The 57,671-nt window shown below is 42.2% G+C and carries 49 protein-coding genes, 1 tRNA gene and 5 pseudogenes (2 of these 55 only partly in view); 29 read left to right on the top strand and 26 right to left on the bottom strand.

Annotated elements, in window-relative coordinates:
- Both argS and AC6IZ0_RS09995 read left to right on the top strand, forming a co-directional pair.
- Positions 1 to 1,617, top strand: partial view of an arginine--tRNA ligase gene (gene argS / locus AC6IZ0_RS10000; protein WP_497725951.1) — the 3' portion only. 150 nt of this gene lie to the left of the window's left edge; the window shows 1,617 of its 1,767 coding nt (coding positions 151–1,767); its start codon lies beyond the left edge, outside the window; it ends in the stop codon at positions 1,615 to 1,617.
- A gap of 246 nt (positions 1,618 to 1,863) precedes the next feature.
- Positions 1,864 to 2,202 carry a hypothetical protein gene (locus AC6IZ0_RS09995; RefSeq protein WP_497725950.1) on the top strand — a complete coding sequence of 113 codons (339 nt, stop codon included), beginning with the start codon at positions 1,864 to 1,866 and terminating at the stop codon, positions 2,200 to 2,202.
- Positions 2,203 to 2,393: 191 nt separating this feature from the next.
- Here the strand turns inward: AC6IZ0_RS09995 and AC6IZ0_RS09990 are convergent, their stop codons facing one another.
- The 3 genes from AC6IZ0_RS09990 to petL form a co-directional block, all read right to left on the bottom strand.
- On the bottom strand, positions 2,394 to 4,037 hold the full coding sequence (locus tag AC6IZ0_RS09990) for an acetolactate synthase large subunit (RefSeq protein ID WP_497725949.1): 1,644 nt from the start codon (positions 4,035 to 4,037) through the stop codon (positions 2,394 to 2,396).
- 88 nt (positions 4,038 to 4,125) lie between these two features.
- Positions 4,126 to 5,493 (bottom strand): NAD-dependent succinate-semialdehyde dehydrogenase, encoded by a 1,368-nt coding sequence (locus AC6IZ0_RS09985; protein ID WP_497725948.1) that lies wholly within the window; start codon positions 5,491 to 5,493, stop codon positions 4,126 to 4,128.
- A 275-nt stretch (positions 5,494 to 5,768) separates the two neighbouring features.
- The gene (gene petL, locus AC6IZ0_RS09980) at positions 5,769 to 5,864 is read right to left on the bottom strand and encodes a cytochrome b6-f complex subunit PetL (RefSeq protein WP_200989640.1); all 96 of its coding nucleotides are present in this window, start codon (positions 5,862 to 5,864) and stop codon (positions 5,769 to 5,771) included.
- Between the two features lie 445 nt (positions 5,865 to 6,309).
- On the opposite strand from petL, the gene aroB reads away from it, so the two are divergent.
- Positions 6,310 to 7,401, top strand: coding sequence for a 3-dehydroquinate synthase (gene aroB, locus AC6IZ0_RS09975; protein ID WP_497725947.1), 1,092 nt, complete (start codon positions 6,310 to 6,312; stop codon positions 7,399 to 7,401).
- Between the two features lie 2 nt (positions 7,402 to 7,403).
- Here the strand turns inward: aroB and AC6IZ0_RS09970 are convergent, their stop codons facing one another.
- The gene (locus AC6IZ0_RS09970) at positions 7,404 to 8,333 is read right to left on the bottom strand and encodes a 1-aminocyclopropane-1-carboxylate deaminase/D-cysteine desulfhydrase (protein WP_497725946.1); all 930 of its coding nucleotides are present in this window, start codon (positions 8,331 to 8,333) and stop codon (positions 7,404 to 7,406) included.
- 94 nt (positions 8,334 to 8,427) lie between these two features.
- Between AC6IZ0_RS09970 and purT the strand changes: the two genes are divergently transcribed.
- Positions 8,428 to 9,597: a formate-dependent phosphoribosylglycinamide formyltransferase gene (purT, locus tag AC6IZ0_RS09965; protein WP_497725945.1), complete on the top strand. Its 1,170-nt coding sequence runs from the start codon at positions 8,428 to 8,430 to the stop codon at positions 9,595 to 9,597.
- Between the two features lie 73 nt (positions 9,598 to 9,670).
- Positions 9,671 to 10,756: a DUF1176 domain-containing protein gene (locus AC6IZ0_RS09960; protein ID WP_497725944.1), complete on the top strand. Its 1,086-nt coding sequence runs from the start codon at positions 9,671 to 9,673 to the stop codon at positions 10,754 to 10,756.
- Here AC6IZ0_RS09960 and crtH read toward each other — a convergent pair.
- Positions 10,739 to 12,256 carry a carotenoid isomerase gene (gene crtH / locus AC6IZ0_RS09955; protein ID WP_497725943.1) on the bottom strand — a complete coding sequence of 506 codons (1,518 nt, stop codon included), beginning with the start codon at positions 12,254 to 12,256 and terminating at the stop codon, positions 10,739 to 10,741. The two genes, AC6IZ0_RS09960 and crtH, sit on opposite strands and share 18 nt — an antisense overlap.
- Positions 12,257 to 12,551: 295 nt before the next feature.
- On the opposite strand from crtH, the pseudogene upp reads away from it, so the two are divergent.
- The 3 genes and pseudogenes from upp to AC6IZ0_RS09940 all read left to right on the top strand — a co-directional run bounded on the left by upp (position 12,552) and on the right by AC6IZ0_RS09940 (position 13,988).
- A pseudogene (gene upp / locus AC6IZ0_RS09950) lies at positions 12,552 to 13,201 on the top strand (uracil phosphoribosyltransferase).
- Between the two features lie 40 nt (positions 13,202 to 13,241).
- The gene (locus AC6IZ0_RS09945; protein WP_271732801.1) at positions 13,242 to 13,592 is read left to right on the top strand and encodes a ssl2009 family thylakoid membrane protein; all 351 of its coding nucleotides are present in this window, start codon (positions 13,242 to 13,244) and stop codon (positions 13,590 to 13,592) included.
- Positions 13,593 to 13,709: 117 nt separating this feature from the next.
- Positions 13,710 to 13,988 (top strand): YggT family protein, encoded by a 279-nt coding sequence (locus tag AC6IZ0_RS09940; RefSeq protein ID WP_271732804.1) that lies wholly within the window; start codon positions 13,710 to 13,712, stop codon positions 13,986 to 13,988.
- 195 nt (positions 13,989 to 14,183) lie between these two features.
- On the opposite strand, the gene AC6IZ0_RS09935 is transcribed toward AC6IZ0_RS09940, so the two are convergent.
- Positions 14,184 to 14,612, bottom strand: coding sequence for a biotin carboxylase (locus AC6IZ0_RS09935; RefSeq protein ID WP_497725942.1), 429 nt, complete (start codon positions 14,610 to 14,612; stop codon positions 14,184 to 14,186).
- Positions 14,613 to 14,753: 141 nt separating this feature from the next.
- Here AC6IZ0_RS09935 and AC6IZ0_RS09930 point away from each other — a divergent pair, with 141 nt between their 5' ends.
- Positions 14,754 to 15,365 carry a hypothetical protein gene (locus AC6IZ0_RS09930; protein ID WP_497725941.1) on the top strand — a complete coding sequence of 204 codons (612 nt, stop codon included), beginning with the start codon at positions 14,754 to 14,756 and terminating at the stop codon, positions 15,363 to 15,365.
- 2 nt (positions 15,366 to 15,367) lie between these two features.
- Here AC6IZ0_RS09930 and AC6IZ0_RS09925 read toward each other — a convergent pair whose 3' ends face one another.
- A complete protein-coding gene (locus AC6IZ0_RS09925) occupies positions 15,368 to 16,246 on the bottom strand; it encodes a shikimate dehydrogenase (protein WP_497725940.1) in 879 nt (292 codons plus the stop codon).
- Between the two features lie 71 nt (positions 16,247 to 16,317).
- Here AC6IZ0_RS09925 and AC6IZ0_RS09920 point away from each other — a divergent pair, with 71 nt between their 5' ends.
- Positions 16,318 to 17,256 carry an alpha/beta fold hydrolase gene (locus tag AC6IZ0_RS09920; RefSeq protein ID WP_271732811.1) on the top strand — a complete coding sequence of 313 codons (939 nt, stop codon included), beginning with the start codon at positions 16,318 to 16,320 and terminating at the stop codon, positions 17,254 to 17,256.
- A gap of 443 nt (positions 17,257 to 17,699) precedes the next feature.
- Here the strand turns inward: AC6IZ0_RS09920 and trxA are convergent, their stop codons facing one another.
- The 4 genes from trxA to AC6IZ0_RS09900 all read right to left on the bottom strand — a co-directional run bounded on the left by trxA (position 17,700) and on the right by AC6IZ0_RS09900 (position 20,807).
- Positions 17,700 to 18,029: a thioredoxin gene (trxA, locus tag AC6IZ0_RS09915; protein ID WP_497725939.1), complete on the bottom strand. Its 330-nt coding sequence runs from the start codon at positions 18,027 to 18,029 to the stop codon at positions 17,700 to 17,702.
- Positions 18,030 to 18,278: 249 nt separating this feature from the next.
- Positions 18,279 to 19,826, bottom strand: a complete 1,548-nt coding sequence (locus AC6IZ0_RS09910; RefSeq protein ID WP_497725938.1) for a mercuric reductase — start codon at positions 19,824 to 19,826, stop codon at positions 18,279 to 18,281.
- Positions 19,827 to 19,857: 31 nt separating this feature from the next.
- The gene (locus AC6IZ0_RS09905) at positions 19,858 to 20,604 is read right to left on the bottom strand and encodes a TVP38/TMEM64 family protein (RefSeq protein ID WP_497725937.1); all 747 of its coding nucleotides are present in this window, start codon (positions 20,602 to 20,604) and stop codon (positions 19,858 to 19,860) included.
- A gap of 129 nt (positions 20,605 to 20,733) precedes the next feature.
- Positions 20,734 to 20,807 (bottom strand) — tRNA-Arg (locus AC6IZ0_RS09900).
- A gap of 474 nt (positions 20,808 to 21,281) precedes the next feature.
- On the opposite strand from AC6IZ0_RS09900, the gene AC6IZ0_RS09895 reads away from it, so the two are divergent.
- From AC6IZ0_RS09895 to cutA, 3 genes are all read left to right on the top strand, one after another.
- The gene (locus tag AC6IZ0_RS09895) at positions 21,282 to 21,581 is read left to right on the top strand and encodes a hypothetical protein (protein ID WP_497725936.1); all 300 of its coding nucleotides are present in this window, start codon (positions 21,282 to 21,284) and stop codon (positions 21,579 to 21,581) included.
- 165 nt (positions 21,582 to 21,746) lie between these two features.
- A complete protein-coding gene (locus AC6IZ0_RS09890) occupies positions 21,747 to 22,739 on the top strand; it encodes a transposase (protein WP_497726036.1) in 993 nt (330 codons plus the stop codon).
- 5 nt (positions 22,740 to 22,744) lie between these two features.
- Positions 22,745 to 23,074, top strand: coding sequence for a divalent-cation tolerance protein CutA (cutA, locus tag AC6IZ0_RS09885; RefSeq protein ID WP_271732821.1), 330 nt, complete (start codon positions 22,745 to 22,747; stop codon positions 23,072 to 23,074).
- A gap of 225 nt (positions 23,075 to 23,299) precedes the next feature.
- Here cutA and AC6IZ0_RS09880 read toward each other — a convergent pair whose 3' ends face one another.
- Together AC6IZ0_RS09880 and psbA are read right to left on the bottom strand one after the other, a co-directional pair.
- Positions 23,300 to 24,247 (bottom strand): ADP-ribosylglycohydrolase family protein, encoded by a 948-nt coding sequence (locus AC6IZ0_RS09880; RefSeq protein WP_271732822.1) that lies wholly within the window; start codon positions 24,245 to 24,247, stop codon positions 23,300 to 23,302.
- A gap of 492 nt (positions 24,248 to 24,739) precedes the next feature.
- Complete coding sequence (gene psbA / locus AC6IZ0_RS09875) at positions 24,740 to 25,822, bottom strand: photosystem II q(b) protein (RefSeq protein ID WP_497725935.1); 1,083 nt, start codon at positions 25,820 to 25,822, stop codon at positions 24,740 to 24,742.
- A 1,048-nt stretch (positions 25,823 to 26,870) separates the two neighbouring features.
- Between psbA and AC6IZ0_RS09870 the strand changes: the two genes are divergently transcribed.
- The gene (locus AC6IZ0_RS09870) at positions 26,871 to 26,993 is read left to right on the top strand and encodes a DUF488 family protein (protein WP_497726035.1); all 123 of its coding nucleotides are present in this window, start codon (positions 26,871 to 26,873) and stop codon (positions 26,991 to 26,993) included.
- Between the two features lie 321 nt (positions 26,994 to 27,314).
- On the opposite strand, the pseudogene AC6IZ0_RS09865 reads toward AC6IZ0_RS09870, so the two are convergent.
- The 3 genes and pseudogenes from AC6IZ0_RS09865 to AC6IZ0_RS09855 form a co-directional block, all read right to left on the bottom strand.
- Positions 27,315 to 27,560 (bottom strand): annotated as a pseudogene (locus AC6IZ0_RS09865) (hypothetical protein); the annotation flags it as partial.
- Between the two features lie 104 nt (positions 27,561 to 27,664).
- A pseudogene (locus AC6IZ0_RS09860) lies at positions 27,665 to 28,495 on the bottom strand (Rpn family recombination-promoting nuclease/putative transposase).
- Between the two features lie 192 nt (positions 28,496 to 28,687).
- Complete coding sequence (locus AC6IZ0_RS09855) at positions 28,688 to 28,846, bottom strand: hypothetical protein (protein ID WP_497725934.1); 159 nt, start codon at positions 28,844 to 28,846, stop codon at positions 28,688 to 28,690.
- A 110-nt stretch (positions 28,847 to 28,956) separates the two neighbouring features.
- Between AC6IZ0_RS09855 and AC6IZ0_RS09850 the strand changes: the two genes are divergently transcribed.
- The 3 genes from AC6IZ0_RS09850 (at position 28,957) to psaX (ending at position 31,766) form a co-directional block, all read left to right on the top strand.
- A complete protein-coding gene (locus AC6IZ0_RS09850; RefSeq protein WP_497725933.1) occupies positions 28,957 to 30,519 on the top strand; it encodes an NAD(P)H-quinone oxidoreductase subunit N in 1,563 nt (520 codons plus the stop codon).
- A gap of 116 nt (positions 30,520 to 30,635) precedes the next feature.
- On the top strand, positions 30,636 to 31,547 hold the full coding sequence (gene lipA, locus AC6IZ0_RS09845; protein WP_497726034.1) for a lipoyl synthase: 912 nt from the start codon (positions 30,636 to 30,638) through the stop codon (positions 31,545 to 31,547).
- Positions 31,548 to 31,631: 84 nt separating this feature from the next.
- Entirely contained in the window at positions 31,632 to 31,766 is a 135-nt protein-coding gene (gene psaX / locus AC6IZ0_RS09840; protein ID WP_089090711.1) for a photosystem I protein PsaX, read from the top strand.
- 20 nt (positions 31,767 to 31,786) lie between these two features.
- On the opposite strand, the gene AC6IZ0_RS09835 is transcribed toward psaX, so the two are convergent.
- On the bottom strand, positions 31,787 to 32,653 hold the full coding sequence (locus AC6IZ0_RS09835) for a branched-chain amino acid ABC transporter permease (protein WP_271734640.1): 867 nt from the start codon (positions 32,651 to 32,653) through the stop codon (positions 31,787 to 31,789).
- A gap of 95 nt (positions 32,654 to 32,748) precedes the next feature.
- On the opposite strand from AC6IZ0_RS09835, the gene larE reads away from it, so the two are divergent.
- On the top strand, positions 32,749 to 33,570 hold the full coding sequence (larE, locus tag AC6IZ0_RS09830; RefSeq protein WP_271734637.1) for an ATP-dependent sacrificial sulfur transferase LarE: 822 nt from the start codon (positions 32,749 to 32,751) through the stop codon (positions 33,568 to 33,570).
- On the opposite strand, the gene AC6IZ0_RS09825 is transcribed toward larE, so the two are convergent.
- On the bottom strand, positions 33,552 to 34,457 hold the full coding sequence (locus tag AC6IZ0_RS09825; protein WP_271734636.1) for a DNA-methyltransferase: 906 nt from the start codon (positions 34,455 to 34,457) through the stop codon (positions 33,552 to 33,554). The two genes, larE and AC6IZ0_RS09825, sit on opposite strands and share 19 nt — an antisense overlap.
- Before the next feature lie 335 nt (positions 34,458 to 34,792).
- Between AC6IZ0_RS09825 and AC6IZ0_RS09820 the strand changes: the two genes are divergently transcribed.
- Complete coding sequence (locus AC6IZ0_RS09820) at positions 34,793 to 35,347, top strand: CAP domain-containing protein (RefSeq protein WP_497725932.1); 555 nt, start codon at positions 34,793 to 34,795, stop codon at positions 35,345 to 35,347.
- Between the two features lie 88 nt (positions 35,348 to 35,435).
- Positions 35,436 to 36,086: a ribonuclease D gene (locus AC6IZ0_RS09815; RefSeq protein ID WP_497725931.1), complete on the top strand. Its 651-nt coding sequence runs from the start codon at positions 35,436 to 35,438 to the stop codon at positions 36,084 to 36,086.
- Between the two features lie 149 nt (positions 36,087 to 36,235).
- Here AC6IZ0_RS09815 and AC6IZ0_RS09810 read toward each other — a convergent pair whose 3' ends face one another.
- From AC6IZ0_RS09810 to kdpA, 4 genes and pseudogenes are all read right to left on the bottom strand, one after another.
- Positions 36,236 to 37,345 carry a sensor protein KdpD gene (locus tag AC6IZ0_RS09810; RefSeq protein WP_271734632.1) on the bottom strand — a complete coding sequence of 370 codons (1,110 nt, stop codon included), beginning with the start codon at positions 37,343 to 37,345 and terminating at the stop codon, positions 36,236 to 36,238.
- Positions 37,346 to 37,356: 11 nt separating this feature from the next.
- Positions 37,357 to 37,545, bottom strand: coding sequence for a potassium-transporting ATPase subunit F (locus AC6IZ0_RS09805; RefSeq protein WP_271734630.1), 189 nt, complete (start codon positions 37,543 to 37,545; stop codon positions 37,357 to 37,359).
- Between the two features lie 24 nt (positions 37,546 to 37,569).
- On the bottom strand, positions 37,570 to 39,639 hold the full coding sequence (gene kdpB / locus AC6IZ0_RS09800) for a potassium-transporting ATPase subunit KdpB (RefSeq protein ID WP_497725930.1): 2,070 nt from the start codon (positions 39,637 to 39,639) through the stop codon (positions 37,570 to 37,572).
- A 27-nt stretch (positions 39,640 to 39,666) separates the two neighbouring features.
- Positions 39,667 to 41,353 (bottom strand): annotated as a pseudogene (gene kdpA, locus AC6IZ0_RS09795) (potassium-transporting ATPase subunit KdpA).
- A gap of 329 nt (positions 41,354 to 41,682) precedes the next feature.
- Here kdpA and AC6IZ0_RS09790 point away from each other — a divergent pair.
- On the top strand, positions 41,683 to 42,036 hold the full coding sequence (locus tag AC6IZ0_RS09790; protein WP_497725929.1) for a hypothetical protein: 354 nt from the start codon (positions 41,683 to 41,685) through the stop codon (positions 42,034 to 42,036).
- Between the two features lie 89 nt (positions 42,037 to 42,125).
- Positions 42,126 to 42,587 carry a hypothetical protein gene (locus AC6IZ0_RS09785; protein ID WP_497725928.1) on the top strand — a complete coding sequence of 154 codons (462 nt, stop codon included), beginning with the start codon at positions 42,126 to 42,128 and terminating at the stop codon, positions 42,585 to 42,587.
- 327 nt (positions 42,588 to 42,914) lie between these two features.
- Here AC6IZ0_RS09785 and AC6IZ0_RS09780 read toward each other — a convergent pair whose 3' ends face one another.
- The 4 genes from AC6IZ0_RS09780 to pdxA all read right to left on the bottom strand — a co-directional run bounded on the left by AC6IZ0_RS09780 (position 42,915) and on the right by pdxA (position 48,979).
- Entirely contained in the window at positions 42,915 to 44,228 is a 1,314-nt protein-coding gene (locus AC6IZ0_RS09780) for a CO2 hydration protein (RefSeq protein ID WP_497725927.1), read from the bottom strand.
- Between the two features lie 52 nt (positions 44,229 to 44,280).
- Positions 44,281 to 45,783 (bottom strand): NADH-quinone oxidoreductase subunit M, encoded by a 1,503-nt coding sequence (locus AC6IZ0_RS09775; RefSeq protein ID WP_497725926.1) that lies wholly within the window; start codon positions 45,781 to 45,783, stop codon positions 44,281 to 44,283.
- A gap of 48 nt (positions 45,784 to 45,831) precedes the next feature.
- On the bottom strand, positions 45,832 to 47,691 hold the full coding sequence (locus AC6IZ0_RS09770; protein WP_497725925.1) for an NAD(P)H-quinone oxidoreductase subunit F: 1,860 nt from the start codon (positions 47,689 to 47,691) through the stop codon (positions 45,832 to 45,834).
- Positions 47,692 to 47,920: 229 nt separating this feature from the next.
- Positions 47,921 to 48,979: a 4-hydroxythreonine-4-phosphate dehydrogenase PdxA gene (gene pdxA, locus AC6IZ0_RS09765; protein WP_497725924.1), complete on the bottom strand. Its 1,059-nt coding sequence runs from the start codon at positions 48,977 to 48,979 to the stop codon at positions 47,921 to 47,923.
- Between the two features lie 385 nt (positions 48,980 to 49,364).
- Between pdxA and petM the strand changes: the two genes are divergently transcribed.
- From petM to AC6IZ0_RS09730, 7 genes and pseudogenes are all read left to right on the top strand, one after another.
- Positions 49,365 to 49,469: a cytochrome b6-f complex subunit PetM gene (gene petM / locus AC6IZ0_RS09760; protein WP_010998885.1), complete on the top strand. Its 105-nt coding sequence runs from the start codon at positions 49,365 to 49,367 to the stop codon at positions 49,467 to 49,469.
- A gap of 177 nt (positions 49,470 to 49,646) precedes the next feature.
- Positions 49,647 to 50,651, top strand: a complete 1,005-nt coding sequence (locus AC6IZ0_RS09755; RefSeq protein ID WP_271734616.1) for an SDR family oxidoreductase — start codon at positions 49,647 to 49,649, stop codon at positions 50,649 to 50,651.
- Between the two features lie 122 nt (positions 50,652 to 50,773).
- On the top strand, positions 50,774 to 51,691 hold the full coding sequence (locus AC6IZ0_RS09750) for an NAD(+) kinase (protein WP_271734614.1): 918 nt from the start codon (positions 50,774 to 50,776) through the stop codon (positions 51,689 to 51,691).
- A gap of 478 nt (positions 51,692 to 52,169) precedes the next feature.
- Positions 52,170 to 52,877, top strand: coding sequence for a response regulator transcription factor NblR (gene nblR, locus AC6IZ0_RS09745; protein WP_271732026.1), 708 nt, complete (start codon positions 52,170 to 52,172; stop codon positions 52,875 to 52,877).
- Positions 52,878 to 52,910: 33 nt separating this feature from the next.
- Positions 52,911 to 53,275: pseudogene (locus AC6IZ0_RS09740) on the top strand (DUF2237 family protein).
- Between the two features lie 520 nt (positions 53,276 to 53,795).
- Positions 53,796 to 57,242 (top strand): ATP-binding protein, encoded by a 3,447-nt coding sequence (locus AC6IZ0_RS09735; protein WP_280801410.1) that lies wholly within the window; start codon positions 53,796 to 53,798, stop codon positions 57,240 to 57,242.
- A gap of 97 nt (positions 57,243 to 57,339) precedes the next feature.
- A protein-coding gene (locus AC6IZ0_RS09730) for a DNA polymerase III subunit alpha (RefSeq protein WP_280801409.1) crosses the window boundary here: on the top strand, positions 57,340 to 57,671 show its 5' portion. 2,299 nt of this gene lie beyond the right edge of the window; 332 of the gene's 2,631 nt are visible here — the first part of the coding sequence; its start codon is at positions 57,340 to 57,342; its stop codon lies off the right edge, out of view.

Raw genomic sequence — 57,671 nt, 5'->3', positions numbered from 1 at the left:
AGTAAAAAATTAGGACAGCAACCAAGGGCGATCGCCTCTGCTATTGTGGAGAAACTAGATGTATCCGAGTTTTGCGAAACACCAGAAATAGCAGGGCCTGGTTTTATCAATCTCAAGCTGAAAATTTCCTACCTAGAAACACAACTCAACGCCATTCAAGCAGATTCTAGGTTAGGAATACCAAAAGCGGAAAATCCAAAACGAGAAGTTGTGGATTTTTCTAGCCCGAATATTGCCAAAGAAATGCACGTAGGACACTTGCGCTCTACCATTATCGGTGATTGTATCGCCCGGATTTTGGAATTTCAGGGACATGATGTTTTGCGGTTAAACCACGTCGGCGATTGGGGTACACAGTTTGGGATGTTAATTACCTACCTGCGGGAAGTTTACCCAGAAGCCCTAACCACTGCTAATGCTTTAAATATTGGTGATTTAGTCAGTTTTTACCGCCAAGCTAAACAGCGCTTTGATGAAGATGAAGCTTTTCAAGACAAAGCGCGACAGGAAGTAGTGAGATTACAAGCAGGTGCAGAAGATACCCTTCATGCTTGGAAACTACTGTGCGAACAATCACGGCGAGAATTTCAGGTAATTTATGACCTGCTGGATGTGCAATTAAATGAACGGGGAGAATCTTTCTATAATCCCTTACTTCCCAACCTAGTGGAAGATTTAGCCACATCCGGTTTACTAGTAGAGAATCAAGGCGCTAAGGTAGTTTTCTTAGAAGGTTTTACCAACCGAGAAGGTGAACCTCTACCTCTGATAGTGCAAAAATCCGATGGTGGTTATAACTATGCCACAACAGATTTAGCAGCTTTGCGTTACCGAATTCAAGAAGATCAAGCCCAACGCATAATTTATGTGACAGATTCTGGACAAAGTAACCACTTTGCCCAATTCTTCCAAGTTGCTTGTAAGGCGGGATGGGTTCCTGATCATGTAGAACTGGTTCATGTTCCCTTTGGTTTGGTCTTAGGAGAAGATGGGAAAAAATTTAAAACTCGTGCAGGTGATACCGTCAGATTACGGGATTTATTAGATGAAGCTGTGATTCGCGCCCGTACAGATTTAGAAGGTAGATTAAAAGAAGAAGAACGCCCAGAACCTGAAGAATTTATTAGTGAAGTTGCTAAGGTAGTTGGTATCAGTGCCGTAAAATATGCTGATTTAAGCCAAAACCGTACCAGTGATTATATTTTCAGCTACGACAAGATGTTGGATCTTAAGGGTAATACTGCACCCTATATGTTGTACGCTTATGCACGGATTCAGGGGATTAGCCGCAAGGGTGGAATTAATTTTAGCGAGTTAGGAGACAATGTTCAGGTGTTGTTACAGCATCAAACTGAGTTAGCTTTAGCTAAGTATTTATTACAGTTAGATGAGGTGATTACTACTGTTGAGCAAGAATTACTACCTAATCGATTATGTGAATATTTGTATGAGTTAAGTAAAAAGTTTAATCAGTTTTATGATCGTAACCAGGGGGTAAGGGTACTGGAGGCTGAGGAACCACTGCGGACATCCCGGTTAATCTTGTGTGATTTGACAGCTAGAACTTTAAAGTTGGGATTAGATTTGCTGGGGATTCCAGTTTTAGAGAGGATGTAAGAGTAACTCCCCAGGCGGTTACGATGCCGATCCCACAACATTTATGTGATGTGATCAATTGTGTATTTCATTTCCATCAAGGGAGGTTAACAATCACTACAGATGGACACAGATCCACACAGATGAATAGATTGTTGAGTTAAACTATTCTCCTGAATGTCTGCTGCGCTAAAATAAGGGAGTTGGGGTCAAAATCTCTGCTGTTAATTTTCAGAAATAACCAATTTTTACCCAATTTCAGTCACAATGTCTCAAGAGTATAACCAACCCAGCCAGATTCAGCAGATAGCTAGTCTGAAACCCAAACATTTTGCTGATTTAATTAGAGCCGCCCAGTTAATTTTTGACCCTGCGGCGGGGCTAACAGGTAGACATGTACAAGTTAACTGGCAGGATTTTGGCATTCCCCATGATGTTGAGCAAAATTTAAAGGATCTGGGACTGCAATATCAGTATGCTTCTCCCCACATTCCTGGTGATATTATTTGGAGTCAATTAAGTCCGGAAACTAGAATCTGGTTTCTCAACAATAAAGATGATTTGTGGCGGTTTGAGGAAGCTTTCCCCGCACTCGATGAGGACTAGGGTTTGGCGCATTTTCCTTGTAATTATGAGGTTAGGCAAAACCCCCATATTACAATATTTACCTTTCAGATCCCGGACTTCTGTAAGCAGACCCAAGAGTTGGGAATTTATGAAAGAAGTCCGGGATCTAAATGGATCTAAATGCACTAAATGAACCTAATCATGCCAATGCTAAATTTTAGCATCGCTGACTAGACTGTGCAGTTTAATTCCCCGGCTTTTTGGCTAAATCGATGATTTTCTCGGTAGTCTACGGGACAATCAATGACAGCCGGTACCTCTTGAGCAAGGGCTTCTTTGAGTACAGGGATTAAATCAGTAGCAGATTCAACCCTGTAACCTTTTAAACCCATGCTTTCCGCTAGTTTGACAAAATCAGGATTACCAAAATGTACAAAAGATGAGTTACCTTTGCCAAATTGATTTTCTTGTTTCCATTCAATTAACCCATAGCCACCATCATTAAAAATTAAGGTGACAAAGGGAGTACCGACTCGTAAGGCTGTTTCTAATTCCTGACAATTCATCATAAAGCCACCGTCTCCAGTAGCAGCTACAACTTTGCGGTTAGGATAAACCAGTTTTGCTGCTAAAGCGCCAGGAATAGCAATTCCCATGGCGGCAAAACCATTAGAAATCAAGCAAGTATTGGGACTATGACAGTGATAATGTCTAGCAATCCACATTTTATGTGCGCCCACATCAGAAATGACGATATCATCGGGCCCCATAACTTGGCGTAAGTCATAAATTAATTTTTGGGGTTTAATGGGAAAACCATCATCATGAGCGTACTGTTCGTAATCAGCACGAATATTTGCCCTTAAGCCGATCGCATAGGGATTAGGTTTACTCTGTCTATCTGCCAATTTTAAAATTTCATTGAGGGAATCGGAAATATCTCCGATTACTTCCACCCTGGGAATATAACTGCTGTCAATTTCGGCTGGGCTGGCTGCAATATGAATAATGGGAATATCACCTTGAGGATTCCATTTTTTGGGGGAGAATTCGATTAAATCATAGCCAATGGCAATTACCAAATCTGTATGATCAAAGCCACAAGTAATGAAATCTCTTTGCTGTAATCCCACTGACCACAATGTCAATGGATGAGTATAAGGCATTACGCCCTTACCCATAAAAGTATTAGCAACAGGTATATTCATTTGGCTGGCAAATTGGGTAACTGCATCACTGGCATGAGCGCGAATTGCTCCATTACCTACTAGAATAATGGGGTTAACTGCTTGGGAAATGGCCGCCGCTGCTGCCCGAATACAAGCAAAGGAAGCATAGGTTTTTTCGATATTATCCTTTTGTAAGGGTTTGCCTTCTGCAGGCATAGCTGCAATATTTTCTGGTAAATCAATGTGAACTGCGCCGGGTTTTTCAGTTTGCGATCGCTTAAATGCTTTACGTACCACCTCCGGTGTAATACTGGGGCGCACAATCTGTTTATTCCACTTAGTTACTGGGGCAAACATCGCTACCAAGTCCAAATATTGATGGGATTCGATGTGCATTCTATCGGTTCCCACCTGACCAGTAATTGCGACTAAAGGCGCACCATCGAGGTTAGCATCTGCTACCCCAGTCATTAAATTTGTAGCACCAGGCCCCAGGGTAGAAAGGCAAACTCCAGCTTTACCTGTCAAGCGTCCGTAGACATCAGCCATGAATGCTGCACCCTGTTCATGGCGAGTGGTAATGAATTGAATGGAAGAATGTTTCAGTGCTTCTAAAACGTGCAGGTTCTCTTCACCAGGAAGACCAAAAACATATTGTACCCCTTCGTTTTCTAGACACCGCACCAATAATTCAGCTGTATTCATTTGATTTCCTCGCTGGTTATAAATAAGTCTGGGGACTGAGTATTGGAAGAGTTAAATATCTGCCAATACCCCACAATTAATGACTAAATTAGTTCACCCACACGGTTTTTACATTGACGAACTCATGTATACCTTGAATACTTAACTCTCTGCCGTATCCAGACCGCTTAATCCCACCAAAAGGTAAGCGGGGGTCAGATTTAACCATGCTATTGATAAATACGGCACCTGCTGCGATTTCGGAGATTAGGCGATCGCATTCTTGATGATTATTAGTCCAAGCACTAGCACCTAAGCCGAAAGGTGTAGCATTAGCTAGTCGAATGGCGGCATTAATATCTGGTACACGGAATAACAGGGCAACTGGCCCAAAAAATTCTTCCTGGGCGATCGCACTATCTGGGGGGATATCTGTAATGATAGTGGGCGGGTAAAAGTTACCCGCCAGATGTGATAAAGGATGTCCACCGGTAAGGAGTTTACCGCCAGTTTTAATGGCAGTTTGCACCTGTTGATGTAAGTCTTGGAGAATACCAGGGGTTGCTAATGGCCCTATATCCGTATCCGGCTGCATGGGGTCGCCTACTTTGAGCGCCTCAAATTTATCTAGAAGTAAATTTTCAAACTCAGGCGCGATGGACTCCACAATAATAAAGCGTTTTGCTGCTATGCAAGATTGCCCATTATTCAACATCCGGGCTGTAGTCGCCATGGTAACGGCGGTTTCTAAATCAGCACTTTCTAAAACAATAAATGGGTCACTACCCCCCAATTCTAAAACAGTTTTTTTGATTTGTTGACCCGCCGCGGCTGCCAGGGATGCTCCCGCTGGTTCACTTCCAGTTAAAGTGGCAGCTTTCACCCGGTGATCAGCTATGATATCGGCAACTTTGGCCGCACCGATTAACAGTGCTTGAAAAGCGCCTGGAGGAAAACCAGCCCGGCGGATAATATCTTCAATTAGCAAGGCACACTGGGGGACATTAGAAGCGTGTTTCAGTAAGCCGACATTTCCCGCCATCAGGGTGGGGGCGGCAAAACGAAACACTTGCCAAAAGGGGAAATTCCACGGCATTACAGCCAGAATTACACCCAAAGGATCATAGCGCACAAAACTATGACTAGCATCGGTGGGGATGGGAACATCAGCCAGAAAACTCGGTGCTTGTTCAGCGTAGTATTGACAAACCAGGGCGCATTTTTCTACTTCTGCGATCGCCGCTTGATAAGGTTTACCCATTTCCAGGGTGATTATTTGAGCAAAATCAGCTTTTTCTTGCTGTAAAATGGTGGCAGCTTTTTCTAGCCATTGCGATCGCTCAGAAAAAGTTGTGTGGCGGTACTGTGCAAAAGTCTGACCAGCCAAATCCAGTTTAGAGGCAATTTCTGCATCCTTGAGAGGCTCAAAGACTTTGATTGTCTCCCCGGTGGCGGGATTAATGGTGGCGATAGCCATTACCTGACCTCCCGTTAAATTTCATATCCATATTTCCAGAAGAAATATAGATCGAGGTAGCTTCCTAGTCTTACACATAATCTATTGTGCAAGCCATAACCAAATTTTATGATTTTTCTCAGGTTCGATTATTGAATACGGAATAACCGCAATTATTTTTATAATTAAATATACTTGTATTAACCATAAATTTTGTTAAATCAGATACAATCTGAAATATACAAACCCCATCTCCTCTCCTTACCTTGGTAAGGAGAGAAAAGATTGGGAGAGGCTTAAATTAGTTTAACAGCACGCAAACCGAACAGCAGACCTACGGCTACGCCCATGAATAAAGCTAAAAAGCCAATATAAGCTATGACTCCAAACATTGATTTTTCTCCAGAATAAAGCACTATCTCTATTGAATCATGGGGAATGGGGAATGGAAAATTTGACATCTCCCCTGGTTAAAACACAGGGGATTCTAAACTGATGTTGCTACGCAGGGCCAAGCTATGCTACGCAACGTTTACAACGTGATTTACTTAATCTATTAGATTAAGTAAATAATATTGTTTTGGGAGTGTCAAAGCTCCCCTACCCACCTTGGCTAAGGTTATACTTAGCTGTGTGGCTACTTAAGTTGACATCTTTTGGGTTTTTCACCATATTTGTAGATGCCTTTTTTTTCATTTTAACTGAATTTGATAGTATTCTTTAATTTCCTTCATATTTATGGCGCCATAGCTCCCGTGTTTGCTCAATGTCCATCTCAAATATCCCATCCAAATTACGATAGAATACACCGCACGCTCGCTTATTTGACTTTGGGTAATGACCTCTGTAATTAACGTAAATCTACCGCAGCAATCTTACGAGATTGCCATAGCTCCATCAAGCTTAGATGAATTAGGTCAGAAAATGTCCACACTGAACCTAGGTAAAAAAGTCTTAGTTGTTTCTAATCCCAGCATTTTTAAACATTACGGTGAGAAAACAGTAAAATCTCTCACATTAGCTGGTTATGAAGTAGCCAGTTACAACCTCCCACCAGGTGAACGTTACAAAACCCTCAACTCCATTGAAAAACTTTATGATGTTGCCTTAGAAAACCGCCTAGAACGGTCTTCAACCATGGTAGCCCTAGGTGGGGGGGTGATTGGAGATATGACAGGGTTTGCTGCCGCCACATGGCTGCGAGGTATTAATGTAATACAAGTACCCACCACCCTGCTAGCAATGGTAGACTCAGCTATTGGTGGTAAAACCGGTGTAAATCATCCCCATGGCAAAAACTTAATTGGGGCTTTTCATCAACCGCGATTAGTATTAATTAGTCCAGAAACCCTCAAAACTCTTCCCATGAGGGAATTTCGCGCTGGGATGGCGGAAGTAATTAAATACGGTGTCATTTGGGATGCAGAATTATTTACCCAGATGGAAGGGACTAAACACCTGAATCAACTCCGCTATATGAAGCCGGAATTTATAGAATACATATTAACTCGTTCTTGTCAAGCAAAAGCTGATGTTGTCGCCAAGGATGAAAAAGAAGGGGGACTCAGAGCAATTCTCAACTATGGACATACCATTGGTCATGCGGTGGAAAGCCTGACAAACTATCGTTTACTCAAACATGGTGAAGCTGTGGCTATTGGTATGGTAGCAGCTGGACAGATTGCCCTAGAACTAGGAATGTGGACACCTGAAGATAGTAAACGGCAAAATGCACTAATTGAAAAAGCCGGTTTACCAACTCGACTACCACCGGGTTTAGACATTGAGGCAATGATTGATACACTACAACTAGATAAGAAGGTCAGGGACGGTAAAGTTAGGTTTGTCTTACCCACCCAAATGGGTGTGGTGACAGTTACCGATGAAGTACCCACAGAAACTATCCGGAGGGTGTTGCAAAGTATGTAGGGTTACCCACCTTTAAGGCGCTGCTCCATACCAATATTGCCTTGCAAGCCCCCTGTGTGCAAGAGTAAGATGCGATCGCCCCTTGGAAACACTCCCTCTTGGAGTAAATTCATCACACCATAGAACATTTTTGCAGTATATACGTAATCAAGTTGGATGTGGTGTGAGTTTTGAAATTCCTGACTAAACATGAGGAGATGATCATTAACCTTTGCATAACCACCAAAGTGATAATCATAGATTAATTCCCAACCTGTGGGGGAGTAACTTGGTGCGGGTAGTCCAGAGTCGAGATACTTCTGGATCAGGTTATGGATTTCCTGAGCGAGAAATTCTGCATTTTTGAGCACGGGAAAACCAATTACGCGTTGTTCTGGATTCAGGGAAAGTACAATACCCGCTAGGGTTGTACCTGTCCCACAAGCCAAGCAGATAGTATCAAATGCGTCTGCATAACCCACTATCTCCATACAACCGCGTACCCCGTTCAAATTGCTACCACCCTCAGGAATAATAAATATGTCACCAAAAGCTTGTTTTAACTCCCCGTGTAATTCTATGCTGTGCTTGTTTCGGTAACTCTCACGATTCAGGTACACTAGCTGCATACCTTGCTGTACAGCAAAACTCAAAGTAGGGTTGAGTGGTAAACTTTCATGTCCGCGAATCACCCCGATAGTACGGAAGCCAAAGAGATTACCAGCGGCGGATGTAGCAAATATATGGTTAGAATAAGCACCACCAAATGTGAGAATAGTTGAGTAATTTTGTTGATGGGCTTCCCGGAGGTTATATTTTAATTTAAACCATTTGTTACCGTTAACCAATTGGTGCATAGAATCCAGACGTAGTACAGATAAATCTACGCCAGCACTTCGGGTAATCTCATTTTCTATTTTCTGAGTTAAAGGGGGAAAAAAAGGTAAGGACATGGATAAAATTTGACTCAAAGACGCAAAAAGCAAAAAATCACCCAGACATTGATTTCTGGTTGTATAAAACTATTAAATTAAGGTTAATAAATTCATGCATAATTCAACTAAGCTACCACAAAAGTTAATGCTCCTGGGTGCAGGAGAATTGGGAAAAGAATTTGTAATTGCAGCGCAAAGGTTAGGTAATTATGTAATTGCTGTTGACCGTTATCTTAATGCCCCAGCCATGCAGGTAGCTGACTGCTATGAAGTCATTTCTATGCTGAGTGCTGATGAATTAGAAACTGTTGTACAAAAGCATAAACCTGATTTTATTGTACCAGAAATTGAGGCAATTAGAACAGAGAAATTAGTCGAGTTTGAAAAACGCGGAATTACAGTTATACCCACAGCAGCGGCAACTAACTATACCATGAACCGAGATAGGATTAGGGAACTAGCACATCAAGAGTTAGGAATTAGAACTGCTAAATATGGCTATGGTTCTACCTTAGAAGAATTGATTGGTGTTGCTGATCAAATTGGGTTTCCCAATGTTGTTAAACCTGTAATGTCCTCTTCCGGTAAAGGTCAATCTGTTGTCAAGAATCAGGAGGAAGTTGCAGCAGCTTGGAATTATGCGATCGCCAATTCTAGGGGAGATAGTCAAAAGGTAATTGTAGAGGAATTTATCAACTTTGAAATAGAGATCACCCTACTTACTATTAAACAGTGGAATGCACCGACAATTTTTTGTGCTCCCATTGGTCATCGTCAAGAAAGAGGGGATTATCAAGAATCTTGGCAACCTGCAGGTATTTCTGAAGACCAGATATTAGCAGCTCAAGCAATAGCCAAGAAGGTTACCGACGCTTTAGGGGGAGCAGGAATATTTGGCGTAGAATTTTTCATTACCCAAGAAGAGGTCATTTTTTCGGAACTTTCACCCCGTCCCCATGACACAGGAATGGTAACTTTAATCTCCCAAAATTTGAACGAATTTGAATTACATTTACGAGCTATTTTAGGCTTACCAATTCCCCATATAGAACAGTTGGGATCTGCGGCTAGTGCGGTGATTTTAGCTGATAAACACTCAGATACAGTCGCCTTTACCGGTGTAGCTGAAGCTTTGTCAGTACCCAATGTAGATATTAGACTATTTGGTAAACCTAACGCCCATCCTTATCGACGTATGGGGGTGGCTTTGGCTCAGGGTAATAACATTGTAGAGGCGCGGGAGAAGGCTAAAAAAGCAGCTAGTCAGGTGAAAATTATTTAATTTTATGAGTGGATACCCACCCAGAAGATCACTGTAAAGCCTTGAATAGTCTCAAATACCAAGTATATATCCCATGGACACACCCCCGCTAATTGTCTTTGTAACTACCATGATTACCTGTGGTCTAATCTCCTGCGTGTCGCCAAAAACCGACACTACTAATAGTGTAAGTTCTCCAGAGTTGCAAACGGATAACTCATCTGTGATTACTAACAACAGTAAACCCAATTCAGAAACCATCCTGAATGAAGTTATTAACCGTCAGAAAAGTTTACAGGTTTGCAATTTTGAGTTTAAACCAGAAACAGCACGGGAATTCTCAGAAGTCTATATTGGGGAAAATCATCAGCACTTAGTACAGCTACTTTGTTATATGGCTGCTTATCAAGGTGCATTTGCTTTCGTGAAAGTAGATACATCCGGGACAGAAATCAAAATTCAGCCACTGGGGTTAGAAATAGCCGGATTTCCCACCTATGATCCTAAAACTAAGATTCTCTCCAATAGTTATAAGTACATTGGCGCTGGTACTTGTACTCAAGAAACTCAATATTATTGGAATGGGGAAGAACTCAGATTAATTAGTTCACAGAACATAGACCAAATTCCTAACGGTTGTCAGGACTTGGGAGTATTGACCCCTTCAGAAAGTCAGGTAATTACTAACAAGAATATTGGGGTTGCTAAATTGGGTATGACATTAGGGGAACTCAAGGAGATTTTAGGTGAGGGTGCAACATTTGAACCAGTTTCTCTGGGAGTTGATCAAGGGGAAGGAATTAAAGTCAGTCAAGATGCTAGGGTACAGTATCTGTTAGGTTTTGCTGATGGTAACTTGAAAACAGCTAACTCTCGAATTACCATGATTACGGTTGAAAACCCTAATTACAGAACAAAGGAAGGAGTAGGGCCGGGTACTCCACTCAAAGCAGCAGTTGCAGCCTACGGACCGGTGACCCTATCCTACAACTTGAATAATGAAGCACGAGAGTATATTAAATTTGCGCGGGGACTGGGTGCAGATGCGGGGGTAGTCATCAGGTCAAATCAGTGGACAATTACAGAATACGCTGGTATGTATACTGATACTCAAGCTGAATTCAACCAAACCCAAAACTACCATGACCATGCAGCTATTGGTTCAATTACCATTAGATAAACCTAAGTCTACAGCTATGCGATGAGCGCAAGCAAAACCAGAAAAGGCCACGGCGTTTAACCCTTGACCGGGAAAGGTACTGTCACCGACACAATAAAGTCCGGGAATGGCTGTACGATTAAATGGCATATTTAATAGTCCCGGTAATTTCCGCCGGGGAATTGGCCCATAAGTTCCATCCTCACGCCCTAAAAAGCGTTGATAGGTGCGGGGTGTACCTACTTCTAGATAATCTAAGCCAGCATCTAATCCAGGGAAAATCTTTTCTAGTCGGTCGATGATTTGCCAAGCTGCAGCTTCTTTTTTGGCCTCATACTCACTTGCAGACATTTCTCGCCAATCATCAATCGATTGGGGTGTGAAGGCATGGATAATATGATAGCCCTCTGGTGCCAATTTTGGATCTAGTAATGTGGGGATAGAAACGAAAAGTGTCCCTGCTGGTGCTGTCATTTTCTCCCAGTCTTCCAGAATTATATGATGGCATTCTGTGCTATGAGACAATACTGCTGCGGCTACTCCTATATGTAAACTCAAAAAGCTGGGGGATTTTTTATAGGTTTGTTGCCATTTTTTTTCATTAGCCGGTATTTTCCCTACAGGTAGTAATTTAGTAAAAGTATCCCAACGTGTGGCATTAGAAACTATCCGTCGAGCATGATAAACTTGACCACTAGCCAATTGCACACCAACGGCTTTTCCTTGTTCTAGGAGAATTTTTGTAACTCTGGCTTGGTAATTAATCTGACCTCCGGCTTTTTCTAAACCTTCTACCAATTTTTGGGCAATTTGTCCTACCCCACCTTGGGGATAGTTAACCCCTCCATAGTGTCTATCAGCAAATACCATCGCCGCATTTATCATCGGGGTCATGTCAGCTTTGACTACAGACCAGCAATAACACTCTATGTCAATAAATTGCAATAATTGCGGATCTTTAATATGGCGTCGCGCCACATCTCCTACATTTTGAGGGAGATATTTAACTAAACTAAGACAGGCCAAAGGATGCTGCAAAAATGTCCGCAGCAAATACCGAGGTTCTTCTAATGACAGCAAATCTATGGTATTGAGACAGTTAAATACTTTCCAGCACTCGTCATAAAAGCGACGAATACCTATTTCTTCATGGGGAAAATAAGCAATAAGATGTTGCAAAAAATTATCATAAGTTCGCTCGACTTTGATGTCTAAGCTGGGTAAGTGATAGTGAATCTGTACAGGATCAGTGATTGTTTCTTGACTGACGTTCACAGCGTCTAAAGCGCGGGTGAGTAAGTTGGTAGTACCTTTTTCGCCAAATCCGAAAATCATTGACGCCCCAACGTCAAATCGATAACCCTGGCGATCAAAGTAACCCGAACTACCCCCTGGAATCAAATAACTTTCTAGTACCAGCACTTGAGCGCCTTTGGCTGCTAACTGGGTTGCGGTTACTAAACCACCAATTCCAGAGCCAATGATGATCACATCCAATGTCGGATTTAGGGATGGAGACATAGGGGCAGATATGCAATAAAATTAACTAATTATTTAGTATTTTATATCACTTTTGATTCTTCGGGTATGGAAATAAAAAGAGGGACAGGCCCGCTACCGCTGGCTAATCCCGTCTGCCGATCCTTAAAGAGAGGAGAACACTAATTAGTAATATAACTTTGATTGAGAATATCTGTCAAGTATTATTGAAAATTACTTTCAATAAATTCGGCAGTGTTGATTTTAGCTGTCAGTGGGATACTTGAGGGAGTATGATGGTGTTTCAGATCAAGAAGAAAATTGCCCTATTCCGGCTATGACGGTACAACTGCGCGTTTATGTCCCCCCCATCCTCTGATTAAGCATTGGTTGGCGGTTGCTCGAGATGCTTCCACTCCTTCGGTGTTGTTTCGTAGTGCTATAGTTGAGTTGGGGAGATGGTTAACTTACGAAGCGGCTAGAGAGTGGTTACCGACCCTGGAAACTGTGGTGCACAGTCCTTTAGATTCGTCTCCAGCTACTTTGATTAACCCAGAAGTCCCCGTGGCGGTTGTGCCGATTCTCCGGGCGGGTCTAGGTTTACTTGAAGGTGCTCAATCTCTGTTACCTTTGGCTTCGGTTTATCATTTAGGTTTGGTTCGTAATGAGGAAACTCTCGAACCGGTCTGTTATTTGAATAAGTTACCTGAAAAATTTCACCCGGAAACTAGGGTATTAATCACAGACCCAATGTTGGCGACGGGTGGGTCAATTATGTTTGCTATGTCGGAATTAGTACAACGTGGGGTTGACCCAAGTTTGACTAGAATCGTTTCTGTAGTAGCCGCACCGCCAGCTTTACAAAAGCTTAGTGCTGAATATCCTGGTTTAAATATTTATACTGCCACCATTGATGAGATAGTCAATGACCGGGGGTATATTGTACCGGGGTTAGGGGATGCAGGCGATCGCATCTTTGGCACATAAGCTAGTATGCAGCTAGGGAAGTTCTTGAAGGCGGTAATATATGAGTCAACGTGATGGTTTTGGTAGTGGTTTTGTAGCAGGGACAATTTTTGGTAGTATAGTTGGTGGTATTATTGGGGCTGTGATTGTTTCCCGACAAACTGAGGAATTGACAGCAGAATCAGCAGAACTGACTAATGGCCAACTCAAAACTAAAAAAGTATCGCCAAAACAACGCCAAATGTTCGTCTCAGATGATGAAGCTATGGAAATGGAAACAGCCAGGCGATCGCTAGAAGATAAAATTGCCCAGCTAAATGCCACAATTGACGAGGTAAGACAGCAGTTAGGAAATGTCAATGGCGGTTCCACCCAGTCAGTCAATGACCGCTCCCTCACCCCAGATTCTTAAAGTGATTGATATTTGGCTATAGTAGTTAATGCGGCAAACCGCACACTTCATGACATGGACTCAAGTAAAATCAATAATAAGACGGTTTTTGACACTTAGCAGGAAAATAACTTATCCATGAACTTACTTTTTACTACTTTGGCAACCTTTGTCAGCTTCTATAGCTACTTGCTAATTATCCGAGTGCTTTTAACTTGGTTCCCCACAATCAACTGGTACAATCAGCCTTTTGCGGCTTTAGCCCAAATCAGCGATCCTTACCTGAATCTTTTCCGCTCAATTATTCCTCCATTGGGCGGTATGGATTTCTCCCCTATCTTAGCCTTCTTAGCACTGAGTTTTATTGGTGGCTTACTAAGAAACCTAACCGCCCTTTCATTTGCACAGCCTTTTTAGCAAAAATACCAACTAAATATAGCAATCCTAAATGATTCATGAACAATTTCTGTTCCCTGTTCCCTGTTCCCTGTTCCCTTTCCTCACTCATAATTTCTCAAGTCAAATAGGATGACTATATAACCCTTTGTAGAGACGCTCCTTTCCAATCGTCTCTACATTGCTTTTTGGGCGATTATTATTAATTCTTAATAATTATTGCCGAACTTGTCTGCTAAATCCAGAGGCTTTAAACTGTCTGAGCTGCAAGGGTTCCGGTTGATTCGCGGCTACAGAAATCCTGATGGCAAAATCACTAATACCCGGCGGAACTTCGGGGATAGAACCCAGACGAGTGCGGTTCTGCATGACTGGGTTATTGTTGGCATCATAAATGCGTCCAAATATATCTGCATCATATACTGTTTTATAAGTAGCGTTTTCTGCCTTACCAGTGACAATAAAGCAATTAGCTGCCGCACTACCACTGCTGATTACCGATCCTGCTGCCAATTCTGCCGGACAGTCTTGATAAGATATATCAAATAGTTTCACCTGTGTTAGAGCTATAGCTGGAGGTGTAAATACCCACAATTGCAAGAGAGTCAGGAAAGATATAACAATGACATTAATTCGTGTTCTCATATTTAAGTTTGGTGTCATCGAACTTAACTAAAATTTGTACCGCAGCCGGCAATTTTGTCTAGATTAACTTAGCTGAACTTAATGAGTTGGAGACAGAAAAGGTAATAATTGGGTAAATAAACCCACAGTTGCTATCAACTTATGACTCCAGATGAGATTGAAACAGCCTTGCAAGCAGCTTTTAACAGTTGTGATACAGCTGGTTGTCCTCTCACTGATATGCAGAAGCAGATATTACTGCGAGTGGTGGAGGAAATTCCGGGAGACCCTAACTTGAAGATATCAGATATGGGTAACCCCTTAGATGAACTTTCTACAGAAGAATTGACAGCTTTTTTACGGTTTGTTAAGAACCAAGAACAGGAAAACTGTAGTTGGAAGGTACAATTACTCAATGATTGGCTAAATGATCATAATTCGGGAAATGTCCAATTTATTCGCCAACGCTACGGTTTAGGTTGGCTCAATCGTGTCCAATCATATCATTTTAATAAGTATTCTGAGGCTGGGGATACACTCAAGTTGAGAGTAGGCGATCGCATTGAAATTGCCAATGGATTATGGGAATGGGTCAAGGACGATGGTCCGTGTCAGCGTCAATGGTTTTCCTGTATTGTCCTCCAAATCGATGAAATTGATGATTCTGAGGGTTCATCTATTACTTGTGTAGTTCGCCTCTACAATGGTGCTGAGTACCAAATTCCAGGTATATATACATGGAATCGCCATAATTGGCGCTGGCCAGAAAAATAACTCTATCTAACGAGGTAATTTTGCACTGCTTGGCGCATCACATCCACAGGTACAGTATCCCGCTGTAACCAGATTTTTAATGCTGCTACGCCTTGTTGGACAAGCATTTCTAAACCATCAATGACAATTGCGCCCTGTTTTTGCGCTTGTTGTAGAAATTGTGTAGGCTGAGGAATATATATTAAATCGTAAGCGATCGCACCCGGTGATAAATTTTGCAGATCTTCTTGACTCACAGGTGACTGATTCACGTGGGGATACATACCCACAGGGGTAGTATTTACTAGCAAATTAGCTTCAGGAATTAGCTTTCCTAGGTCTTCCCAGAGATGAATTTGCAATTTTGCTGCTAGGGGTGAATTTCCCCAACTTTTGCCGAACTCAGCTAATTTGTGCATATTCCGCCCCACCACATGAATTTGCGCCAACCCTAGCTGCTGACAACCAGCTACAACCGCCCTAGCTGCTCCACCATGGCCTAAAATGACCGCTGTTTTCTGGCTCCAGTCTTGCTGATAGGTTGTCTGTAAAGGAGCAATAAAACCTTCTATGTCCGTGTTTGTACCTACCCACCCCTGATTTTGACGGCTAACGGTATTGACTGCGCCTATAACTTGGGCAATGGGGGAAATTTCTGATAATAAAGGCATAATTGCCTGTTTGTGAGGGATGGTAACGCTAAAACCCACAACATCCATAGCAGCCAAACCCGCTATGGCTAACTCTAAATTTTCTGGTTTCATTGGTAAAGGCAGATAAATATAATCTAGTCCTAATTCAGCGATCGCCGCATTATGCAGCACTGGTGATAAGGAATGTTCTACCGGATACCCAATTACCCCTAGAAGTTGAGTTTTACCTGTAATTACTACTTTATTCATTGGTCATTAGTCACCAGACTGGTGGGGAATACAATTAAATTATTAACAGCTACTTAATATTTCCTTATATCATGCAACTAACCACAGCTTCCTCTACAAATCCCATTCCTGGTCAATATTGGCAGTGGCGGGGTCATAATATATACTACGTCCACAGGGGAGAAAAACAACCCCAACGTCCACCCTTGCTGTTAGTCCATGGTTTTGGCGCATCCACAGATCACTGGCGCAAGAATATCACAGGACTGTATCTAGATTTTGAAGTATTTGCCATTGATCTGTTAGGGTTTGGGCGTTCAGCAAAACCGAAACTCCAGTACAGCGGTGATTTATGGCGCGACCAACTGGCTGATTTTATCAGTGAAGTTATTGGTCAGAAGACCATACTAGCAGGTAACTCCCTGGGGGGGTATGCTTGTTTGTGTGTAGCAGCACAATGTCCTGATCTTGCGGCCGGTTTAGTCTTACTCAACAGTGCTGGACCGTTTAGCGAAAACCCTTCTATTTCTGAACCTGAAGCATTACAATCACAAATTCAACCCCCTAAACAACCTTCTGGGTTACAAAAACTCTTAGGTGATTCCGTGAAGTGGACTTTTAAACAACGTTTCGCCCAGTTGCTGTTATTTGAATATGTACGACAACGTTGGGTAATTCGCCGCACCTTAAAAAAAGTTTATCTTGACCACAGTGCAGTCACAGACCAATTAGTAACAGAAATTGCCCGACCTGCTTATGATCCCGGTGCTTTAGATGTATTTGTTTCCGTTTTTAGCACCCCCCAAGGGGAAAAAGTTGATGTGCTGTTAAAACAGTTAACTTGTTCCCTGTTATTATTGTGGGGAGAAGCTGACCCCTGGATGAATGCCAGAGAACGTTCCCAGAAGTTTCGTCAATACTATCCCCAACTAACAGAACATTTTCTGAATGCAGGTCATTGTCCCCATGACGAAGTACCAGAACAGGTCAACCAGCTTTTACGGGATTGGGTGGAATTGAAAAAAGATTAGAACAACGAAAAGCGGTTAAAAATCTAATCCTTAGATTTTTAACCGGTATTTCTGGGTTTACAGGTTTCCAATTCTTGAAGTTAATTATTTGAGAGGTAAAAATAAGGTTTACAGAGCATCTAGCAATATCAGCAATATGATCTAGCTACAAGAGCAACATCATGTTTATCGGCACTTGCTTTTGATTTGCTGATATTCACTTGGGTCTATGACGGGGGGACACACAGTCATTTACCCTGGTTTCTTGTTTATATTGCGTCCTCATGTTGAAAATACCACTAACTTGATGATATTCAAACCTAAATTTACGAAACTTGATATTTTGTTCTGGTTAATCATCAATCATCCTCACTCCCACAACTGAGATGAGGTTTACACAGAGATCACAAATTTAAAATCCACACACACAACCGACTCACGCCAGTGTTACCAACCTGAAATTATCATGTTTGAATGTGCTGCTCTAAAGTTTCAATTAAGGTAGGTTTTAGTACCGCACCCACAACTATATCAACTTGTCTTCCCCCCTTAAATACCATTAGCGTGGGAATAGTACGAATACCGTAATGACTAGCAACGGTGGGATTTTGATCAGTGTTTAACTTCGCCACTTTTATCAGTCCCGCGTATTCCCCAGCAATCGCATCTACAACCGGAGACACCATCCGACAAGGACCACACCAAGGAGCCCAAAAGTCCACTAAGACTGGAATTTCACTTTCCAGTACTTCTTTTTTAAATGTGGCTTCTGTGACATTGATAATGGATGACATAATTGCCTCCTGATTAATTCATTGATTTGATTTTGTCGAATAAAGAAAATATAGGGCATTTAAAAAAATGATGCAATTACAAAAATATTATAAATAACTCAAGATGTTAAAATATAGTATTACCAGTGCTCGTGAGGTACAAAGTTTTTCACTTTTAGGGAATAGGGAATAGGGAATTGGTGTGTACTTCATGAGCCTGAAAAAGGCTATATGGCTATTTTATCAATGGGCGATAGTGCCACCACAGAATTAGGAAAATCTTGTTAGCCATCGTAAGAATTGTTTTGATGTTGGTGTCAATAATGTACGGCGATAAGTATCTGCCGCTTTTTTAATAGCCTCTGCTTGAGTTGGGTAGGGATGAATTACATTAGACAGACCATTTAAACCAATTTTATTGACCATGGCTGTGGTTACTTCACTGATGGTTTCTCCAGCATGACGAGAAACAATTGTTGCTCCTAAAATTCTATCAGAACCCCTCTGGTGATGAATTTTAACAAAACCATCCTCTTCACCATCTGCGATCGCCCGGTCTACACTACTAAAAGGAATCTTAATAGTATTAATCTTCATACCTTGTTCTTGAGCCTCCTGTTCATACATTCCCACATGAGCAATTTCTGGGTCAGTATAAGTTACCCAAGGGATGACTAAATTACTAAGTTTGTATCTTCCTAAACCAAAAGGTGAAAACAAAGTATTTTTAATCACAATTCGAGCCGCCGCATCAGCTGCGTGAGTAAACTTCCACTTCATACAGATATCACCAGCAGCATAAATTTTGGGGTTAGTGGTTTGTAAATAGTCATTAACCTTCACTCCCTGGCGGTGATTGTATTCCACTCCCACTGCTTCTAAATTTAAACCTTCAACATTAGGAACGCGTCCTGTAGCAACTAAAATCTCATCCACTGTGATTGACATCGGCGAGCCGTTGCTGAGAAAATATATCACTTTTCCCTCAATACTCTTCTCAATATGATCTATTTGGCTATTTAAAAGCAAGTGTATTTTTTCTTGGATAAAACAGTTTTGCAGAATTTCTGCCGCTTCGGGATCTTCCCTGTTTAAGATGTGGGAACCCTGATGAAATAAGCTCACTTGAGATCCTAGACGCTGGAAAGCCTGAGCCAATTCACAACCAATCGGTCCACCGCCAATCACAGCCAAGCGTTTGGGGAGTTCAGTTAGTGAAAATACCGTTTCATTAGTGAGAAAACCAGCCGCTTCCAGTCCCTTAATTGGGGGTCGCATAGCTCTAGCACCTGTAGCAATCACAGCTTTTTTAAAGCGGATTTTTTGGCTATCAACCTCAATAATATTATCACTGGCAAAACGACCGGTTCCCAAGAAAACATCAACCCCAAGGTTGCGAAAGCGAGTCGCAGAATCATGATGACTGATACCTGCTCTCACCTTTCGCATCCTTTCCATAACTTGAGGAAAATCAACTTTGATGTCTTCAGGGGTATTAATACCAAAACCTTGCGCCCCGGAAATTTCACCAATTACACGAGAAGACCGGATCATACATTTTGAGGGAATACAACCAAAATTTAAACAGTCTCCCCCCATCAAATGCTTTTCAATTAAAGCGACTTTTAATCCCAAGTCTAGACCTACAGATCCTGCTGCTACAACTAATCCAGCCGTACCAGCACCAATTACAACCAAGTCGTAACAATCAACAGGTTGAGGATTGACCCAATGGGGCGGATGAACGTAAGAAACTAGTTTCTGATTATGCTCATCCGTGGGTAGGATAGTTACTTTTGGCAATGGTAAATTTGACATTATTTACTCCTCGCTTACCACATCAAGACTGTTAATGTAAAACTTCATTTTCTAAAGCCTTGCGAGCAACTTTAGTAATATATACTGTCACAGTAACCGTGGCTATGAAGCCAAGAATCCGAATTAACCACTGTAAACCGGGGTTATCAGGTTGAGATGCGGTACCAATCGCGGCCAGATTACCAGCCAAGGAACCGACGTAAACATACATAATTGTTCCGGGAATCATACCCATAGATCCGAGAATGTAATCTTTGAGGGTAACTCCGGTAACACCATAGGCGTAGTTCAGAAGATTGAAGGGGAATACAGGAGAGAGTCGGGTCAACAAAACAATTTTCAATCCTTCTCTACCAACAGCCTCGTCAACAGCCCGGAATTTTTGATTACCTGCTATTTTTTTAGCCACCCAACCCCTGGCTGAATAACGTCCAACTAAAAAAGCGGCTGTGGCTCCTATAGTTGCACCAATGAAGACGTAGATCGAACCCATAACCAGACCAAACACAACACCAGCACCAAGAGTCAGGATTGACCCTGGCAAGAAGGCGACCGTGGCAATAATATAAAGTAGGATAAATGCTAATGCTCCCACAGCACCAATACCATCTATCCACTGTAAAGCATTTCGCAAGAACATTTGGGGATCGAAGCCAGCAGCATTTTGGGCAGATTCCTCCCCCCAAGCGGGTTCAGCCACAAGTACGGCAGTAAGGCCAAATAATATGAGTATCAAAAAAACAATACTATAAGGCTTTTCCAAGTTTTTATTGATCATTTTCAAAACCCAGTCGTTTGACTTCAGCCCAACGGTACTAAAGACACGATTTCTGCTTGCTTGAGCCGCAGCAATATCGGGATTTGTTGTGTATCCACATTCATGAGTAGAATGTATTGCCTAAATGAACAGGCGCGGCAGGACTCGAACCTGCGACAGTCCGCTTAGAAGGCGGATACTCTATCCAACTGAGTTACGCGCCCAAGCTAGCATAGTAGCTTCTTAAGAAATCACTTTCGTGATTGTATCATCATCTAGTACCAAAAAGCAAATGAAAATTGTGGATGCCAAAAAAAACGCTTTGATCTCGCCAGAAACCCCAAGCATGCGGTGGAGAAGGGTTGACAATCACAGATGTGGAAATTTTCTTTGGTTCAGCAGATCAAATACAGTGGGCTTATAGCCACAGACAGAGCAAGCCCTACTGACTCCTACTTCATTGGTGAAAAGATTTTTGAAGTCTTGGCTTACTTGGGTGTCAGTGTTTTATGCTGGAAGGATTGGCGTCGCCTGCAAATACTCACTCAATATTGGGGATCCACTTGCCACTAGTATATTTTCTTATTTCTTGGGAGGGCTAATTTTCCGTTACACAGAAATAATTATAGACCAAAAACCAGATGTGTCGATTATTGATGTGTTGTTTTATCCTGACTTATATTTCCCTTGACGTAAGGATGATTTTAGGTTGGGCTTCCCAAGGTATAAATTTAGAAAAATTGCAGTTGCTCATTGTCTTAGCCATTGCAAGGTTTGCTACCTTGTTAGTAGTATGGTGGATTTCTATGGAACAGACAGCACCCTTAAAGCCTCTAGTTGGTAGCTTCAATTGGTTTGAGGTACTCGACGATGTGGTTTTATTAATTATTATTGCCCCAGGGAAGGCTAATGGCCTTTTTGACCGGAAAATCCGCCAAATATTGGAGAATGGTTGCACAGGACGCTTTTTGGATCTACATTGCAGATATATGGTTTAAGTATGCTCAAGGGTCAAACTATCAAAGTGGAGAGATACTAGAAATGTTTTGGATATTTAGTGGAGTGTTATGTCCTATGGGCTTTGTCCTACAAGATAACCCATCCTTTAGCCGAACTCCGCAGGAGCGCGGTCGCAAACGAGCTTAGAAAATTTGGTGTCTACCGTGAGAAAATTAACAGAGCCTGACAAACGAGAAATTCTCAAGTTATATCGAGAAAGTGCCGAAACAACATCAACTTTGGCGGAACGTTATGGTGTAAGTAACTCGACAATTAGTCGCCTACTCAAAAGCACCTTACCCGAAGATGAATATGAATATCTGGTTTCTCTCAAACGTGCAACCAGGACTCCTGAAGGTCGGGCGCAGGTAAGTTACACCCAGTTACCTTTCTTAACTCAACCAGAGCCGGAGCCAGATCTGCCCAGCCAGGAAAAAGCCATCCCTCGCTTGAGATTACCAGATATCTCCCCGCAAAAACCGGTGATCGAAGAACACCAACCGCAGGAAGAGGAGGATCTCAGCCCCTCTATAAGACGAGTCCGTCGGCGTTCTTCGGCAGAAGAGAAACCAAAGTTACGTACAGCAAAGCGATTAGAAATAGTCGAACCCCAGCCCGCTGAACTGGCCGGTATTCCTGCTCCCCTCTTAAAGGAAGAACATCCTCAAGCAAGTGTTATTTCCCACATGCTAGTCGAGGATTTGCTAGATGAGTCAGAGGATTTGTCAGATTTAGAGGATGATTTAGACGAGGACGACTACGAGGACGACTACGAGGAGGAGGAGGAATATCTAGAGGATTCAATGCCTTTAGTTACAAGACGAAGGGTGAATGAGCTAGCGGTGCAAGTCTTGCCATTTTCCGCAGCACAGTTGCCGAAAAGTTGTTATTTGGTAATTGATAGATGCTCGGAGTTAATTACCCGACCACTGAAGGATTTCGGCGACTTGGGACAAATTCCTAACTTAGAAACCTTGCAAAGAACTTTGCCAGTATTTGATAACCATCGAGTCGCAAAGCGCTTCTCTACCAAGCGCGATCGCGTAATTAAAGTTCCCGATAGTAAAGTACTACATAAGGCTAGTACTCATCTTCAAGCCAAGGGGATTACGCGACTGTTGATTGATGGTCAGGTGTACTCTCTGTCTATGGTCTAAAATTTATGGAGATACCTGCTCATTATGGTGTAGTACTGGTGACAACTGCCAACAAGCAGGAGGCAGAAACAATTGCTAATGCCCTTGTAGAAGCTCAACTGGCTGCCTGTGTCAGTCTGTTGCCAATCCATTCTATTTACTCTTGGGAAGGAGAAATATACAAAGAGTACGAGTGGCAGTTGCTGATTAAAACTGATTTGGCCCTATTTTCCAGTTTGGAAGCCAAAATTCGGGAACTCCACTCTTACGAAGTCTCAGAAATCATAGCTTTACCTATTGTTGCCGGTTCGCAAGCCTACTTGCAATGGATTTCTCAACAGCTTAAATCCTACTAGCAGCTCACCCGTAAATTGCCCAAAAGTACCGCGGCAACTTGGCTTTAGGCGTGGAGAGTGTGAACGTAATACTGCTGTAAATATCCACCATAAAACTAGCGGTGATGCTAGGAATTAATCTTAGCCGAATCAGTGGAGGTTGTTTAAGTCAGCCTGAGAAAGTTCGTTTATGGACTCTTCGGAAATCCCCGGTTTATAAAACCGGGGTTGAAAAATACAAAAAATCTAAATCTGAGTATCGATAGCTTTGGCAAAGCGCTCTGCCAAGTTAATAATGTCCTGTTTGCGGGCGATTTTATTGATCCATTCCTGGGGAATATTTTCCAGTCCGTAGTATATCCCTGCTAACCCCCCAGTCACAGCGGCAGTAGTGTCTGTATCTTTACCCAAGTTGACAGCTGTCAGTACGGCTTCGGCGTAAGAGGAGGTATTTAGCAAACACCACAGGGATGATTCCAGGGTGTCAATTACGTAGCCTCCAGAATTAATCTCTTCAACTGGTATCTGGGCTATTTCACCACTGAATATTCTGCGAAAATGAGGTTTCTCTAAAATGTATTCACGGTCGGAATACAGTGATTGGATTTTTGCTAATCCTTGTAAATAAGCTGTTTCCGGTTTAGCCCCTTCTAGTAACGCTACGGCAATACTAACATAAATACCGCAGGACATTTGCGATCGCAGATGACCATGGGTAATGGCAGAGACATCATGGACTCTAGCAATCAATTCGGGGAAAGTTAGGTGACGATAACAATAAGCCATGGGTAAAATTCTCATCAAAGAACCATTACCATTGCTATGTTCTAGCCTCCCTCCTGCTTGGTGAGGTACAACACCCTGCTTCAGGCGCATAATTGCTTCATGGGTAGTCATACCAATATCAAACAATTCACCGCGAGCAGTCCAATAAGCTTGTTTATACCAGCGCCAAAAGGAATTAGCTATAGTATCTAAGGAATAACCCCGACACAGGCTTTCTGCCAAGCAAAATGTTAAAGAACTATCATCTGACCAGGTTCCGGGTGGTTGCTCCCATGTACCATAGCCTAACATCGTTGTCACTGGAGATTTAATTCTTTCGGCACGGCTAGTAAACTCCACAGGTACACCCAACGCATCACCGACACATAAACCCATCAAACCAGACAACGTTTTTGCAGCGGTTAGCATGATTCACTCTCCATGAAAACTATCAAAACTTAACTTTTTGACACTCCCCGCTAACTGCAAAGTGGTGTAGCGGGAGATTCCTGCTTCATCCCCACTTAACTAGATGAGTGTTACCACTAACCCGCGTCAGTAGGAGTCAGCAAGCATTTTCTCACACCCTCTGCCCAACGGCATTAACACCACCATTTATGACTACCAAAGGAAGCAGCAACATCTCGATTTGTTGTGTACTCACGCTCAGGACAAGAATATATTCTCACATTTCCTTTTTATTTTCCGTCTGTGCACCACAATTAAGGCATATGGTGCGATTCGTTCTCTCGATCAGGAGCATTTATGCTCAGGGATGAGAGGGATGTACATGGCGAGGATTACCGGGTGATTTCCACCTTGGCAAACAGTTACATTACCAAACCAAAAGCGCCCATCCGGTAGGAAGAGCGCTTTAATCAAGCAGAGACAGTATTATTTAAATTTCTGAACCTGAATCTCTTAGCCGTTGATTGCAGGAGCAGTCAAAGCAACAGGAGCAACTTCACCAGCAGCCAAGTCTAAGGGGAAGTTGTGAGCGTTACGCTCGTGCATTACTTCCATACCCAGGTTAGCGCGGTTGATCACATCAGCCCAGGTAGCGATGACGCGACCTTGAGAGTCAATTACTGATTGGTTGAAGTTGAAACCGTTCAAGTTGAACGCCATGGTGCTTACACCCAAAGCGGTGAACCAGATACCGATTACAGGCCAAGCAGCTAAGAAGAAGTGTAGTGAACGGCTGTTGTTGAAGGAAGCGTATTGGAAGATTAAGCGACCGAAGTAACCGTGAGCAGCTACGATGTTGTAGGTTTCTTCTTCTTGACCGAACTTGTAACCGTAGTTTTGAGATTCGGTTTCGGTTGTTTCACGTACTAAGGAGGAGGTTACCAAGGAACCGTGCATTGCAGAGAACAAGGAACCACCGAATACACCAGCTACACCCAACATATGGAAGGGGTGCATCAAGATGTTGTGTTCTGCTTGGAACACGATCATGAAGTTGAAGGTTCCTGAGATACCTAAAGGCATACCATCAGAGAATGAACCTTGACCGATGGGGTAGATGAGGAATACTGCGGTAGCTGCTGCTACGGGTGCTGAGAAGGCTACACAGATCCAAGGACGCATTCCCAAGCGGTAGGATAGTTCCCACTCACGTCCTAAGTAGCAAGCTACGCCAATCAGGAAGTGGAAAATTACCAATTGGTAAGGACCACCGTTGTACAACCACTCATCTAAGGATGCTGCTTCCCAAATGGGGTAGAAGTGTAAGCCGATGGCGTTGGAGGAGGGAACAACAGCACCAGAGATGATGTTGTTTCCGTAGATTAAGGAGCCAGCTACTGGTTCGCGGATCCCATCGATGTCTACAGGAGGAGCAGCGATGAAGGCGATAATAAAGCAGGTGGTAGCAGCTAGGAGGGTGGGGATCATGAGGACTCCGAACCAACCGATGTAAATGCGGTTTTCGGTGCTGGTGATCCATTCGCAGAAGCGATCCCATACGTTGGCGCTTTGGCGCTGTTGTAAGGTTGTGGTCATTTGTTTATGATTGCGGTTATGTATGTATGAATGAGACAGGTTTGTTTTCTGTCTATGACACTACTTTACAATTGTTTACAAATGTTTGGCAAGGGGTATTTTTTTAATAAAAATTATGCTTGATGTAAGTTTTACTTATCATTAGCTCAATTCTGGAGGAGTTTCTCAAAGAGGCGATCGCGGTTCACTTATTTAATCTCCTGCCTACTAAAAACTAATGTTCCCTTCAGCTTAATTTCTTGTGCTTTGTGGCATTGGCGAATTACATCCTTATCCGCAGAAACTTTAGAGGAGAATTGTATTATTGCAGAATCACTACCCTCCGTAGCCTAGGGTAGAAAACCCTGCTTAATCCAGTGGAAGATTAAACCACAAAATAAATTCGTTATACTTGCAGTATCTTAGAAGATTGCTGCTATATTGTTTATAATCACAAAATGTGTCATTTATAGCATTTCCAATGCTCGTGAGGTACAATTTTTTTTAGTTTGAGGGAACACCGGAACAGGGAATTGGTGTGTACTTCATGAGCCTGAAAAAGGCTATATAGTTTAGATAGATTTTAAAATTTGGAGATAAATAAATGAAAGCATATAATTGTTACAACAGATACATATTTACTTTTGGATATGGCAACCGTAAAAATTACGATGAAATTTTAAAATACATAGAAGATTGTAATGTTGAATATGTAGTTGATATCAGAAGAGTCCCACGAGCTTGGAGTCGTCGCTGGTACGGATAAAAACTTAGTACCTTGTGTGAGTCAAGCAATATTAAATATATATATCTAAAACAAATTTGGGTAACACATCAGGTGATAAAAATTGGATACCTGAGAGGATGTTTGATAAGTTTTATAAGGTGATTTTAGACACTTCTTGATCCCCCCTAACCCCCCTTCTCAAGGGGGGAACTAGAGTCAAAGTCCCCCTTCTCAAGGGGGATTTAGGGGGATCTAAAAATATTTGATACACTAATCATGACTTGACAAACAACCTCTGAGAATTTAGAAGCGGCAGAAAAATAATTAAATGAAGTTGCAGAAATTGTAAAAGAGGCAAATGTTTTATTATTATGCGCTGAAAAAGATTCAAGCCGTTGTCATAGAACGGAAGTAGCTAATTATCTGAACAAGTTAACAGCTATTCCCGTTAAACATTTAGATTAAGCTTCTCCAGTTTAGAAAACCGGGGATTTCCGAAGAGTCCATAAACGAACTTTCTTAGGCTGACTTAATGACTTAAACAGCCTTTACTGATTCCGCTAAGATCAATTCCTAGCATCATCGATACTTTTCTTAAAATATTAGCAGCAATTCTCATATGTTTACCTCTAGTTTCGGAACTCGCCGGTTTTCTAGTTCTAATAGATTTGTGTTTTTGTCCGGGGTTTAAACGCAAAGGTCGCTAAGTACGCGCAAAGGTTCGCAAAGGTGTTTGTTGACAATATTTTAAAGCGCAACTATTATCAACAAGGTCTAAGAGCTATGAACCTTAACTTGTGTCACTGGTAAACGATACAAGCGATACAACCTTACCCAATAGTCTAACATTCGTAGTGGTAGGGGTGGTGTGGATTCTAAGGTTTGAAATTCTAAATGTAAAATCCTGCCTTGCAGTTCTAAAAAGGTGACATAATCGGCGCGGATGGGTTCTATGCTTAATTCGGTTTTGAGAATTGTGACATCCCCTTGCGGTGTCCCTAATACCCAACTGGCGAACCTTTGGGGGTGTTTTTAGAGATTGTCAAAGGACATCGGTAATATATGGCTATTTGATTAACCATGAGAATACATCAGCGATGATACCCCAAAATACGGGTTATTCTGGGGTTGAGTTTCTACTTATTACCTAACCAGGACTGCAAATCTAACAAACTGGTAAAGTCTAATAAAGCCTCACCCAGATTTTCTAATTCTGCCAATGATAAATTTGCTAATTGTGCGCCTATATCTGGGGGTAATTCTCCCACCCTGCGTGTAAGTTGACGTATAAGTAAACGTCGTTCTCGTTGTTCCCCTATTTGTTTCCCTCGTTGTTCGCCTTCTTCGAGAATTTCTTGGTAAATTACTGACTCCCGCATCATACCCTCCCGAAATAGTCTTCTAATTAAATCCTTCTTAAATTTTAACCCGGCTAAAATTTGGGTGTAAGCCGAAATTTCAGGACGCTGAGTTGTCTCCAGTGCGTTAATCCGGGAGACAATTTCCGTCAGCAAGGTTTGGGGTTGGTTGGTCGCTGTTAATGGTGCTAGTGGTAACAATGCAGGGTCTTGGAGAAAGATTTCTGGGTTTTGTTCCCACATCCGAATTAGACGATATTCATGACGGGTAGTTTCCACGTTAAAGGCTGTAGTGATTTCGCCCTCATCCAGGGGAGGAAGCAGTAATACTACTACTTGTGTCACTGGTAAACGATACAAGCGATACAACCTTACCCAATAGTCTAACATTCGTAGTGGTAGGGGTGGTGTGGATTCTAAGGTTTGAAATTCTAAATGTAGAATCCTGCCTTGCAGTTGTAAAAAGGTGACATAATCGGCGCGGATGGGTTCTATGCTTAATTCGGTTTTGAGAATTGTGACATCCCCTTGCGGTGTACCTAATACCCAACTGGCGAACCTTTGGGGGTGTTTTTATGATAGTAGCTTGCAGAGATTGTCAAAGGACATCGGTAATATATGGCTGTTTGATTAACCATGAGGATACATCAGCGATGATACCCCAAAATACCGGTTATTCTGGGGTTGAGTTTCTACTTATGGGCTAACCAGGACTGCAAAAATTTAACGACTCAGACATTAGTTCTCCTTTCCTTGGATAAGTGTCTCACTACTTAGGGATTATTCAAGCAGCTTGTATTTTTAGTCTAAAGTCCAGTTATTCGGTAGGTGTAATATGTATAGTAGGGGAATAAATTCGATATCTTCTCTACTCAAAACGCTATGGGATTCTTTTTGGGATTGAATGGGATGTTGTAACAATTTGTTACCTTCGGCATACTTGCCAACAATGGATGACACGGGAAGAATTTTTGAGAAAACCTTACAGAAATATCGAAAATATCCAGCCGTAACAATAGAATAAACTCAGATGCTTCCTTAATGTCTAATCGTCAAAACCTATATATCTCATGGATTTTTCTAATCTGACATCCCAGTTAAATGCTGGAACGATTTTGCCAGAGGGGATTGTAATTGTCACCCTCTTAGGGGTTTTGATTGTTGATTTGATTTTGGGACGTAGCTCCTCACGCTGGATTGGATATGTGGCGATCGCCGGTTTAGTGGTTGCGGTTGGCGCTCTCTATCTTCAATGGGATGCTACTAATCCCATTTCCTTTACCGGGAGCTTTATTGGTGATGACCTGAGTATTGTTTTTCGCGGTATTATTGCTTTGTCTGCTGCGGTAACTATATTGATGTCAATTCGCTACATTGAGCAAAGTGGTACTGCTTTAGCAGAATTCATCGCTATTTTGCTCACTGCTACCGTGGGAGGGATGTTTTTATCCGGTGCTAGTGAGTTGGTGATGATTTTCATCTCACTGGAAACCCTCAGTATTTCTTCATACTTACTCACAGGTTATACCAAGCGTGATCCCCGCTCTAACGAAGCTGCGCTGAAATACCTGTTGATTGGAGCCTCCAGTACGGCAATATTTTTATACGGTGTTTCCCTGCTGTATGGTCTATCAGGTGGACAAACAGAATTAGGGGCGATTTCTAATGGTATTGCTGCTGCTAATGGTGGTCAGTCTTTAGGTTTGGTAATTGCCCTGATTTTCGTGATTGCCGGTATCGGCTTTAAGATCTCCGCCGCACCCTTTCACCAGTGGACCCCAGACGTTTACGAAGGCGCTCCCACCCCGGTGATTGCTTTTTTATCGGTGGGTTCCAAAGCCGCTGGGTTTGCCCTGGCCATTCGCTTGCTGACAACAGTCTTCCCCCTAGTTGCGGAGGAATGGAGATTTATTTTCACTGCCCTTGCAGTCCTAAGTATGGTATTGGGTAACATAGTCGCCCTGGCCCAAACTAGCATGAAGCGGATGTTAGCTTATTCATCCATTGCTCAAGCTGGATTTGTGATGATTGGCATGATTGCGGGAACTGAAGCGGGATACGCCAGCATGGTATTTTACCTCATGGTGTATTTGTTCATGAACCTGTGCGGTTTTACCTGCGTGATTCTCTTCTCCCTACGCACAGGAACAGACCAAATTGCCGAATACTCTGGATTGTATCAAAAAGACCCACTGCTTACACTCGGTTTGAGTATATCTCTACTTTCCTTGGGTGGGATTCCGCCATTAGCAGGGTTTTTTGGCAAGATTTACCTGTTCTGGGCTGGTTGGCAAGCTGGACTTTACTGGTTAGTTTTACTGGGCTTAGTTACTAGTGTTGTCTCCATCTATTACTACATTCGCGTGGTAAAAATGATGGTAGTCAAGGAACCCCAGGAAATGTCAGAGGTAGTCAAAAATTATCCAGCAGTACAGTGGAACTTGCCAGGGTTTAGACCTTTGCAAGTGGGACTAATAGTAACTTTAATTGCGACTTCCATCGCGGGTATTTTGTCCAATCCACTATTTACACTGGCTAACAATTCTATCTCTAATACTGCAATGCTACAAGCAACAGCGGTGGAGAAAAACCAGGTAAGTATAATCTCAACACCAGAACTAGAAGAGTTGTAGATTGGATGTTGCAACTTTAGGGGGTGCCAGAAACTAGCACCCCTGCTGAATTATGTTAAATTTGTGTCAAAGCCATCATTAGGGCCACAGTACTTTTGGATATTGCTTAAATGTCTATGACTACGCCACAACCAGCACCCCAACCCCTCCCCACCGGGAGCCTAACTATGCCTAGCTGGTTACGCCGCTCTATTGGCAGGGCTAGTGAGCTTTCTACTGTACAACGGATTATTAAGCAACGCCAAATTCATACAATTTGTGAAGAGGGACGATGCCCCAACCGAGGAGAATGCTATGTTCAAAAAACTGCCACTTTCTTACTATTAGGCCCAGTTTGTACACGCTCTTGTGCTTTTTGTCAAGTAGATAAGGGTCATGCCCCTATGCCTATTGACTTAGAGGAACCGCAAAAAGTAGCTGAAGCTGTGCAACTGTTGGGATTACGTTATGTGGTTCTGACTTCTGTAGCCCGTGATGATTTACCAGACCAGGGGGCGGGGCATTTTGTCAAGACAATAGATAATATTCGCCTGTTAAATCCAGAAACTCAAATCGAAGTGCTAACACCAGATTTTTGGGGCGGCGCTGGTGCGGGAGAATCAGGACAACGAGCAAGAATAGCCACAATTGTCACCGCTAAACCCGCTTGTTTTAATCACAATGTGGAGACGGTACGGCGGTTAACAGGTCCGGTGCGTCGGGGTGCTAAGTACGATCGCTCCCTGAATGTGTTGGCTATGGTGAAAGAAATTGATCCTACTATCCCCACTAAGTCCGGTTTAATGGTGGGACACGGTGAAACCAGGGAAGAAGTTATAGAAACTATGGCGGATTTAAGGGCGGTGGGATGCGATCGCCTCACCATCGGCCAATATATGCGCCCTTCCTTAGAACATTTGCCAGTGCAAAAATACTGGACACCAGAAGAATTTGATACACTATCAGGGGTAGCACGGCAAATGGGATTTAACCACGTCCGTTGTGGTCCTTTGGTGCGTAGCTCTTACCATGCTGGTGAGGAAGGTTGACACAAATATTTTTAAAGGATTTTGGTTTTTTGGTACGACTGTTTGGTATTTCTGAATAAAGTCAAAAAAGAAGGAGAACGACTGATGGCTAAAGTTCAAAATTCCCCCGTTCCAGCAACGGGCGCTAAACCCCCCTACACCTTCCGTGCTGCCTGGGCATTGCTGTTATTAGCTGTTAACTTCTTAGTTGCAGCTTATTATTTCCACATCATTGAATAATTAGAAGTGGACGGTGCTGCTTAAATCGTACCTTTAAATAAACCTTTGGGGCGAATGAGCAGCACCAAAATCATCATTAACAGTGCTATACCTTGTTTATACTGTGAACCGATCCACAAGCTACTCACTTCTTGAGCGATACCAATAATAAACGCGGCGGCGATCGCACCGTAGGGGTTACCAATACCGCCTAAAATTACGGAAGCGAATAAGGGCAAAATCAAAAACCAGCCCATATTGGGACGTACTGCTGTAATCAATCCGTACATACTGCCACCCAAAGAGGTGAATATCCCCGCAATAATCCAAGTCCACAGGATGACCTGCTCGACATTAATCCCAGAAACCCTAGCTAAGTCTAAATCATCAGCAACTGCACGCATGGCTTTACCAATTTTGGTATTTTGCAGCAGGTAGTGCAAGGCCAAAATTGCCACCACTGCTAACCCCAATACCAGCAATTGATTTTGGGGTATCCTGATGCCAAAAACATTCAAAGCAGTGGTAACGGGTAAATTGTAATTTTGGTTTTGACCGCCCCAGAAAAAGATAATACCATTGCGCAGGAATAAAGCCAGCCCAATGGAAATAATAATTAAGGTTGTGGAGGTAGCACGAATAGAGCGCATTCTTGCCCATAACAACTTTTCAGACAGTAGCATTGCTGCTACTGTTCCCGCGCTCGCCAGAATCATGGATAGCCAAATATTGATACCACTGGTATTGAGTAACAGGGTCAAATAGGCAGAGAGAGTGAGAAAATCACCGTGAGCAAAATTAGATAACCGTAAAATACCGTAGGTCAGGGTCAATCCCACTGCGGCCAGGGCGATAATGCTACCTACAGCTATACCATTAACAATTAGTTGAGCAATTTGTATATCCATAAGTTTGATGTTTTCGGTGGGTGTTCAACCCATATACACATCCGCTAGAATAGAATTAATTGGGTGCTATAGGGTTGAGAGTAGATTTCAAAATCATGTTGACAGAAAAGTTTGACCAGTTAAAAGTTTTATTTGGCGAAATGCAACAGGCTTTGATTGCCTACTCCGGAGGAATTGATAGCACTTTGGTGGCCAAGATTGCTTATGATGTATTGGGCGATCGCGCTTTGGCTGTCACAGCTGTTTCTCCTTCCCTGTTACCAGAAGAACTAGAAGATGCGAAAATTCAAGCCGCAACTATAGGGATTCCCCATAGAATAGTCCAAACTCATGAAATGGACAATCCCAATTACACTTCTAACCCTGTCAACCGTTGTTATTTTTGCAAAAGTGAATTGCATGATACCCTCAAACCCTTAGCTATGCAGTTAGGTTATCCCTATGTAGTAGATGGGGTGAATGCTGATGACTTACAGGACTATCGCCCAGGAATTCAAGCAGCAAAAGAAAGAGGTGCGCGATCGCCTTTAGCAGAGGTCGGTGTCAGCAAAGCCGAAGTCCGTCAACTTTCACAACAACTCGGTTTACCCTGGTGGGATAAACCCGCTCAACCTTGTCTAAGTTCTCGCTTTCCCTACGGTGAAGAGATTACCATAGCCAAGTTACAAAGAGTAGGTAGAGCAGAAATTTATCTGCGAAAACTGGGTTGGGAGAATTTGCGCGTGCGTTCTGAAGGTGATACCGCCAGAATTGAATTATTACCAGCAAATATCAAAGATTTTATCTTGACTACCAATTTACAGTCCCTAGTTGCTGCATTTCAGGAGTTGGGATTTATCTATGTCACTCTAGATTTAGAAGGTTATCGCAGTGGTAAGTTAAATCAAGGTCTCGCTCTTCAATCACTAAACCGATAACGACTCCCCATCACATAATCCTGATTAATTTCACAAGAAATCCATCGGCGTTCCCAACTTTCAGCCACAAACCCAGTGGTATTGGAACCTGCAAAGGGGTCTAACACCATATCACCCTCATCAGTTAAAAACTTGATGAAAAATTCAGCGAACTTGACAGGAAACCGCGCGGGGTGGGGTTTAATCCCTTCTGCTTTACAACGCCGTAAATAAGCGCTATTGGATTCAGTATTGGCAATTTCTAGCAAATTTGGCGGAATTGCGCCCTGATTATCCTTCTGAAACTTATCAGAAATATCATGACCACTGGGGCGCATTTTAGCTTTATAGCCATTTTTCAGTAGTTGTTTCATACTCTGACTATATGGCTTTAAAACTTTTCTGTTATCAGCCTTAGGATTTGGTGTTTTTGACAACCACCAAACTACATTTACCGAATCTTTCACACGAACTCGCCTGATTGTCACCCACTCCGCAGGGGTAGGTAATCGTGCAGGATTATAGTGATAGAATTCTTGGGCTAAAAAAAAGCCAACCTCTTTACACAGTCTCACCAGAAGTTCATATTGGTAGATACTGCGCACCGGATGACCACGCAGGTAAGCGCCCCCCAAATCTAAAATCAATGAGCCATCATTAGTTAGAACCCTTTTAAACTCCTGAGCGAAAGGTAAAAACCATTCAATATATTTTTCTGGGCTTTCGTTACCATATGCTTTTTGACGTGCGAGAGCAAATGGTGGTGAAGTGAGGATCAGATTAATACTATTCGGCTCCATGGATTTTACCAGATGGAGACTATCACCCAAATATGCTTTTCCCAACCTTTGGGAGTAATAAGGACTTAAACATATATCTTGTGGTGATTTGATTATTTCTTCTGACAAGAGCTTTCACAAGTTAAAAATTTATTTATATAGGTATTTTACTTGGTATCTACCATAAAGTTATCTGTACACCGCTAAGACCTCTAGATTTGTGTTCATCTGTGGACAAATTTTCTCAAGAACTAAAACATCCTCACCAAAATGCGTAGTGTTATAGAAGCGGTGGAAGATTGTCGGCATTTATTTATATTGTTCTAAATTATACATTAATTAAACTAAAGATTATTTGCCAAAATGCCGGAATTTAATTAATTTTCGAGATTATCCTGTTATATATTCCTAGAACCAGAAGTTAGATTATAGGTCTAGCAATTACACATATCAAGCAACTGTCCATGTTTAGACAACCTGCTTTTGGTATCGCTTTAAGTACGCTTGTCCTTGCGAGTGGATTAATGAATACCTCCATAACGTCTCACAGGTCTACAGAGTCAACTAATCGTAGTCAACCTTTGTTAATTCCTCCAAGTCAGGCTGCAATGTTAACTACTACTACTACTATTAAAACCAATGCACTAGAGAAATCAGTTTTTGAGAAAATTAACCAATATCGAGTCTCTCAGAATCTGCCAAAGTTGAGACTAAATACAGATATTAGCCAACAGGCGAGGATTCATAGCCAAAACATGGCTAATGGTAAAGTCCCGTTTAGCCATGAGGGATTTGAACAGCGTGTCACAGCCATTCCCCTAAAGTATAATAACGCCTCAGAGAATCTAGCCTTAAATAAAGGATATAGTAATCCAGTCGGCGAAGCCATTACCGGGTGGTTGAAAAGTCCGCGACACTTGCAGAATATTCATGGCGACTACGACCTCACGGGGATTGGTGTTGCTACCAACAAGGAAGGAGAAGTTTACCTAACTCAAATTTTTATTCGCAGTAGATAGATTGATTTACACCGATTTTGGCATCATAATTAATGTAGTGTCTGATAGTTTTTTTCTCAAAGACACTACATTTATATTTAGGTAGTTCATGACATTACAAGATTTTCAAATCAGTGATAGCCTACGTGGCGCGGCCATAGGTGACTTGACTGAGGCTGCTTTGGCTGAGTATTTAAAATCCGAGGCGATCGCTGTGGATACTGAAACCATGGGACTATTACCACAGCGCGATCGCCTCTGTCTAGTTCAGCTATGTAATCTTCAGGGACAAGTCACGGTAATTGGGATCACCAAAGGCCAAACCGAAGCCCCAAATTTAAAGACACTTTTGGAAGCGGTCAACGTGGTGAAAGTTTTCCACTTCGCCCGCTTTGATATTGCTGCTTTGCGTTATCATCTGGGGATTCGAGTTCAACCTGTGTTTTGTACCAAAATTGCCAGTAAGCTAGCTCGTACCTACACCAATCGTCATGGACTCAAAGATGTAGTTCAGGAATTAGAACAAATAGAATTAGATAAAAGCTCTCAGAGTTCCGATTGGGGTAACGCTGCCAATTTATCAGAGGCTCAACTCAACTATGCTGCTAATGATGTCCGCTACCTATTGAGTGTACAGCAAAAACTTACAGCGATGCTCAAACGGGAAGAACGTTGGGAAATTGCTCAAGAATGCTTTCAAGTTTTACCGACCCTTGTCACCTTAGATTTATTGCAATTTAAAGATTTATTTGAACATTGATTTACTTAATACTTGCTGCAATATTAAAGATTTTTTTCCAGATTTACAGGGTAATTTTGGCAGGGAGACACCATATTTAAACTATCTACACACTTAGCTCCCGGAATTTCTCAAAGAAATTCCGGGTATCTGGGTTTTGATTCAATGACTTATTTATCTGTGGAAATAATATGTAAGTCTATATTTCTATTTCTAGTTAAATCTATCATTTGTTGAGTAAAAGACTTTTGAAACCATCTTTGCCAACGCGGTTGTTTAGTTTCACCAATAATAATTTGTGTAATATGATAATTTGTTGCTAGTTGAGAAATTTCTTGAGCAACATTTTGGCTTTTAATATGTAAAAATTCCCCGCCGAAATCCCGGCATAAATGCTCACAGGTATCTATGTGTAAACTTTCTTCTTTAGTCAAGAATCGTTCAGGATTGGCCACAAACACAGCATACAGTCGAGCATTCATATAGTGGGCAATACGTGCGCCTCGGCGTAATAATTGCACAGAACCAGGATAAGTAGATACACATACTAAAACCCGTTCTTGAATGTTGTAATTAGGCTGTAAAAAGTTGGCAGTATTTGCTTCTTCTTCCACGGTATCTGCTACTTCTCTTAATGCTAGTTCCCGTAAAGCAATCAGATTACGACGGCGAAAAAAGTTTTTCAAAGATGGCTCAATTTTTTCAGCAGCGTAAATTTTACCTTCTTGTAAGCGCTCTTCTAAAGTTTGTGGGGTCACATCAATCACCACAACAGCATCAGCTTCATCTAACACATAATCAGGAATGCGCTCTCGCACCACAACACCTGTAATTCTGGCGACTAAATCATTCAAACTTTCCAAATGTTGAATATTAACAGTAGAATAAACATCAATTCCCGCTGCTAAAATAACTTCTACATCCTGATAGCGTTTTTTCCTTGGGGAACCAGGGGCGTTAGTATGAGCGAGTTCATCCACTAAAACGAGTTGAGGGGAACGTTGCACAATTGCATCTGTATCTAATTCCTGTAGAGTAACGTTCTGGTGGATAAAAGCTTTTTGGGGAATTACCTCTATTCCCGCAGCTTTCATGGCGGTTTCCTTGCGTCCATGAGTTTCTAAGATTCCGATCACTACATCAATTCCATCTTGTTTGAGTTGATGTGCTTCCTCAAGCATTTTGTAAGTTTTGCCGACACCGGGAGCCATACCAATAAAAATTTTATGTTTCCCACGTCGGAGGGGGAGAAGATGAATATGATCAGAGGAATCAAACATAAGTAAAATAGTTAAAACTTCTCTGGTTGAAAAATGACGACAAACAAATAAATACTGACGGCAAAAGTTGCTAGTCCTAAAAGGGTAATGGCGTAGGATGCAGAGCGTGATATTGCTTCAGGGGTGGCGGCGTAGAGGATTTGTGCTAGGAATAAATTAAGGAAGAGGGTAAGACACAGAGTAAGAGATAGATTTTTCATAATTAAAACCCAAAGGCTGTGGGATTATGCCAGTCCTATGATTGTGATCAAAAGGTCTATGATTTTGATGGCAATGAAGGGTGTGATCACGCCGCCCAGTCCGTAGATGAATATGTTCCGTTGTAGAAGTTGGTCGGCGGTGAGTGGTCGGAATTTAACGCCAGTTAGTGCTAGGGGGATGAGTGCGGGAATGATTAAGGCATTGTAAATTAAGGCCGAGAGAATGGCAGATTGGGTACTGGTTAAAGCCATAATATTGAGAGGGCCAACACCAATACCAGCGAAGATAGCCGGGAGGATAGCGAAGTATTTGGCGATATCGTTGGCAATGGAAAAGGTGGTGAGTGCACCACGGGTAATCAGCAATTGTTTACCAATAGTGACAATATCAATTAACTTGGTGGGGTCAGAATCTAGGTCTACCATGTTAGCGGCTTCTTTGGCTGCTTGAGTACCCGTATTCATTGCTACACCTACATTGGCTTGAGCTAAGGCGGGAGCATCGTTGGTGCCATCTCCGGTCATGGCTACCAGTTTTCCTTGGGCTTGTTCACTCTGAATGACTGTAATTTTGTCTTCCGGGGTGGCTTCGGCGATGAAGTCATCAACTCCGGCTTCTTGGGCAATTACAGATGCCGTCATGTGGTTATCACCTGTGAGCATGATGGTTTTAATGCCCATGCGTCGCATCTGGTCAAATCGTTCCCGAATCCCCGGCTTGATTATATCCTTGAGATAAATTACACCATATATCTCATTGTTTTTACATAGGGCTAGGGGAGTGCCACCTAGTTGGGAGACTCTTTCAAAGGCGGTGTCAAGCTCAGATGTTAAATCTCCATTGCGAGACCTGACAAATCCTTTAATAGCATTGACTGCGCCTTTGCGAATTTCTACGCCGTTAGATAAGTTAGTGCCACTCATGCGAGTTCTGGCGGAAAATTCCATACTTTCGGCTTGTTGAGGGTCAAAATCTAATTTTGCGCCTAATTTCTCTGCCAGTGTGACAATTGACTTACCTTCTGGTGTTTGATCAAAGATACTGGATGCTAGGGCAACTTGGGCTACCTCTACCATAGAATGACCATTGACGGGAATAAATTCTTCTGCTAGGCGGTTTCCCAAAGTAATCGTACCGGTTTTGTCTAAGATCAGGGTGTTAATATCCCCGCAAGCTTCAACTGCACGCCCGGAAGTGGCAATCACATTAAATTGAGCTACTCTATCCATTCCCGCAATGCCGATCGCACTTAATAAGCCGCCGATGGTAGTAGGAATTAGAGCCACAAGTAAGGCTATGAGTACCGCAATACTTAGGGGTGAGTTGAGGTAAAATGACACCGTAGGTAATGTGGCAATTACCACTAAAAATACTTGGGTGAGCACTGCCAGCAAAACTGTCAAAGCAATTTCGTTAGGTGTTTTGCTGCGGGAAGCGCCTTCTACTAAACTAATCATGCGGTCAATAAAGCCTTGTCCGGGGTCGGTGGTGACTCGAATGATCAGCTCGTCGGAGACTATACGGGTTCCTCCGGTTACAGAACTGGCAATGTCTGAACCCGGTTCTTTTAATACCGGTGCTGATTCTCCTGTAATAGCTGATTCATCAACGGAGGCTACACCGCTAATCACTTCACCATCGGCGGGTATGACATCACCAGCGGTGACTTTGATTGTATCCCCTCGCCGTAAGGCTGTAGAATTCACCTCTTGAATAGAACCATCGGGGAGAATTTTTTGGGCTTTGGCTTCCGATTTTGCAGAGCGCAAAGCATCCGCTTGGGCTTTACCTCGTCCTTCGGCTACGGCTTCGGCAAAGTTAGCAAAGACAACGGTGGAGAATAAAATTAAGGTGATTAGTGCGTTGAATAGTCGGGGATTTTCCCCTGTAGTTGAGCCAAATATATTCGGTGCAATTGTCATCACTGCTGTGATGATAGTACCTAACCAGACTAGGAACATGACTGGATTCTTGATCATGTTACGTGGGTGCAGTTTGACAAATGCTTGCCGGAATGCTTGGGGGTATAGTTGAGATGGTGGGACTTGGGGTTTATGTCTGCGTTTTTTTCGCCGTCTTGTAGTTGTTGCCATTTTTAGGTGAATGGGTGGAATTTTTGGTTAGTTTCCTGCTACTAGTTGAAATGCTTCTGCTACCGGACCTAGGACTAGGGCGGGGAGGAAGGTGAGAGCGCCCAAGATTAAAATTACCCCCGCTGTAACTGCTGTGAATAGTTTGGTGTCGGTTCTCAGGGTTCCGGTGGTGGTAGGTACTGGTTTTTTACCAGACATACTATCTGCTAAAAGTAACAGTGCCATGATAGGGATATAACGCCCAGCTAAGATACTGATACTTGTACTCAGGTTCCACCATAGGGTATGATCATTTAATCCTTCTAAACCAGAACCGTTGTTAGCTGCCGCAGAAGCGTATTCGTAAATTACCTGGGAAACTCCATGAAATCCAGGGTTACTAATACCAGAGAGGCTATTAGGAAAGGCAAAGACAATCGCCCAAGGAATGAGAATGGCGAAGGGGTGAACTAATAAGATGATGCTGGCTAAAACAATTTCTTTTTTTTCAATTTTTCTGCCTAAAAATTCTGGTGTTCTCCCTACCATTAAGCCTGTGAGAAATACTGTTAAAATTAAGTAGATGAATAGGTACGCTGTACCGGTTCCCTGTCCTCCCCAAATTATTTGTAAGAACATATTAAAGAGGGTGACAAAACCCCCAGGAGGCATTAAGGAATCGTGCATTCCGTTGACAGCACCGCACATTGTGGCTGTGGTCATGACCGCCCAGAGTGCGGTTTGCGCCCAACCAAATCTTACTTCTTTTCCTTCTAAGTTGGGTTGCTCTGCTCCTAAGAGGGAATTAACTAAGGGATTTCCTTCAAATTCGCCTACTGCTGTGATTCCTACTAAGAAGAGGAAAATTATCAATACCATCCAAAATACTAACCATGCTTGCTTACGGTTATTCATAAATATACCGTAGGTGTAAATTAGTGATGTGGGTATGGCCATCATCGCCCACTGTTCTAATAAGTTGGAGAAGCCATTAGGATTTTCAAAGGGATGTGCTGAGTTGACACCAAAGAAGCCACCACCGTTTTCTCCGAGTTCTTTAATAATTTCGTAGTGGGCCACTCGGACCACGGGCTATTACTTGGGTGGCACCTTCTAAGGTTGTGACTGTTGCTGGTCCTGCTAAGGTTTCTGGTACACCAGCCAATAGCAATAATAAGCCGCCAATTATTGATATGGGCAATAATATCTGGGTAATTGACCTGATGAGGTCACTGTAAAAGTTGCCTAACTGTCTGCCAGTTAAACCACGAATAAAGGCTATACTAACTGTTATACCGGTACCGGCTGAGGTAAACATTAAAAAACCTAAAGCGAAGGTTTGACTGGCATAGCTCCAGGTGGTTTCACCAGTATAATGCTGTTGGTTGGTGTTGGTAACAAAGGAAATGGTAGTATGTAATGCTAAATCCCAATTAGGCGCGCTTAATCCTGTGGGATTTAGGGGTAACCATTCTTGGAACATGAGGATTAAATAAACTAAAATCCCCATGACTAAATTGCTATGGAGCAAGGCTTGGGTATATTGCCATCCTGTCATATTTTCCTGGTGACGCACCCCACTTAAGGCATAAATTATTCTTTCTAAGGGATTAATTATGGGTTCGAGTAGTGTTTGTTCTCCCATGAAAACTTGTGCTATATACCTTCCTAATAATGGAGTTGTGCCGATGACTATGACTAGGGTAAAGGCGATTTGTATCCATCCTTGTAACATGATTAAATAGGCTCCCAGTACATAATTTTCTCGGAAATATTGAACTTTTAATAAAAGTTAACATATTCAGATACAATTGTCCTATGAGGTGCTTAAATCTCAACATAACATAATATCTTCTATCCGGTGAACATAACTGATTTCCCCAAAGAAGCAGAAAAAATAATTAATAACAAACTCTAATGACCATGACCGAAATTACAGCTAACTATGATGAGACATGGAAAGAAGTAATAGGAGATTATTTTGATTCCTTTCTCGCCTTCTTTTAGCCAGAAATAAATCAAGAAATAGATTGGAATAAAACCCCCGTTTCTCTCGATAAAGAATTGGAGCAGATTAGCGCATCTGCGGAGAGTAAAACACGCCATGCTGATAAATTATTTCAGGTGTGGTTGTTAGATAATCAAGAAGTTTGGGTATTAATTCATGTAGAAGTACAAAGTCAATATGATAAAGAATTTTCGCAACGAATGTTTATCTATAACTATCGGGCTTTTGATTTATATCAAAAACCGGTGATTAGTTTAGCTATACTAGGGGATGAAACGAAAAATTGGCAACCTAATTCTTACCGATATGGTTTAGGGAGTAGTCAACTAATCTTTAATTTTTCTAGTGTTAAGCTTCTAAATTATCAATGGGAGGAGTTAGAGCAAAGTAATAATATTTTTGCTATATAGCAATCCTAAATGATTCATGAACAATTTCTGTTCCCTGTTCCCTGTTCCCTGTTCCCTTTCCTCACTCATAATTTCTCAAGTCAAATAGGATGACTATAGTGGTGATGGCACATTTAAAGACTAAAGCCACTAATAGCAATCTGTCAGTTAGGGAACAGTGGAAGTGGAAGTTAGCTAGATTACTCTATGAAAGAGGTTATAACCGTAAAGAGATTGTGGATTTGTATAAGGTCATTGATTTAATGATGGCTTTATCTCGAGATTTGCAATTAAGTTTTGAGGAAAAATTAACTAATTATCAGGAGAAACTAAAAATGCCATTGTTAACGAACATTGAACAACGGACTATAGAAAAAACCACCAAGCAAACTCTGAAACAAAATATTATCAAACTGCTACAAGTGCGGTTTGGTGACATTCCAGAGAATCTGGTTGCAAGGATTAATAAAATTGATGATACATCTTTTTTAGAACAAATATTTGTATCAGCAATTAATGTTAGTTCTTTAGAAGAATTTGCACAGTTGGTTAACTCTCATTTACAAAAATAAAACAAGGGCGGGTAGGATACCCACCCCACAAGATGTAGGTTGGGTTAAGCGCAGGGCGTAACCCAACAATTGATAATATAGTTTACATAAGGTCATTGATTTAATGATGGCTTTATCTCGAGATTTGCAATTAAGTTTTGAGGAAAAATTAACTAATTTACTCCTTACGCAACTGGTAAAGGATATCTGCTCAGTGCAGCAGCGCTTCGCGATCGCATGTTTTAAATATATGAGCTTCGAGTCACACAGATCCCCGACTTCTACACAAGTTATTTTAGATTCTCCCAATTATGTAAGAAGTCGCGGATCTTAGTCTTAGGGAACACTTCAGCGATAATCTTGGCGTTGAACGTCACCCAGACGGGCCGCATCACGAATACCGTAGTCAGGACGGGTAAAGCGGTTTAACTGCGCCTCGAAAAAGTCTCGATTAGCTTGTAAATGCTCAGGGTCGGGGTCATCTAAAGGATAATGAAGGGCCGTGCGTAAGGCTTGAATCACCGCAGAGGTAACATTGTACATTGACCGTTGAAAAGTAACTCCCAACTGAATTAACATATCATCCTCACCTCGAGAATGTTGTTTGTATTCTTCCACTAAATATGGTGGTAAGAAGTGCAACATATCTTGCATTAACAGTGTTGGGGGAATACCTGCTGTACCGACGGGGAACACATCAGCATAAAGAATACCATAGTGAAAATCTGCTTGGTTATCTGGTATTTGGCGCGCCTGAGCATTATAAGATTTTGTCCCTCTAAAAGGTGCAGTACGATAAAAAACAGCTTCTACATAAGGTAACGCCGCTTCATAAAGCCAGACAAAGCCTTGAGATTTGGGGATAATTTCGTAACATTCACCCCGGATATAAACATGATGGTAAATGGGACGATTGGCGACTGCAAAAATGCCATTGACCAGAAAATTCATGGCCTCGGGGACTGTGGTAATTTTGCCTTCGTCATATAAATCTGACATTTCAAAAAACACAGGGGCCATGACTTCCCAGAATAGCCCCAAATTGGCGTAGTAAGACATTTGGCGACATTGTTCTATAAACATATCTGGGAAGAGTTTATAAAGCCCTAACATGAATGGGTTACCTTGAAAATAGGCTTTGATGGCTCTATCGGCGTTGGCTTTATACTCCGGTGTGTCTAAGTAAGGGTCAAATTTACCACCCATTCCTCTATGCCAAAACATAGCCCGCATACAGGCTTCGGCAAACTCCATATTAATGCGGTCATGGAATAGGTGATGTAATAATTTGGGCATTTTTATAGTTTCACCCTTGTCGATAAATGCCAAAAGTTCAGGGTGTGCGGTGGCCGGGCCGCGCCAGACTCTCAGTTCTGCATCGTCGCCGGCATAATGATTATGGAGTTCTAAGTATTCTTGAGGTAAGAAGTATTTAAAGAAGGGTAGGGGATTTAAAAATACTCGTTCGGCAATATACAGCAAGTTACGCCAGTAAAAATCCATCGGTACAGCATAGGCTTTATAAATGCCGATGATTTGTTTTAAATTTTCTGGTGTATCGGGTAACATAGAACCACCAGCTTCAAGGCGATGAATCACATCAGCAAATTCATGTCGGGAAGGAGGTAGTTTATTTGTGGGTTTCTCTGGAGTTTGTACCATGATTATGGCCTCGCAATGATGATGGTCAAGGGTTGGTCAAAGATCAGAAGTGCTAATTGTGCGGAATTTGAGCAACTATGGTTTTTTCTATGGGGGTAATTGCGGCTACCATGGCTGTAGTTGTAGTCTCGCTCCAACGGACTAACCAGGTGGGTTGTACACCCAAGAAGATAATGAGAGCTGCTAATACTAAGGCGGGAACTTTTTCTGACCACAAAACTTTGGGATAGTAAGCCAAATTATTATCCAGCTTGCCAAAACAGGTACGGTTGAGGAGTATGACGAAATACACCGCTGTTAAACCGCTGGATACTATACATAGTAGTGTGGGTATGGGAAAGACTGAGAAACTACCTTGAAATACAATAAATTCGGCTATAAATCCTGTTAAACCGGGAATACCCGCGCTGGCCATACCACTGAGAACTAGTAGGGCGCTAATAAAGGGTAAACCGCGGATAGGACTCATTAAACCGTTGAGTTTTTCTAATTCCCTTGTACCAACTTTGACTTCTACTACCCCGACTAGGTGAAAAAGAATTGCCAGAATTAAACCATGGCTGAACATTTGAGCCACTGCACCCACTAGGGCTAAAGCTGTGCTAGAGGCGCTAGCTAGTAAGATATAACCCATGTGACCGATGGAGCTATACGCTACCATGCGCTTGATATCTTTTTGGGCGATCGCAATTACAGCAGCATAAATTGCGCTAATAGCCCCCCAAAAAGCCAAGGTTGGTGCTACTGCATTCCAAGCTTGGGGAAACATTCCCATCCCAAACCGCAACAGTCCATAGGTTCCCAACTTAGCTAAAACGCCGCCTAATAAAATAGCAATGGGTGCAGAAGCTTCTACATAAGCATCAGGTAACCAAGTATGGAAGGGAACTAGAGGAATTTTAATTCCGAAACCTAAGATAATTCCTGCTAAGAGGATAAATTGCAAAGCTGGGGCGATATTTTGAATAGATAAACTATCCCAAGCAAAGCTCGTACCTCCACTGAGAAATACCATTCCTAGGAAGCTGGCTAAAATCAAAGCACCGGAAACAGCAGTATAAATTAAGAATTTTATCCCCGCATAAGTGCGTTTTTCTCCTCCCCAAATGGAAATTAACAGGTAAAAGGGGATTAATTCTAGTTCGTAGAATAGGAAGAATAACAGCAGGTTTTCTGCTAAGAATGCACCAGCCACACCCCCACTCACGAATAAAATTAGGGGGTAAAATAGTCGAGGGCGTTCAGTTTCTTTGTTGCTGCTGTAAATGGCTATCCAGGTGAGTAAACTATTGAGTACCAACATTAAAATTGATAAGCCATCAACTCCCAGTTGATAACTCAAACCCAAAGTTTCATTCCAGGGGAGATATTCTTGAAATTGCATTCCAGAGTTGCTGGGGTCGAATTTCACTAAAATCAACAAGTTCCAGCCTAAGACTATGGCGGCTATGGTTAAAGATACTAGGCGAATGCGACTAGGGGATAGGAGTTTATGAGGTAAAAAACCAATAATTACGGCGCTGATAATTGGTATCCAAATCAGAAAACTCAACATATGATATGGTCCCGATGTTTTCCTTGGTGTTGATTTACGGTTGAGGCGTTAAAACATCAAACTTAAAAACTGTACTTTCCAGAAAGGCCAGGTTATCCATACACAGAAAATGCTGACTCCTAACAGTACAGTGAAGTTATAAAACTGGGTCTGTCCAGTGGTGCTGTATTTCAATCCTTCGCCGCCTAACAGGGAAAATAACCCGACGAAATTGACGATACCATCAACTATGAAGCGGTCAATCATATCAGCGAATTTAGAAAGTTGGTCAACGCTGAAAATGATAGTCATACGATAAATTTTGGGTGTGTAAAAGTCGTAAGCTAATAAGTCTTGTAAAGGTTGCCAAGGTAGGCGAATTGGTTTGGGAATGTTGCCTAAATAAATGACGGCGCTAATGCTACAACCAAAAATACTAGACCAAATCAGTAATAGTACTAAATCTTTATTTAGGGTTGCCCAACTAGGTAATATTGATAAGCTTTGCAAAACTAAAGGCAAATGCAGGACTACGCCAAATAATATCACCATGGGCATGATCATCGGCCAATGAACTTCGGGCGATCGCTCACTCATTGGTTTAGCTTGACCACCAAAAATTAAGCTAAATTCTCTCGTTAAACTGATGGCTGTTAAGGTGTTGACTATCAGAATAATTCCCACTAACCAGGGGTAATTTTCCCACAGTCCATCAGCTAATTTCACTAAAGCCCAAAAGCCACCTAGGGGGGGAAAAGCAATTAATCCCAAAGTACCGACGATAAAAGCTAACCCGGAAATAGGGCGACGTGTCCACAGGCCACCTAGTTGAGTAACATCTTGGGTGATACTATTCCAGACAATACCCCCGGTGCTCATGACCAATAATGCAGATGCTAAAGCATGGGCAAGTACCAGTAATAATGCTGTTTCATCTTGTTGCGTGCCTACAGCAATAAACACTAAGCCCATGTAAGCACTAACAGAATAAGATAAGCAGCGTTTAACGTCAACTTGAGCGATCGCAATTAAGGATGCACCTACAGCAGTAACTACACCGATGGCGACAATAAACCATGAAACCACAGGGGATAAACTTAATACAGGTTGGAGTTTAATTAATACCCATGCACCGCTAGCAACTACTACGGAGTTACGTAAAATTGTACTAGGAATAGGTCCTTCCATGGCTTCATCTAACCATAAATGCAGGGGAAATTGAGCGCATTTACCCATAGGTCCAGCAACTAATGCTAAACCTACTAATGTGATCACCGTGGGATTTACTTCAGCATTACTCGCCCATGCTGCTAACTCTGTATAGTCCCATGTCCCTGATAAAGTCCATAAACCCAAGACTCCCATGAGTAAGAATAAGTCTCCTACCCGCTTGGTGAGGAAAGCATCTCTAGCACCAGTGACTACCAAGGGTTGACTAAACCATAACCCTACTAACAGATAGGTTCCTAGTGTGAGAATTTCCAAAATTACATAGCTGAAAAACAGATCATTGCACAAAGTTAGGGCAGATAATCCCGCTTCAAACAATCCCAATAAAGAATAGAAGCGCCCCCAACCCCAATCCATTTCCATGTAACCAACTGCAAAAATTTGTGCTAAGAAATTTAATCCAGTGATTACCACCATTGCACCTACACTAACTGCAGAAATTTCTAAGGTAATGGTGAGGTTTAAACCTGCGGTGGATAGCCAAGGAATAAATATTTCTTGGGGGGGTTGATTCCAGATGAATATAAAAGCAAAGACACTATGAAGTAATGACAAAAATGTCATGAATAAATTGACATAACCTGCTGGTCTTGAGCCGGTTTTCTTAATGACTCCCGGTGACCAAGGGATGGCTAAAAGTCCACCGATAAAGGCATAACAAGGGACTAGCCACACAGTCCCTATGAGAAACTGAATCATGAAATTCACCTCTTTATTGATGGTATAAATTAGCTAGGCACTAGAGATAATTTCCTCTGGCTTCCAGTTAGCTACTTATTTGGCGAATGATAAATTTATTTTTCTTTAATTTTTCTAGCTTACCTTTTTTCTGGCCAAAAAGGAATTACATAATTAGACTAATCTATAATGTTTACTCTAATTAATTCTTATACAATCAATTGTTTATGACTAAACCATAGAGTATAATCTATGGTTTACGGTTGATAACTAATTCCGCCGCTAACTCTATAGCTGCTTTCATACTGGTAGCATCAGCAATTCCCCGTCCTGCAATGTCAAATGCTGTACCATGATCTGGAGAAGTGCGGACAAAAGGTAACCCAATGGAAGTGTTAACGGCGCGGTCAAAAGCCATCAACTTAACGGGAATTAAGCCCTGGTCGTGGTAAAGCGCCAAATAAGCATCGGCGGGATTATGCACCGAAGTATGACCATACCAAGCAAGACCCGGCTTAACCCACATGGTATCAGGTGGTATCGGCCCTTCTAACTGCCAATGGGGGCGATTTTGTCGTTCTTGTTCTAACCAGGGAATTAACCAGTCTTGTTCTTCGGTTCCTAGTTGTCCTTCTTCCCCACTGTGGGGGTTTAAACCGGCGATCGCTATTCTGCCACTTTTTAAGCCAAAATCCTGTTCTAAACACTTCACTAGTAAATCTAATTTTTCTGTCAATAATTTTGGTGTGAGTGTATGGGCTACTTGACTTAAGGGAATGTGTGTGGTAGCTAGTAAAGTGCGGAGTGTCCAAGCAGTGTGAGGAGAGCGGGCGACAAATAACATCCCGAAGCGGTCAACCCCAGCTTTTGCGGCTAGAAGTTCGGTTTGTCCGGGATAATTGTAACCTGCCAACTTCCAAGCAGATTTAGCAATCGGTCCGGTGACAATAGCATCAAAATTACCCGACAATGTGCTGGCGATCGCATCTTCCATATAGGCAAAACTAGCCGCACCACTAGCAGCATTACCCTGACCCACAATAATATTGTCTGTAATTTCCCTATCTAATGGCACATCCAGCACTTGTAACTGGTCTGGATGAGCTAAATCAATTGTATTGAGTCGTTCATAGACCCCTAACAATAAATCTCTATTACCCACAACTGTCAGGTCATATTTTTGACGAATAGCTCTATCAGCCAAAGCCTTTAAAATTACCTCTGGTCCGATTCCAGCCGGGTCTCCCAGTGTTAACGCCAAACGCGGGGGATTTATATTTGAGAATTTCACTGTTTTGATTTGATTCATTTAATACAAAGATATATTGAATAAAACTGCCATCTAGGAACTTGTCAAAGGGAAAATTAGGGATTGAGCATCAAACTGGTTTAGAATTATTTACACAGGTCTCATGAAAAAGAAGCCTTGATAGCGCTTCTAGTAGAGCTAGTTTAACCGAATATGCCTCAGGGCTATGCCTTGGTGGTGTCAACTGGTGGACTAGCATAGTGGCGATACTTCTGAGTAAAAGCCAAAAAAATGTGAACAATTGTGAGCATTTTGTCATGGAACTGGTGAAAATTAGATTGGAGTCATGACTCAATCTAGTGAAAGCAGCCCAGTTAAGAGGAAATCTTAAGGTTTTCCTGTAGCAAAACTGAACATCAACCATTCGTAAAGGAGAATCACACTCATGAGCGGCGAACTTCTGAATGCAGCGCTGTTGTCTTTCGGTTTAATCTTCGTGGGTTGGGCCTTAGGTGCTTTATTACTGAAAATTCAGGGCGCAGAGGAATAATCCTCGCAGGGTGGGGGCTGGGAACCGAGACCGAGACATAGAATTAACTTCTCTTGCTTCCCGCTTCCCAGACCTGCCAAGATTCAAGAGATTAATGAAAATAATGTAAACTTTTGTTTAGACAGCTAATTCTGTTAAGATTCATTTCATAAAAGTTAAAAATTTATTACTAACCTCATGACTTTATTAATTGTCGGTGCCACTGGCACATTAGGAAGACAAGTGGCTCGTCGTGCGATCGATGAGGGGCATAAAGTACGCTGTCTGGTGCGGAGTCCCAAAAGAGCTGCATTTCTCAAAGAATGGGGTGCTGAATTAGTCAAAGGGGATTTGTGTAAGCCCCAAAGCCTGACAGGAGCGATGGAGGGTGTAACAGCGGTCATTGATGCGGCGACATCTCGTGCTACAGATTCACTGACTATTAAACAAGTGGATTGGGATGGTAAGGTCGCATTAATTCAAGCCGCAAAAACTGCGGGTGTAGAACGTTTTATATTCTTTTCTATTCTTGATGCAGACCAGTATCCAGAAGTACCACTGATGGAAATTAAGCGGTGTACAGAACTATTTTTAGCTGAGTCTGGTATAAACTACACAATTTTGCGGCTAGCTGGCTTTATGCAAGGCCTAATCGGTCAATATGGTATCCCCATTTTGGAAAATCAACCAGTTTGGGTAACTGGTAATTCTTCCCCAGTGGCTTATATGGATACTCAAGACATCGCTAAATTTGCTATTCGCAGTTTGAGTGTGCCAGAAACGCACAAACAAGCTTTCCCTGTGGTGGGTACTCGCCCTTGGAGCGCTGAGGAAATTATTAACCTGTGTGAGCGTTTATCTGGGAAAGAAGCCAGAATCACCAAAATGCCAATTAACCTACTGCGTACAGTGCGCCGAGTTATCCGCTTCTTTCAGTGGGGGTGGAACGTTGCAGACAGGCTGGAATTTACAGAAGTCCTAGCCAGTGGTAAACCGTTAAATGCTCCCATGGATGATGTTTACCAACTCTTGGGATTAGACAAAGAACAAACCACAACTCTGGAAAGCTACCTACAAGATTATTTCAGTCGCATTATGAAGAAGCTCAAAGAGCTAGACTACGAGAAAAATAAATCGAAACAAAAAAAAGAGAAATCTAAAAAGACTCCGTTTAAGCAGTCTTCCAAAGTTAATAGTCAATAAAATGATTAGTTCCTGGTCATTGGTGATTCATGGGGATTTTTTCAGAGACTAATGACTACAGTGTCCAAAATATGTCAGGATGACAGAAGTAAAAAGCATCGCCAAAACTTGGATATTTGAGTGTGCCGAAAGCAGGCATTATTTACAATAACGTTAAACCGATAGCGAGTCGCATCGCTATGGAACTGCAAGACAAACTTACCACCGCTGGCTGGGATGTAATTACCACTACAAGTATGGGTGGTATATTGGGCTACTCTAGTCCAGAGAGTCCTGTGTGCCACACCCCCATTGATGGACTAACTCCCCCCGGTTTCGACTCGGAAATGAGTTTCGCTGTGGTACTAGGGGGAGATGGCACTGTTTTAGCAGCTTCCCGTCAGGTCGCCCCTACTGGTATTCCCCTGTTAACGGTGAATACCGGTCATATGGGATTTTTGACGGAAACTTATGTTAATCAACTCCCTCAAGCTATAGAGCAAGCGATGGCGGGTGATTTTGACATCGAAGAACAAGCCATGCTCACTGTGAGGGTGTTTCGCGGTGAGTCCGTGCTGTGGGAAGCCCTCTGCTTAAATGAAATGGTTTTGCATCGAGAACCCTTAACCTCTATGTGCCATTTTGAAATTGCTGTGGGGCGACACGCACCAGTGGATATTGCGGCGGATGGTATCATAGTTTCTACCCCCACGGGTTCCACTGCTTATTCATTAAGTGCCGGGGGTCCGGTCATCACTCCTGGTGTACCTGTCTTGCAGTTAGTACCCATTTGCCCTCACTCCCTGGCTTCTAGGGCGTTGGTATTTCCAGATACAGAAACAGTCAACATCTACCCAGTCAATATTCCCCGACTGGTGATGGTAGTTGATGGTAATGGGGGATGTTATATCTTCCCAGAAGATCGGGTATGTTTAGTGCGATCGCGCTATAGTGTCCGATTCATTCGTCTGCAACCGCCGGAATTTTTCCGCATCTTGCGAGAAAAGCTCGGTTGGGGTCTACCACATATCGCCAAACCGACATCGGTAGAGCTCCCTTAGTAACCATAAATTACTAGGAATCATCTGCTACCGGCAATCAGGGATAAAAATTGCATCTATCTTGATTACCGGCGCATACCTGCTATATAAAACCTAGACAAAGCTAGACTTTACTTTCTACTTCAACGGGAGCATGGGAGCGGTTATCCCTTAGTAGACTTGCACGCCTTAGCCAGACGCGATATTTCTCTTAAGATTTACAAGAAAGACTACCGCTATCATTGCTTGGTTTTCGCGTTGGCAATAGTCTTAATTCAATACTTGATATCGTAGGATTATATATCAAGTGGGCGATTTTCTTAACTCACTTATGTCAATTCTTGTCAACATAAGTATAGTTTTGTTTATAAAATAGTCAGCTTAGGACTAGCTCACTCTTAGTCTGTATACCCCTGTGATAATTATTTTCTTGATTCAGTCTGTGTCCCAATCTCTGAGAAATCTCAAATCTCCCATCCAAGATTCCTACTAACTAATGATGACAATTGCTCACAATCCCTGTGTTCTGGTGATTGAAACCGATGAGAGTCTGGCAAATCAGTTAGGCTTTGATTTGCGAGAAGCCGGCTATGAAGCGATTTTAGCCCATGATGCGGCTAGCGGTTTACAATACTGCCGCGATGCATCTAGTGGGCAAAGCCATCGGCCACCTGCTTTAATTGTTGTAGACCGGATGCTCTCAGGAGAATCAGGACTCTTGTTGTGTAAAAAACTCAGAAATGCCGGGATGTGCGCCCCTGTATTGATGCTCATGGCCAGGGATACAGTAGATGACCGGGTGGCTTGTTTAGAAGCTGGGGCTGATGATTATGTCCTCAAGCCTTACCGCCCGGAAGACTTTTTAAACTTAATTCGCCTGTATTTAAAGCCTGATGTTGAAACCACAGAACAGTTACGTTTTGGGGATTTGGTTTTAGATGTCGCCACCCGTCGCGCTATGCATAACGGACGGTCAATTGACTTGACAATGAAAGAATTTGAACTATTAAAATTTTTAATGGAACACCCCCGCGAGGTATTAACCCGCGAACAAATTTTAGAAAATGTTTGGGGTTACAATTTTATGGGTGAGTCCAATGTGATAGAGGTGTACATTCGCTACTTACGCCTGAAAATTGAATGTGACACTCATAAACGTCTGATTCAAACAGTGCGCGGCGTGGGATATGTATTACGGGAGTCTTAATCTGAAAATTACTACAAAAATTAAAAATTGACTATGACACAGGCAAAAAACGTACTAGGAACCAACCTGGAGAGTTGCTGTACATCTCCCATGACTGGCTATTACCGCGATGGCTTTTGTAATACAGGTGGTCAGGATTTCGGGATGCATGTTGTTTGCGCCCAAGTTACACCAGAATTTCTCGAGTTTACTAAATCCCAGGGGAATGACTTGAGTACAGCCGTTCCCCAATTTAATTTTCCTGGACTACGACCAGGCGATCGCTGGTGTTTATGTGCGGCCCGTGGCAAGAAGCTTTAGATGCTGGTGTCGCCCCCCCTGTTGTGCTTGGCGCTACCCATTCTAGAGCTTTGGAAGTCTGCTCACTAGAGGATTTGCAAAAACACGCCCTTATGTAGCTAAAGACCTAGAATCGCCAAAATTAAATTAATAATATAGCATTTCCCATGCTCGTGAGGTACAAAGTTCTTTAGTTTCAGGGAACACCGGAACAGGGAACACCGGAACAGGGAATAGGCAATTGATGTGTACTTCATTAGCCTGAAAAAGGCTTTATACTCCCAGGGGCAATTAATCAATTGCCCCTATTTATTGCTCACAGACATATATAAAGTGTTTATTAATACTAAATACTTAGACCAGAAATAACATAATCAGTGAATCCCTGACTTCTCACAACAGGCCGAGGGCATATTTTCTCATGATTTTATGTTTTAAAATTATGTTTCAAGATAGATGTTTTTGTATCTATTCTTTTCTAATGTAGATTGTGTAATCCCAAAAATATGCCTATAGATAGATAAAAAATATCTCAACAGTATATAGCCTAACTAGAAATTTTCTAGTTATATAGGTGAGGTTTTATTTCTTTAAACAAAGTACAGTGACTACGGTAGACAGTTGGGTGGTAAAACTTCAATGTTAAATTTTAACCGCTTGCAACTGCCAAGCTTACATAGCTTACGAGTGGTACAAGTTGCAAGCATAATCACAATATTAGTCGGTGTTCTGGTGCTGTTTGGCTGGTTGTTTGACATTGAATTGATTAAAACCTGCGGTAACACCAGTCTCGTGACAATGAAGCCTAATACAGCTTTATGCTTTGTGCTATCTGGTATATCTTTGTGGATGTCGCAGAGCAAACTCAGCAGAAAAAGTCATTCTACTATCCCTTACTTATCCTGCTCGCGAATTTGTGCAGCATCTGTTACCTTGATTGGGTTACTCACCCTCGCTCAGTATTTATTCGGCTGGAATTTTGGTATTGATGAATTACTCTTCCAGGAGCAAGCAACTGCAGTATTAACATCCCCTCCAGGGCGAATGGGGTTTGAGAGTGCCTTAAACTTTATATTTCTGGGTATAGCTCTAGAAATTTCCGCCCATATGGCTAACAGCACCCTATCGCCATCGCCAAATCAGCTTAGTTTTTGGTACATTCAACTTTTTACCCTGATAGTACTAGTGATTTCTGCACAGGTACTCATCGGTTATATGTATCAAGTAGGATTGTTTCCCAGCACACCATCATATACAACATCAATGGGATTACATACAGGCGTAAAGTTCATTGTACTTTGTATAGGCATTCTCTGGGCAAGTCCAGAGCAGGCATTTATGGCAGTAGTAATGAGTGATACCTATGGCGGGTTGATGGCGCGTCGTTTGTTACCGGCAGCTATAGCTTTACCATTAGTGATAGGCTGGTTGATCCTCCATGGTCAATTAGCAGGGAAATACGGTGCTGCTTTTGCGATATCGTTATTTGCCATCATCTTAATAGTGATTTTTGCGATTTTGATTTGGCAAACTTCAGCAGTAATATCACGTATTGAACGTCAACGCGACGAGACGCAAGAACAACTCAGAGCACAGGAAGAAAAGCTGAGAAGTTTTGTAGATGCTAACATCATTGGTATTAAGTTTGGTGATGTCTATGGTGGTATTCACCAAGCCAATGATGCATTTCTACAGATGATTGGCTACAGCCGTGAGGATTTATTCACAGGTAAATTAAATTGGCGGAATATCACACCACCAGAGTATTTGCATTTAGATATTCAAGGTATCGCCGAAGCCCAGGAAAATCCCAGAGGTGCTTGTACCCCCTATGAAAAAGAATACATTCACAAAGATGGTCGGCGGATTCGGGTTTTAGTAGGTTACGTGTTGCTCGCACAGAACCGACAAGAATCAGTGGCGTTTATTCTGGACTTAAGCGATCGCCAGGAAGCAAGAGAACAAATAGTACAACTTAATAAAGATTTACAACGTCGGATCAGCGAATTACAAACTTTATTTCAGGTTATCCCTATTGGTATCGGTATTGCTGAAGATGCAGAGTGCAAAACTATGAGAATTAACCCCTGTCTTGCTCAACAATTAGGGATATCACCAGGTAAATATGGTGCTATGAGTATCCCCAGTCAAGAACAGCCGGCAGAATTTCAAGTTTACCGCGACGGTAAAAAACTATCACCAGAAGAGTTACCTATGCAATATTCTGCTGCTCATGGTGTGACAGTTTTAGACTCTGAAACTGATATTATACATAAAGATGGCAAAGTTGTCAAGTTGTTGCAGTACGTCGCCCCGTTGTTTGATGAACAGGGTAACAGTAGAGGTAGTGTTGGGGCATTTTTGGATATTACAGAGCGTAAGCAGATAGAGGAAGCAGTTCACAATCAGCAAAAATGGCTCGAAGAAGTCTTAAATCTGATGCCTCTACCATTACTGTTTATTGAACCTGAAACGGGGCGGGTAACCTTTGCTAATCAAGCCGCTGATGAATTAGCAGGGGGTGAGTTTCCCAAAGGTGTACCAGTAGAAGAGTATGACACTACATACTATTGCACAGATGCGGCAGGAAATCGCATCCCTAAGGAGCAAATACCCGGGGCGCGGGTAGCCCGGGGAGAACGTTTAGATGGATTAGAAATAAACTGGCACACTGGCGACCTTGTGCGCTCTGTACTGATATTTGGTGATACTATACCAGCAATGCACGGTCATTCAGCTACCTGTGTAGCAGGCTTTCAAGATATTACTAATCTTAAGGAAATTGAAAAGGCCCAAGCATTAAGTTACAAAAGGTTACAGTTGCTGTTTAACACAGCCAATGATTTGTTATCTAGTCAGGAACCAGTAGCATTAATTAACAGCTTCTACCAAAAACTGGCGGAGCAGATTGGTTTGGATGTTTACTTTAACTATTTAGTTGAGGAGAACCATCAGGTGATTCGCCTTGCATCTTTTACAGGCTGTTCTGAGGAGGTGGCTAAAAAATATGAGTGGTTACCGTTGGGTCAATCGGTGTGCGGTACTGTCGCCCAAGAACGCCGTCCTATTTATGTAGAAAATGTTCAGGAATCCACTGACCCAAACACAGAATTAATTCGGAATTTAGGGGTGAAGGCTTGTTATAGTTACCCGTTAATAGCATCAGAACGGGTTTTGGGTACTCTTTGTTTTGGTAGCCGCAGTTGCTGTTCTTTTAGTGAAAATCAAAGGGCGATGATGCAAGCAGTTTGTGACCAAATAGCGGTGGCCATGGAACGGGCAAGGTTAATTGCTTCTCTGCAACTGCAAACAGAGCAACTGCAACAAGCCAACCGCATGAAGGATGAATTTCTGGGTATATTATCCCATGAATTGCGATCGCCCCTGAATGCTATTCTCGGTTGGGTGCAACTGCTGCGAGCTCGCAAACTGAGTGACACTCAAATGGCTAAGGCCATGGAAACTATTGAGCGCAATGCTAGGACACAAGCCCAGGTTATAGAAGATTTGCTAGATATTTCCAGCATGATTAGGGGACAGTTGTATCTCAATGTTTGTAGTTACGATTTGGTTCCCCTAATTGAGTCGGCGATGACAACGGTCCAGTTAGCCGCCCAAGCTAAGGAAATTGATTTGAGATTTTCCGTGATTCCTCCCCAGGGAATACAGCACAATCATTCTAGATTTTTAGTTGCCGGTGATACGGATCGTTTACAACAGATGATCTGGAATTTACTATCTAATGCTATCAAGTTTACTCCTACAGGGGGTAGGGTAGAAGTTGAACTTTCCCATAGTATTGATGATCACAAAAATTTACCCCGAAACATTACTAGTTATGCTCAAATTCAAGTCCGGGATACGGGTATTGGGATTAAGCCAGAGTTTCTTCCTTATGTTTTTGACCGCTTCCTCCAGGCGGATAGTTCTAGTACTCGCTCCTATGGGGGCTTAGGTTTAGGCCTAGCAATCGTACGTCATTTAGTAGAATTGCATGGTGGTACTGTCCATGCAGAGAGTGGGGGGGAAGGACAAGGAGCAACTTTTACAGTGAAAATCCCACTGTTATCAGCTGCATTTGCCTAAAGCGATCGCAGCCCAAGATTTAGCTACACTGGCTAGTCTGGTAAATCGAAATTAAATGGTATATTGCAGTACTATCAGCTTCTGCTTGGAGACTTATATGTCCTTTGTACCATTACATATTCACAGCGACTATAGTTTGCTCGATGGAGCCAGTCAGCTACCGGAGTTGGTCGATCAAGCCATCGCTCTGGGGATGAAAGCGATCGCCCTGACTGATCATGGTGTCATGTATGGTGCTGTAGAATTGATTAAAATTTGCCGCAGTAAAAACATTAAGCCAATTATTGGCAACGAAATGTATATCATCAACGGCGATATTACCAAACAAGAACGCCGCCCCAAATATCATCAAGTTGTTTTAGCCAAAAATACTCAAGGTTACAAAAACTTAGTTAAAATTACCACAATTTCCCACCTGGAAGGGGTACA

This window comes from Anabaenopsis sp. NIES-4685 (assembly GCF_059725405.1).
Note: the sequence above shows the minus strand (reverse complement) of the source record. Positions and strands in the feature narration are given on the sequence as shown.

What these genes read in the sequence shown, in the direction of transcription:
- AC6IZ0_RS09995 (WP_497725950.1), top strand. Translation starts at nt 1,864, where the DNA reads ATGTCTCAAGAGTATAACCAACCCAGCCAGATTCAGCAGATAGCTAGT.
- AC6IZ0_RS09990 (WP_497725949.1), bottom strand. Translation starts at nt 4,037, where the DNA reads ATGAATACAGCTGAATTATTGGTGCGGTGTCTAGAAAACGAAGGGGTA.
- AC6IZ0_RS09985 (WP_497725948.1), bottom strand. Translation starts at nt 5,493, where the DNA reads ATGGCTATCGCCACCATTAATCCCGCCACCGGGGAGACAATCAAAGTC.
- petL (WP_200989640.1), bottom strand. Translation starts at nt 5,864, where the DNA reads ATGTTTGGAGTCATAGCTTATATTGGCTTTTTAGCTTTATTCATGGGC.
- aroB (WP_497725947.1), top strand. Translation starts at nt 6,310, where the DNA reads ATGACCTCTGTAATTAACGTAAATCTACCGCAGCAATCTTACGAGATT.
- AC6IZ0_RS09970 (WP_497725946.1), bottom strand. Translation starts at nt 8,333, where the DNA reads ATGTCCTTACCTTTTTTTCCCCCTTTAACTCAGAAAATAGAAAATGAG.
- purT (WP_497725945.1), top strand. Translation starts at nt 8,428, where the DNA reads ATGCATAATTCAACTAAGCTACCACAAAAGTTAATGCTCCTGGGTGCA.
- AC6IZ0_RS09960 (WP_497725944.1), top strand. Translation starts at nt 9,671, where the DNA reads ATGGACACACCCCCGCTAATTGTCTTTGTAACTACCATGATTACCTGT.
- crtH (WP_497725943.1), bottom strand. Translation starts at nt 12,256, where the DNA reads ATGTCTCCATCCCTAAATCCGACATTGGATGTGATCATCATTGGCTCT.
- AC6IZ0_RS09945 (WP_271732801.1), top strand. Translation starts at nt 13,242, where the DNA reads ATGAGTCAACGTGATGGTTTTGGTAGTGGTTTTGTAGCAGGGACAATT.
- AC6IZ0_RS09940 (WP_271732804.1), top strand. Translation starts at nt 13,710, where the DNA reads ATGAACTTACTTTTTACTACTTTGGCAACCTTTGTCAGCTTCTATAGC.
- AC6IZ0_RS09935 (WP_497725942.1), bottom strand. Translation starts at nt 14,612, where the DNA reads ATGAGAACACGAATTAATGTCATTGTTATATCTTTCCTGACTCTCTTG.
- AC6IZ0_RS09930 (WP_497725941.1), top strand. Translation starts at nt 14,754, where the DNA reads ATGACTCCAGATGAGATTGAAACAGCCTTGCAAGCAGCTTTTAACAGT.
- AC6IZ0_RS09925 (WP_497725940.1), bottom strand. Translation starts at nt 16,246, where the DNA reads ATGAATAAAGTAGTAATTACAGGTAAAACTCAACTTCTAGGGGTAATT.
- AC6IZ0_RS09920 (WP_271732811.1), top strand. Translation starts at nt 16,318, where the DNA reads ATGCAACTAACCACAGCTTCCTCTACAAATCCCATTCCTGGTCAATAT.
- trxA (WP_497725939.1), bottom strand. Translation starts at nt 18,029, where the DNA reads ATGTCATCCATTATCAATGTCACAGAAGCCACATTTAAAAAAGAAGTA.
- AC6IZ0_RS09910 (WP_497725938.1), bottom strand. Translation starts at nt 19,826, where the DNA reads ATGTCAAATTTACCATTGCCAAAAGTAACTATCCTACCCACGGATGAG.
- AC6IZ0_RS09905 (WP_497725937.1), bottom strand. Translation starts at nt 20,604, where the DNA reads ATGATCAATAAAAACTTGGAAAAGCCTTATAGTATTGTTTTTTTGATA.
- AC6IZ0_RS09895 (WP_497725936.1), top strand. Translation starts at nt 21,282, where the DNA reads ATGATTTTAGGTTGGGCTTCCCAAGGTATAAATTTAGAAAAATTGCAG.
- cutA (WP_271732821.1), top strand. Translation starts at nt 22,745, where the DNA reads ATGGAGATACCTGCTCATTATGGTGTAGTACTGGTGACAACTGCCAAC.
- AC6IZ0_RS09880 (WP_271732822.1), bottom strand. Translation starts at nt 24,247, where the DNA reads ATGCTAACCGCTGCAAAAACGTTGTCTGGTTTGATGGGTTTATGTGTC.
- psbA (WP_497725935.1), bottom strand. Translation starts at nt 25,822, where the DNA reads ATGACCACAACCTTACAACAGCGCCAAAGCGCCAACGTATGGGATCGC.
- AC6IZ0_RS09850 (WP_497725933.1), top strand. Translation starts at nt 28,957, where the DNA reads ATGGATTTTTCTAATCTGACATCCCAGTTAAATGCTGGAACGATTTTG.
- lipA (WP_497726034.1), top strand. Translation starts at nt 30,636, where the DNA reads ATGACTACGCCACAACCAGCACCCCAACCCCTCCCCACCGGGAGCCTA.
- psaX (WP_089090711.1), top strand. Translation starts at nt 31,632, where the DNA reads ATGGCTAAAGTTCAAAATTCCCCCGTTCCAGCAACGGGCGCTAAACCC.
- AC6IZ0_RS09835 (WP_271734640.1), bottom strand. Translation starts at nt 32,653, where the DNA reads ATGGATATACAAATTGCTCAACTAATTGTTAATGGTATAGCTGTAGGT.
- larE (WP_271734637.1), top strand. Translation starts at nt 32,749, where the DNA reads ATGTTGACAGAAAAGTTTGACCAGTTAAAAGTTTTATTTGGCGAAATG.
- AC6IZ0_RS09820 (WP_497725932.1), top strand. Translation starts at nt 34,793, where the DNA reads ATGTTTAGACAACCTGCTTTTGGTATCGCTTTAAGTACGCTTGTCCTT.
- AC6IZ0_RS09815 (WP_497725931.1), top strand. Translation starts at nt 35,436, where the DNA reads ATGACATTACAAGATTTTCAAATCAGTGATAGCCTACGTGGCGCGGCC.
- AC6IZ0_RS09810 (WP_271734632.1), bottom strand. Translation starts at nt 37,345, where the DNA reads ATGTTTGATTCCTCTGATCATATTCATCTTCTCCCCCTCCGACGTGGG.
- AC6IZ0_RS09805 (WP_271734630.1), bottom strand. Translation starts at nt 37,545, where the DNA reads ATGAAAAATCTATCTCTTACTCTGTGTCTTACCCTCTTCCTTAATTTA.
- kdpB (WP_497725930.1), bottom strand. Translation starts at nt 39,639, where the DNA reads ATGGCAACAACTACAAGACGGCGAAAAAAACGCAGACATAAACCCCAA.
- AC6IZ0_RS09785 (WP_497725928.1), top strand. Translation starts at nt 42,126, where the DNA reads ATGACTATAGTGGTGATGGCACATTTAAAGACTAAAGCCACTAATAGC.
- AC6IZ0_RS09780 (WP_497725927.1), bottom strand. Translation starts at nt 44,228, where the DNA reads ATGGTACAAACTCCAGAGAAACCCACAAATAAACTACCTCCTTCCCGA.
- AC6IZ0_RS09775 (WP_497725926.1), bottom strand. Translation starts at nt 45,783, where the DNA reads ATGTTGAGTTTTCTGATTTGGATACCAATTATCAGCGCCGTAATTATT.
- AC6IZ0_RS09770 (WP_497725925.1), bottom strand. Translation starts at nt 47,691, where the DNA reads ATGATTCAGTTTCTCATAGGGACTGTGTGGCTAGTCCCTTGTTATGCC.
- pdxA (WP_497725924.1), bottom strand. Translation starts at nt 48,979, where the DNA reads ATGAATCAAATCAAAACAGTGAAATTCTCAAATATAAATCCCCCGCGT.
- petM (WP_010998885.1), top strand. Translation starts at nt 49,365, where the DNA reads ATGAGCGGCGAACTTCTGAATGCAGCGCTGTTGTCTTTCGGTTTAATC.
- AC6IZ0_RS09755 (WP_271734616.1), top strand. Translation starts at nt 49,647, where the DNA reads ATGACTTTATTAATTGTCGGTGCCACTGGCACATTAGGAAGACAAGTG.
- nblR (WP_271732026.1), top strand. Translation starts at nt 52,170, where the DNA reads ATGACAATTGCTCACAATCCCTGTGTTCTGGTGATTGAAACCGATGAG.
- AC6IZ0_RS09735 (WP_280801410.1), top strand. Translation starts at nt 53,796, where the DNA reads ATGTTAAATTTTAACCGCTTGCAACTGCCAAGCTTACATAGCTTACGA.